Here is a 56,831-nt window from a genome sequence, read left to right as displayed (position 1 = left end):
CCCGGCGCAGGGGAATGCGAAAACCTGTTGCCGGAAAATGCAGGTCCAGCCCCTTGTCCTCGCTCAGAAAGAGATTGCAGAAGGCCGCGCCGCCATACTGCGCGCCGTCGTGGTGGTACCTCGCGCCGCGGCAGGCCATCAGGGCGACCTCAGAAGAAGCCAGCACCTCCTGCAGGCCCAGCGTGTGTACCCAGTCCGACACCGCCTGCACGCAGCGCCGGTAGTCCGGCCAGCGCGCACGCGCTCGCACCAAAGGCAAGGCCTCGACGTCGCCGGGCTCCAGTTCCAGGTGCAGCAAGATATCCCTTTCCCAGTCGGCCACCAGCCTGGCAGGAGGCGCAGGCACGTCAACCGTGCCCGACAGCACGACATCACTCACGCTGCGGCTGCGCATGGCATCGCCACTGCGGAAATAGGCAGCCAGGCGGTCTCGCACGCGGGGTGGTGGTGGAGAGGTGCTCATCTGCACCAGTGTAGTCAGGCGGCGCGAGTCCCCGAGCAAGGGTGTGACCGCAGAGCTGGCCTAAACGCGGCAGTTGCCTGAGAATGGCACACCTTGAACTGAAATCGTGACGGCGACTTTGTCAGATTCAATCTTCCTGTGTAAACATGCAGTCGATCAAGCTAATTCCATGACTACAAGCATCTTTTTCGATTTTTCTGTGCCATGTTATCTGACAAGGCGCCATGTTATTCCGCAGTTTTGCGGGATATATCAGAGTTAGGATTTTTTATAGTGTCCCAAATCAGCATATTTTGATGGAAGCGACCTATCCTTGATAAAAAACCAGCCTGATCACGAACCAGAGGGGGGATGGGTTGCCGTCCTTGGGGCTGGAACGGTGCTCGGACTAATTTCCCTCCTTGCGCTCACCGCCGTCGCTGGGTGGCCCTGGGTAGCCGAATTCCTCAAATCAAGTGCTCCTGCTTGGATCCAAGCAATTGGATCGGTCGCGGCAATCGTGGCTGCGCTCGCAGTCGTTCAACGCCAACATTCACTAGAGATCAAAAGAAAGAAGGCCGATGAAAGAGCCGAGCAAATCCGAAGAGTGAGAACGCTGAGAGTCGTATTCTTTTCTGCGGCGCGGACCTGCGAAAGTGTCGCTCGCTCCGTCGGTCGCCCCCATGTCTATTGGCCAGAGGAAGCTACACAACTCCGAGAAGTCAGATCACGCCTCCTGTCTCTGGACCCGATGCAAATTCCAATGGGGAAGCTCGTTCTTCTTATCGAAGAATGCGTAATGAGGCTTCAGAGCTGCGTGAAGCTAACCGAAGAGCTTGTAACACCGCGCCCCAAGCATGTAGAGGAGGTCATTCGCGCAGCTTTGATGAATGCCGCACGGGAATGCTGGCTAGGCCTGTACGAGGCAACAGGTGCAGAAGGAAAACTGATCCGTGGGGAAGAGATCGAATCAGAAGCGAGCGTCTTCGATGACTTCCAAGAGAGCAGGCGCCACCTAGATCAAATCAGGGCAAGCTTTAAACAAACAGATGCGTCGAGCACTTCCGAAAATCTCTGAATGCCACGTTGATTTCAACGAAAGTTCAACATCGTGCCCGCGAGCCCCGGCCTAACGGGCAGTTCAACGCGGACGCGAATAAGGGCCATGGCCCATGTTGGTGCCCTCCGCCTTCGGGCTCCGGCGCCGGTTAACCTGGGACGTTAAATGTCTGCTTTTCCCGGTGGACTTCTTCACCCTTTTCTTAAACAACTTTTCTGAGCCCAATCGATGGTGACTGTCTTCTGAGGACGCTCAAGAAGGGTCGCGTTTCTGCTGTTTAACCAGCGATACCCGCGGATCAACCTGCCGGCGCGTGGGTCACAGCTTCGTCGCGCGCGATGCGCCCGTCGATCAACTCGATCAGCCGATCGCAGCGCGCTGCCAGACGCGGGTCGTGGGTGACCACCACAAAGGTAGTACCGAGTTCGACGTGCATACGCCGCAACTGCACAAACACCTCGTCGGACGACGCTGTGTCGAGGTTGCCGGTGGGTTCGTCGGCCAGCACCAGCGCCGGCTCCATCACCAGGGCGCGGGCAATCGCGACGCGCTGCTGCATGCCGCCCGACAGTTCGGCCGGCCGCTTGTCCATGGCGTTGGCCAGGCCGACCGAGGCCAGCAGCGCACGGGCATGCTCGCGCTGCTTCGCGCTGACGTGGCCGCCGCGCATCAGCGCGGGCAGCGTGACGTTTTCCAGCGCCGTGAAGGCCGGCAGCAGGTGATGAAACTGGAACACAAAGCCCAGGGTGCTGCGCCGCAGCAGGGTCAGGGCCGCGTCGTCCAGACCGTGCACCTCCTGGCCCTGCAGCCGGTAGCTGCCGGCCGTCATACCCTCGAGCAGGCCGACGATGTTGAGCAAGGTGCTTTTGCCCGAGCCGGAGGGGCCGATCAGTGCGATGAATTCGCCGCGTTGCACCTGCAGCGACACGCCGTGCAGCACCTCGGCCTCGCTGGGCAGGCCCAGGTTGTAGCTCTTGCGGACCTCACCCATGTCGATCAGCGCGCGGGAGTCGGTGGCTGCCGTCATGGGGTCACATCCGTATCGCCTGCGCCGGGTCCAGCGCCGCGGCGCGCCGCGCCGGCGCTACCGCGGCCAGCACACCACACACGGTAGCGATCAGCGCCACCTGCAGCGCCGTGGCCAGCGGCAGTGTGATGACAAACAGCGGCAGCCCGTCGGAGCCGCGCACGAAGGTCGTAAACAGCCAGATCATCAGCACGGCCAGTGCAATGCCGAGCGCCGAGCCGAGCGCGCCCACCACCGCGCCCTGCACCAGGAAAAGCCGCAGGATCTGCCCGCGCGTGGCACCCATGGCGCGCAGGATGCCAATCTCGCGGCGCTTTTGCACGACCGACACCACCAGCACGCTGGCAATGCCCAGCACCACCACCACCAGCACCACCCCGCGTATCAGCGCCGTGCTGACCGACTGGGCGTTGAGGGCAGACACCAGCTGCGCGTTGCTCTCCTGCCAGCTTTCGATCTTGTAGGGAAACTGCTGGCGCAGGTCACTGGCCAGCGCCTGGGCCGACCAGACGTCTTTCACGGTCAGGTCCAGGCTGGTGGCGCCGCCGGGCAGGCCCAGCAGGTTTTGCGCCGCGCGCAGCGGCACGATGACGGTGCGCCGGTTCAGGTCCTTGACGCCGAGGTCCACCAGCGCGGTGACACGCACCGAGTCGCTGACCAGGCCGGTCTGCACGGTCAGGCGGTCACCGGCGCGCACGCCCAGATCGGCCGCCAGTTCACGGCCCACGATGGCCTCGCCCGGCGCCAGCCGCGCGGTGCCGCTGATCACCTTGCTGCGCAGCCCGACGACACGGTCGTAGCGGTCCAGGTCCACGCCCATCAGCGCAATCGCCTGGGTGGCTTCGCCGCGCAGGGCCAGGCCGGCGCCCGACACCATGGGGGACACGCCGGCGATGCCCGGCATGGCTTCGAGCAGCGGCAGCAGCGCCTGCCAGTTGGCGACAGAGCGCAGGCGCTGGGCGCGCGGCTGGGTGTCGGTCAGCGCGGTGGTGCCCGGCTCGGCCGGCCAGGCGGGCGTGACCACGTCGTCCGGCGCACGCACGCTGATGTGCGCCTGCGCGCCCAGGGTCTTGGTCAAGGTGCTGCCCTGCAGGCCGCTGATCAGCGCCGAAATGTAGGCGATGACCGCCACACCGGCTGCCACGCCGACGATGATGAGCACGGTCTGCATGCGCCCCTCGCGCAGGAAACGCAGCGCCACGCGCCATTCAAAACCAAGCCCGGGGATCATGCCGCTTCAGCGCCCGATAGCGTTGCTCATGGCCGAGCCCGCTTCGGACGTGGCCGCGGCCCTGGCGACCGGCTGCCCCGGCGTCCAGGCCACGGCGCGCGCGCGAATCCGGGCGCCGGCCGGGACGTTGCTGCCCAGCAGCACGGCGTCACTTTCAGCCAGGCCCTCGAGCACCTCGGCCGCGTCCAGCGTGCGCAGGCCCAGGCGCAGCTGGCGCTCCTGCGCGCGACCCGCGTCGGCGACCAGCACCGTCGCTGTGGCGGGCGAGGTCTGGCTACGCAGGGCGCTCAGCGGCAACACCAGGGCGCGTTCGCGCCGGCCGGTTTCGACCTCGACCGACAGGGTCATGTCTTCCCGCAAAAAGGCCGGTGCCTGCTGCTCGAGCGCAAACTTGACTTCGATCGCGCCGCGCTGGGCATCGACCGCGGGGGCAATCGACAACACGCGGGCGGCAAAACGCTGGTCGGCAAAAGCGTCGGCCACCACAGCCGCCTTCTGCCCCGGCTGCAGCTGGTCGAGGAAACGCTCGTCCACCTGCGCCGTGAGTTGCGTGGGGCCGACCAGCGCCAGGCTCATCAGGGCCTTGCCGGGCTGCACAATCTGCCCCGGCTCGACATCGCGTGTCAACACACGTGCATCGGTCGGTGCCAGCACGGCCGCCTGCGCCAGGCGGGCGCGCGCCGCCGCCGTGGCGGCGCTGGCCAGCGCCAGTTGCGCCTGGGCCTGGGCCACGTCGGTCCCGGCATCGGCGTTGGCCTGGGTCTGTGCGCGGGCGCCGGCCTGCTGCGCACGGGCCACTTCGACGGCGCGCCGGACTTCATCGAGCCGCGCTTCGCTGAGAAAACCCTGCGCCACCAGCTGCTGGGTGCGTGCCAGCTCGGCCGCGGCCGCCTTCAGCGTCGAGTCGGCCTGCGCCAGGCTGGCCTGGGCGGCCGTCCGGCCGGTGCTGCGCAAGCCGGCCAGCCGCGCCTGGGCCTGGCGCTCGGAAGCCAGCGCCTGCGTCACGGCGGCGCGCAGCTCCTCGGTTTCGAGCTGGACCAACACGTCGCCCTGGCGCACCTGCGCACCTTCGGCCACCCGCACCTGGGCGACGCGCCCGGTCACGGTGCTGCCCACGTCCACGCGCGACAGGGTCGCCACGCGGGCAGAAAACTGCAGGGTCCGCAGCAGCGGCGCATAACGCAGTTCCAGCACATCGACCCGGGGACTTTTCTGGACAAACCAGGCCGCGCCGGCTGCCACCACAACCATGGCCGCGACCCCCATCCAGATCCAGCCGCGCTTCAGGGAAAGGGTGTGTGCCAGGCTCATGGGGAGTTCAGGTTCCGGGTTCAAACAACCCTGCGCCGGTTCCGGGCGGTGTCACGCCCAGATGCCGGTAGGCCGCCAGCGTCGCGATGCGGCCGCGCGGCGTGCGCTGCAGATAACCCTGCTGGATCAAATAGGGTTCGATGACGTCTTCAATCGTGTCGCGCTCTTCGCCGATGCTGGCGGCGATGTTGTCGAGGCCCACCGGGCCGCCGTCAAAGCGGTGGATCACCGCTTCGAGCAGCTTGCGGTCCATCACGTCGAACCCCTGGGGATCGACATCCAGCATGGCCAGCGCCTTGTTGGCGATGTCCAGGGTGATGTGGCCTGCGCCCTTGACCTCGGCATAGTCGCGCACGCGGCGCAGCAGGCGGTTGGCAATGCGCGGTGTGCCGCGCGAACGGCGTGCAATTTCAAAACCGCCGTCTTCGTCCATCGGTACCTTGAGCAGGCCCGCGCTGCGCCGCACGATGCGCGCCAGCTCGTCGGCGCTGTAGAACTCCAGCCGCGCAACGATGCCGAAACGGTCGCGCAGCGGGTTGGTCAGCATGCCGGCGCGGGTGGTGGCACCCACCAGGGTGAAAGGCTGCAGGTCGAGCTTGATGGAGCGCGCCGCCGGGCCTTCGCCGATCATGATGTCGATCTGGTAGTCCTCCAGCGCGGGGTACAGGATCTCCTCGACGACCGGGCTCAGGCGGTGGATCTCGTCGATGAACAACACATCGTTTTTCTCGAGATTGGTCAGCAGCGCGGCCAGGTCCTTGGGCTTTTCCAGCACCGGCCCCGAGGTCTGGCGCAGGTTCACGCCGAGCTCGTGCGCAATGATGTGGGAGAGCGTGGTCTTGCCCAAGCCGGGCGGGCCGAACAGCAGCACATGGTCCATGGCTTCGCTGCGTTTGCGGGCCGCGCCTATGAAAATCTCGAGCTGCTCGCGCACCTTCGACTGGCCCACGTAGTCGTCGAACAGCTTGGGCCGCAAGGCGCGTTCTATCGCTTCCTCGTTGGGCGAGGCCGGCGCAGCCGACATGACCCGCTTCACCGGCGGCACGCCGGACATGTCGAAGTCGTCGGTTTGTATGCTCATTTAGCGAGGGCTTTCAAAGCCAGCTTGATGCCGTCGCTGACACCAATGTCTTTCGGCAGCGCCTTGAGCGCCAGCGCCGCATCGCGGTCGCTGTAACCCAGGGCCACCAGGGCCTGCAGGATGTCGGACTGCATGTCGTCGGCCACGCTGACCGTGATGCCCATGTCGGCGCCGAGTTTGCCCTTGAGTTCGAGCAGCAGGCGTTCGGCGGTTTTTTTGCCGATGCCGGGCACCTTGATGATGCGGCCGGCTTCCTGCTGGGTCACGGCCTGGGCCAGCTCGTCCACACTCATGCCGCTGAGCACGCTGAGCGCGGTACGCGGGCCGACGCCGGAAATCTTGATCAGCTGGCGAAAGGCGGCACGTTCGCTGGTGCTACCGAAGCCGTACAGGAGTTGTGCGTCCTCGCGCACCACAAAGTGCGTCAGCAACGAGACTTTTTCACCCAGACCGGGGAGGTTGTAGAAGGTGCTCATGGGCACCAGCACCTCGTAACCCACGCCGTTGCAGTCCACCAGCAGTTCCGGGGGGTTCTTTTCGGCCAGCAGGCCACTTATTCTTCCGATCATGGGCAAATCTTAGCAGTCGTGCCCGCACGCCCGCTGACTTGAATATCGGGGGACAATCACCCATCTGTCTGCCTTGCTTCAAGGAAAACACCCTTTTGATCCTCCGCTACACCTTCACCCCGCCGAACAACACCCGCATGGGCCACCTGTGCGGCCCCATGGACTCGCACATCCGCACCGTCGAGGCGGCGCTGCAGGTCACGATTGCGCACCGCTTCGAGCAGTTCAAGATCGACGGACCCAAGGCCAAGGCGCAGCAGGCGTTGGAAGTGTTGCAGGCGCTGTATGAAATGGCGCAGCGCCCGATTCCCGAGGAAACCGTGCAGCTGATGCTGGCCGGCGACACCGCGCTGAGCATCGCCCCCGACGGTGCGATGGCGCTGTCCACCCGCCGTGCCGACCTGCGCGCGCGCACCACCAACCAGGGCGCCTACCTGGAAAACATCGCCACCCACGACATCACTTTCGGCATCGGCCCGGCCGGCACCGGCAAAACCTACCTGGCCGTGGCTTGCGCGGTGGATGCGCTGGAGCGCAGCGCGGTGCAGCGCATCGTGCTGACGCGCCCGGCGGTCGAGGCCGGTGAGCGCCTGGGTTTTCTGCCCGGCGACCTGAACCAGAAGGTGGACCCTTACCTGCGCCCGCTGTATGACGCTTTGTATGAACTGATGGGTTTTGAGCGAGTGCAGAAGGCCTTCGAGCGCCAGCAGATCGAAATCGCGCCGCTGGCCTTCATGCGCGGCCGCACGCTGAACCACGCCTTTGTGATCCTTGACGAGGCGCAGAACACCACACCCGAGCAGATGAAGATGTTTTTGACCCGCATCGGCTTTGGCGCCAAGGCGGTGATCACCGGCGACGTCAGCCAGGTCGATTTGCCGCGCACGCAGCTCAGCGGGCTGATTGATGCCGAACGTGTGCTCAAGCGCGTCAAGGGCATTGCGATCACCCGCCTGACCAGCGCCGACGTGGTGCGGCACCCCCTGGTGGCGCGCATTGTGGACGCCTATGACGGCTACAAGGGCAAAACCCCGGGCATCGACGACGCTATCGATTCGATAGTGCCTGTCGCCCGCCCCACAAGGACAAAGAGCCGAAATGGCTCTTAAAAATTTGGCCCTGTCGCTTCAATTCGGCGACATCAAGGACGCCCGTCGCCACCGCGCAGCCCTGCCGCGCCACAGCGTGGCGCGCTGGATACGCCATGCGCTGGACAGCGATGCCGAAATCACCGTGCGTATCGTGGACGCCGAAGAAGGCCAGGCGCTGAACCGCAGCTACCGGCAAAAAGACTACGCCACCAACGTGCTGACCTTCGACTACACGCAGGCACCGCTGGTCACGGCCGATCTGGTGCTGTGTGCGCCCGTGGTGGAACGCGAGGCCCGCGAGCAGGGCAAAACCCTGCAGGCGCATTACGCCCACCTGCTGGTGCACGGCACGCTGCACGCCCAGGGCTGGGACCATGAAACCGGCGAGTGGGATGCACTCGAAATGGAAACGCTGGAAATCCTGCTGCTGGCGGCGCTGGGGTTTGACAATCCCTACTGAGGCACCGCTACCGCCTTGCGGTCGGCTTACGGCTGTCACGCAACGCTAGTTGGCCAGTGGCGCCAAGCGGTACAGACGGATGGCGTTCTCGCTGGCGACCTTGCTCTGCAGTTCTGGCGGCAGTTGCTCGATCAGGCCACGCAGGTTGCGCATGCCTTCCTCACTCGAGCCGCGCACAATGCCATTGCGGCCATAAAAAGCATCGCTGCCCAGCATGAACCGGTCGGGAAATTCCCTTATCAGATCGATCCACACGGGCTTGAGCCTGCCGTCAGGGTCGAGCGCGGCGGACGGCCGCGGCAAACCGCGGTTCAGCCGAAAACTCATGAAAAGATTGGGATGCGCCTGGAGCATCTGCCGCACCAACTCGGGCTGGCGCGTCGGCACCGGTTCCAGGCCGACGTGCGACCAAACAATGCGCGTCTTGTGGTTGTACGACAGCAACCGTTTCAGCGCCGGCAGGTTGGCCTGGAGTTGCCGCGGATTGAGCAGGTTAGGGCGCAGAGCCTCGGGTAGCGGCATGTCTTCGGGCACCAGGTCGCAGTGCAGATCGATCGGGATGCCGTTTTCCGCGGCGATGTCGGCCAGCAGCAAAAGCAGGGGATGGTCTGGTGGGGCATCTTCATAAGCATGCTTGGGGCCCATCGCCGGGATGGACACATGCAGCGCAGATATTTCCCCAAAGCCGACGGCGCCCGCAGCAACGATCTCCAGCGCGCGTTTACGAAATTTTGCGCGCACTTCATCGGTCACCGCACTTGGCGCCGTGCCGTGGATCATGATGTTCAGGGAACTGCCACCCAGCAGGGCAAACCGCCCGGGATTGGCCTTGACGGCGAACTGCAGGTCTTCGATGTCGTAGAACCACTGCGGCGTCAAGGTGGCAAAGGGCGACGGCATCAGCAGAGATCGTGCGATGTTCATCCGGTCCATGTTGGCGAGCGCGGCCTTGTGCGAGGCTTCCAGGTCCTTGTAGGGGATCGTCTGGAAATGCGCGTGCGTGTCGATCAGCGGAACCGGATCGGCCCGGGACAGGGTGGCCAGCAACACAAGGGCGGTGGCGCTCAGGAATTTTCTCATGCGTGCGTCCTTCGGGCGGGAGCCACCCATGGGTTTTTGCCGCGCATTGTAGCGGCCAGCGAGGCAGGTTCGCGATGGCGGTCCGCCGCGGGAAGCCGCACCAGAATTCTGAAAAGCTGGCCTCCAGCCCACATCGGACAGGCGCAAATAGCTTTTAACTCACAGCGGTTCGATCCGCAGGGGGATCGTCACCGGCCCGTCATTGACCAGGTGCACCTGCATGTCCGCCGCAAACTGCCCGGTCTGCACCAAGGGATGCGCCAGCCGCGCCTGCGCTACAAAGTAGTCATACAGCCGGCGCCCCTCATCGGGCGCCGTTGCACCAGTGAAGCTGGGCCGGTTGCCGCCCGACACATCGGCGGCCAGCGTGAACTGGCTCACGACGAGCAGGCCACCGGCCACGTCCTGCACGCTGCGGTTCATCTTGCCGGCCTCGTCTGAAAAGATCCGCAGTTTCAGAATTTTGGCGAGCAGCTTGTCGGCCTGCGCATCGGCATCACCGCGCTCGGCGCACAGCAGCACCAGCAAGCCGGCGCTGATCTGGCCAACCACTTCACCACCCACCACCACACGCGCCTGGCTCACGCGCTGTATCACGCTGATCAAATCAGGTCCTTCTTGTCGTCAAAGTGCGCTTCCACGTCCGAAGGCAGCAGCTCGATGGTGGCGCGCAGGCCCGGCACGGCACTCATCAGCGCCTGCTCGACACTGGCGCGGACCGCAGCTGCACGCCCGAGTGACCAGCTGGCCGGCATGTGCATGTGCATGTCCACAAAACGGCGCTGGCCCGAGCGGCGTGTGCTGATGTGATCAAAGCGGATGGTGTGGTGCTGGAACTCCTCCAGGGTCTTGTGAATGTCGGCCAGCACCTCGGGCTCCACCGCCTCGTCCATCAGGCCCTGCGACGAGCGCCACATCAGGTGGCCCCCTTCCCAGAGGATGTTCAGTGCCACTCCGATCGCCACCAGCGCATCGAGCCACAGCCAGCCCGTCAGCGTGACGGCCCCGATGCCCACGACCACGCCCGCCGAGGTCCAGACGTCGGTGACCAGGTGCCTGGCATCGGCTTCAAGCGCAATCGAGCGGTGCGCCCTAGCGGAGCGGAACATGAGCCAGGCCAGCAGGCCGTTGAGACCCGAGCTGGCTACGGACAGCGCCAGACCCCAACCCACCTGTTGCAGGGGCTGCGGGTCAAAAATCCGGTGGCCCGCCGCCCAGATGATGGCCAGTGCCGCGGCGATGATCAGCACCCCCTCAAACCCGGAGGAGAAATACTCGGCCTTGTGGTGCCCGTAGGGATGCTCGTCGTCGGCAGGCCGCTGCGCAATCGTGACCATGGTCAGCCCGAAGATCGCGCTGGCCAGATTGACGAAGGACTCCATGGCGTCGGCCAGCAAACCCACCGAGTCGGTGATGTACCAGGCCCCGGTTTTCAGCACGATGGTGACAAGCGCCACCACCACCGAAGCCATCAGCAGGCGTTGCGGTGTCAGGGATTGCAGTGTGGGCAGCTTCATGGCTTGCCCACGCTTCAGGAAAGCGTCACGCGGGCGAACTTCCGCTTGCCGACTTGCACGACGTAGGTGCCGGCGCCCAGCTTGAGCGCCTTGTCGCTGACCACGCTGGAGTCCACGCGCACGCCGCCTCCCTCGATCAGCCGGTTGCCCTCGCCGGTGGAGGCGGCCAGCCCCGCCGTCTTGAGCAGCGCGGCAATGCCCAGCGGTGCGCCACTCAGCGCGACTTCGGGGATCTCGTCAGGCACACCGCCCTTGCTGCGGTTGATGAAGTCCTGCTCGGCGGCGTCTGCCGCGGCGGTGGAATGGAAACGGGCCGTGATCTCCTTGGCCAGCGCCACCTTGGCGTCTTTCGGGTTGCGCCCGCCCTCGACTTCCTTCTTCAGCGCGGCGATCTCGGCCTCGGTCTTGAAGCTCAGCAGGGTGAACCACTTCCACATCAGCACGTCCGAAATCGACAGCACCTTGGCAAACATGGTGTTGGCATCTTCGGAAATGCCGATGTAGTTGTTCTTGCTCTTGGACATCTTCTCCACGCCGTCCAGCCCCTCGAGCAGCGGCATGGTCAAAATGCATTGCGGCTCCTGGCCGTATTCGACCTGCAGGTGGCGGCCCATCAGCAGGTTGAACTTCTGGTCGGTGCCGCCGAGTTCCAGGTCGGCCTTCAAGGCCACCGAGTCATAACCCTGCATCAGCGGATAAAGGAACTCATGCACGCTGATCGGCGTGCCGGCCTTGAAACGGTCATGAAAATCGTTGCGCTCCATCATGCGCGCCACCGTGTATTTGGCAGTCAGCTCGATCATGCCGCGTGCGCCCAGCGGGTCGCTCCACTCGCTGTTGTAGCGGATCTCGGTCCGGGCCGGGTCCAGCACCAGGGAAGCCTGGCGGTAGTAGGTGTCGGCGTTGGCCTTGATCTGCTCCGGTGTCAGCGGAGGACGCGTGTTGTTGCGGCCCGACGGATCGCCGATCAGGCTGGTAAAGTCGCCGATGAGAAAGATGACTGTATGGCCCAGATCCTGGAGCTGACGCATTTTGTTCAGCACCACGGTATGTCCGACATGAATGTCAGGCGCGGTCGGGTCCAGCCCCAATTTGATGCGCAGCGGAACACCGGTAGCCTCCGAACGCGCGAGTTTTTTCAGCCATTCATCCTGGGGAATCAGTTCCTCACAGCCCCGCAGGGACACGGCCAAGGCCTCCCTGGCACGGTCCGTCACGGGAAAGTTTGTAACAAGCTCTTGATTCATAAGGGTTTTTCACAGGTCGGGCAGTTGTCTGACAGATATAATCGCGTTTCTGCCGTTGCGGGGCCCGAAGCAGGTTGGCCCGCAAATTGCAAACCGATTCTAAGTTGTTGCACCGTCCGTCTTTTGCAGGGGAGTGCACAACACCATCATCAGTCGCTATCAGGCCGCTTCTGCGGCCTGAAGCCTACAAAGGTTGGGAACCCCAGTTTTGATCAAGACCGATCTCGCTTACGCGCTGCAAGCAGTCACAAACCTGCTTCGCCGCCATCCTAAAAGAATCACAGGCACGCTGGCAGCCTTGCTGCTGGGAACCGGGGTCACCGCCTTCGGCGTCGCACCGCTCGCGCCCGATGCTGCGGACCTGCCGGTCCGCCAGGTCCTGGAAGCCGTCCAGAGCCTGCCCACCGAGGCACAGACCGAAGCCTTGGGCAATTTCCAGTTCAAGCTGTTTCGCAGCGAAACCACGCGCAGCACCGACACGGCCGACGCCCTGCTCAAGCGCCTGAACATTGACGACGCCGCAGCCGCTGCCTTTTTGCGCAGCAATGCCAACGGTCGCCTGACCCTGATGGGCCGCCCCGGCAAGAATGTCACGGTTGAAGCGACAGACAACAACCAGCTGCTCAAGCTGACCGTGCGCTGGGCCACCGACGACGAGGAAAAATTCACCCGGCTGGTGGTCGAACGTGCGGCGGACAACCGTTTTTCGTCCCGCGTGGAAACTGCGGCTTACACCAGCTCGACCCAGCTGGCCAGTGGCACCATCCGTACCTCCCTGTTTGCCGCCACCGACGATGCAGGAATCCCTGACGCCGTGGCGGTCCAGATCGCAGAAATTTTCTCGGGCGATATCGACTTCCACCGCGCCCTGCGCAAAGGCGATCGTTTCAGCGTGGTTTACGAAACGCTGGAAGCCGACGGTGAAGCGCTGCGTACCGGCCGGGTGGTCAGCACCGAATTCATGAACAACGGCAAGACACTTCAGGCCATGTGGTTCCGCGACCAGGCGGGCGGCAACAGCACAGCCAAAGGTGGCTACTACACACTCGACGGCCAGAGCCTGCGCCGCGCCTACCTGGCCTCGCCCATGGAGTTCTCGCGTGTCAGCAGCGGCTTCAAGATGCGTTTTCACCCCATCCTGCAGACATGGCGCGCCCACCTCGGTGTCGACTACGCCGCGCCGACAGGCACGGCCGTGCGCAGCATCGGCGATGGCGTGGTCGAGTTTGCCGGCGTGCAAAACGGGTTTGGCAACGTCGTGTTTGTCAAACACCGCAACAACCACACCACCGTGTATGCCCATTTGAGCCGTATCAACGTGCAAAGAGGCCAAAGCGTGAGCCAGGGGCAGAACGTCGGCGCCGTCGGCTCGACCGGCTGGGCCACCGGGCCGCACCTGCACTTCGAATTCCGCGTCAACGGCGCCCACCAGGACCCGATGACCATTGCCCAGCAGAACGAAACCGTTCCCCTGTCGGCGGCAGCGCAACCCCTGTTCCGCAAACTCGCAGGCAATGTGAAGCAACAGCTGCAGGCTGCAGCGGACATCACGCAGACCCGGGCTGAATAAACAGGCCCCCACGGTCGCGCACTGCGTGTCGCTTCCTGCCCCCCGAGGGGGCCGCTGCGCCTGCGGGCCGGCAAAGCCGGACCCGCGGCCCTGGCTGGTCTGAAGAGCTCCCACGGTCGCTCATCCATAAATCACTCCTCTAGTCACCCTTGCGGCAAAATGCCTCATGGCTGATTACTACATGGGGTTGATGTCGGGCACCTCGCTCGATGGCGCAGACGGCGTTCTGGTGGATTTCGGCCCCCCGGTGCCACGTGTCATGGCCTCGGCGTCCGCCCCCTTCCCGGCCACCTTCCGGGCCGAGCTGCTGGCGCTCAACACCGCCGGCCACAACGAACTGCACCGCGCTGCGCTGGCGGCCAACCAGCTGGCCCTGGTGTACGCACAGGTGGTCCGTGCCCTGCTGGCGCAGGCGGGCCGCCAGGGCATCACGACAGACCAGGTGCGCGCCATCGGCGCCCACGGGCAGACCGTGCGCCATCGGCCGCAGGAATTCGGGGACGACACGCTCAGTGGTGGATCAGATGCAGGCTACACGCTGCAACTGAACAACCCGGCCCTGCTGGCTGAACTCACCGGGCTGGACGTGGTCGCCGATTTCCGCACCGCTGACCTCGCGGCCGGCGGCCAGGGCGCGCCGCTGGTGCCTGCGTTTCACCAAGCCGTTTTTGCGCAGACCGAGCGCGCCGTCGCGGTCCTTAACATCGGCGGCATCAGCAACCTGACGCTGCTGCCGGCGCACGGCGGCCCGGTCACAGGTTTTGACTGCGGACCCGGCAACGCCCTGATGGACTTCTGGTGCCTGCAGCACACCGGCCAGCCTTACGACGCGCTAGGCGCCTGGGCGGCGTCAGGGACCGTGGTTCCAGGCCTGCTGGCGCGCCTGCTGGCGGCGCCCTACTTTGCCAAGGCGCCGCCCAAAAGCACCGGGCGCGACCTGTTCAACCCCGAATGGCTGGCCGGGCAGCTCAGCGGCCCGGAGGTCAGCGCACCGCAGGATGTGCAGGCCACCCTGACGGCATTGACGGCGCAGGCCTGCGCGCGCGACCTGATGCGCCACGCGCCCCACACCACCGAACTGCTGGTCTGCGGCGGCGGCGCCTTCAATGACGAACTGATGCGGCAGCTGGCCCTGGCCCTGCCCGGGGTGAGCGTCCAGCCCACCACCGCGCGCGGCCTGCCTCCACTGCAGGTGGAAGCCGCCGCCTTTGCATGGCTGGCCCGGGCCTGGCACCTGCGGCAACCGGGTAGCCTGCCAGCCGTCACGGGCGCCCGCGGCCCGCGCGTGTTGGGTGCCCTGTACCGGGCCTGCCAGGTGGCGCAGACCTGAGGTTTTAGCCAGCGGGCATGAAAAAAGGACCCGAAGGTCCTTTTTTAAAGCGGCCGGGAAAACTCAGGCCGAGAAGCTGGAGCCGCAACCGCAGGTGCTGGTGGCATTGGGGTTCTTGATCACGAACTGGGCGCCTTCGAGGTCGTCCTTGTAATCAATTTCAGCGCCCACCAGGTACTGGTAGCTCATGGCATCGATCAGCAGCGACACGCCATTTTTGGTCATGGTGGTGTCGTCTTCGTTGGTGATTTCGTCGAAGGTGAAGCCGTACTGGAAGCCGGAGCAGCCGCCACCTTGAACAAACACGCGCAGCTTCAGGTCCGGATTGCCTTCTTCGGCAATCAGGTCCGCCACCTTGGCCGCCGCGCTGTCGGTAAAGACAAAGGGGGCGGGCATTTCGGTCTGGATGTTTTCAGCTACTGCGCTCATGGGGAACTCCGTTTTTCACAACTTGATGTTTTTAATACTACAGCAATTCGATCAACCATAAGGCCCATACTGGCTTCCACCAGACTGTAAGCACTTACTGACAGGGACCCACCCTCAGGCGTTGTTGGCTGCCAGTTTCAGGAGGGGCTTGTCGCTGACCTCGTGGTTGGTGGGACGCAACTGACCAAAGATGACGGCGCCCTGATGCATTTCAAGCGCTTTGTAGGCCACATCACCCTGGATCTTGGCCTTGGGCTGCAACTCGAGAAGTTCCGCCGCGTGCACCGGCCCCATGACGCGACCGTTGATGATGACATGGTCGGCATAGATAGCCCCGGTGACACAGGCCGACTCGCTGATCACCAGAATGCTGGGGCTGCCCTCGTTGGCGCGGATGTCACCAATCACTTCGCCATCGATGCGCAAGCCGTCGGTGAACTTCAGGTTGCCTTCTATGCAACTGCCCTGGGCAATCAGGCTTTTGATCGGGGGCTGCGATTTTTTACCGAACATGGACAAATCCTGTGAGATTCTGAGTGTTGAAGCGGGGATTCAGAGCTTGATGGTCTGGACGGAGCGGACGGCCGTTCCCTCGACGACTTTGGCGGTCACCGTTTTTACCACGGCCAGGGGGGGTAGGTCGAGCACCCCCTCGATGCGGCGGTACTGCTTGAATTGCAGGAGCTGGGCGCCGCCCGACAAGCCTGTTGTCCATGGCTTGCCGGCCAGGGTGCCGCTGAAAATCAGTTCCAGCTTGCCATTGAACACCGGAGCGTCCTTGACCGGCTGGATCACCAGCACCTGCCACTTGACCTGCAGGTCGGTCAGGGCTTCGGCCTGCAGGCTGCGGATGGCGGCGCTTTCCGCACCGCCGGCAGGCAGGAGCTTTTCAAAGAAGCCGAGATCGTCGCGCAGCAACCGGTTGTCCGCTTCGAGCTGGCGGATCTGGGCCACCATCTTGTCCTGCGCGGCCTTCTCGGTGGTCAGCAGGCTGCCCGAAATATTGGCGATCGATTGCGATTTGTCGCGCTCCGCGCGCAGTGCGGCGACCTCTTCCCGCAGCCTGGTCAGCTCCAGCTTGGCATCCTTGTCCAGCCCCGCGATGCTGACGCCGAGCTCGAAGGTCCACAGCGCGATGGCCGCAGAAAACCCCAGCATCATCGCGCCCAGCGCCCAGCGCAGCGGCCAGGGCAAAGACGTGCGAATGGCCATGCGCGGAGAGCTGATGGTCAGGCGACGGCGAAACAGACGGAATTTCAAAAGCGACCTTGGGTTGTCTTCCAGGGAGTGCATTGTGCACTCAGATGTCGCCTCCGCTGAACGCTGCCCGGCAGGCAACGGCAAGGATTTGTATCGGCAGCAGCCCCGAGGGCTTGCTGCAAATGCCATGAAAAAAGCCGCCTGGCGCAAACCAGGCGGCTTTTCGGGGACAGCAAAAGCGGATTAACGCTTGCTGAACTGCTTGCGACGGCGTGCCGAACGGAAGCCGACTTTCTTACGCTCGACTTCACGCGCATCACGCGTGACAAACCCGGCCTGGCTCAGCGCCGGCTTGAGGGTGGTGTCATAGTCGATCAGCGCGCGGGTAATGCCGTGGCGGATCGCACCGGCCTGGCCGGACTCGCCGCCGCCGTGCACGTTGACCATGATGTCGAAGGTTTCGACATGGTTGGTCAGGTACAGGGGCTGCTTGCAGATCATGATCGAGGTTTCGCGACCGAAGAAGGTCTGGATGTCACGGTCGTTGACCGTGATCTTGCCAGTGCCTTTTTTGATGAACACACGGGCGACGCTTGATTTGCGACGGCCGGTGCCATTGTTCCATTCACCAATCATCTCAAGGCTCCTTAAATTTCCAGCACTTTAGGCTGTTGGGCGGTGTGCGGATGCTCTGCACCACCGTACACCTTGAGTTTTTTGATCATGGCGTAACCGAGCGGGCCCTTGGGCAGCATGCCCTTGACGGCTTTTTCCAGGGCGCGGCCCGGGAACTTGGTTTGCATGTCGCGGAAATTCGTCGCCGAGATACCGCCGGGGTAACCCGAATGGCGATAGTAGATCTTGTCAGTCGACTTGGCGCCGGTGACACGAAGCTGGGCTGCGTTGATGATGACGATGAAGTCACCGGTATCGACGTGAGGCGTATAAATGGCCTTGTGTTTGCCGCGCAAACGGAGAGCAACTTCGCTGGCTACTCGTCCGAGGACCTTGTCGGTCGCGTCAATCACAAACCACTCATGCACCACGTCAGCGGGTTTTGCGCTGAAAGTTGTCATGGTTTACTTTTCAAAAGTTGGTTTGAGCAGCCCTTTTCCACGGTCGGTGTTTCTCTGATGGAAACCTCTTAGGTGGGGTTCAAGCTTCGCCGCGGGGCCAGCCGATCGCTGCGAAGCCTTCCATTATACAAAATCCGGGGCTGCGTGCGCAGCATTGCGGGTCCGCGCCGCCGAAACGCCCTGTTCCGGCCGTTCGGCGGCCGGTTCCGGGTCTTTTGGGGCCTTTTGGAGCGAGGAGCCTGTCGGGCTTGGGGCGTCGAAAGCGAAAATCGGCCCCAGCGAGGACAGTTTTTGCCGGATGTGCAGGCCCATAGCCCAGCGATGGGACAAAAAGACGGTGAAAAATGGACCGCTGCGGTCGATTTGCAGCCGACGATTCCCAAGCCCGACAGGCTCCTAGAACCCGTCGGCCCGCCGGCTGTTCTGCAGCCGGGCGTTGTTTTCAACACACAGGGGGAGCCTGGCCATCTCCGGCTTCTGGCACTGCTGGAAAATACACATGGGTCGGGCCACGAAGTTGCTGTCGGCACACAAGGCGAGCGGATCGGGGGGCTTCACACGCTGCAACACCTCCACCCGCTCCGGTGCCACGGCAACCACCGGTGGCGGTAGTGGCGACGGGCTCGCGGTATCGACAGTCGGCGCTGTCTTTTTCGGTGGGGCGCGCCTGGCGGCGGGGCTTGGCCGCTGTTCCGTTGGCAAAGGTGCCCTGGCAGCAACTGCGACCTGTTGCACCGGTGCCACCGCCACGGGTTGGGCAAGTTTGGCGGGCGGTAGTTCCGCGACCCGCTGCACGGGCGCAGCAAGGGCCGGGGACTGCGCGACCCCGGTCTCGGGCGCGCGGACGCCGCGTCCCAGCATCAGCCCCAGCAACAGGGCCACGAAGGCCACGGCCACCACGCTCGCACCCACACGCCACGAGGGACCGAACCGGGCGGGCGCGGCCGCGGTGGGAGCCGACGCCGAGACGGAAGCAACCGGCCGCGGGGCAGCAGGATCCCGTCGCCGGGGCGCAGCCGCCAGTGGCTGTGTCGGATCATTGCGGGGCGCCGCTGCCGGGGGCTGCGGTGAAGGCGACGGCGACTCCGCCCTGGTCGCCGGCCGCGGGACAGACAAACCCGGCAGCGCCCAGATCGGGCCCAGCTCGGCACGCCAGTCGAAACGGGACATGCCATTGGGCGTTTCGAGCGCCATGAGTTGCACCAGGGCCCCCACGCTTTGCGGCCTGTCCTTGGCGTCGATCGCCAGCGCCTGGCTGATCGCCTGCACAAACGGCTGCGAATAACCGAGGCCAAACTGCTCCTGCACCGTGCGCGCCACACGGGCAAAAGGCGGCAGGCGGTCGCGCACGGCCCGAAAGGTGGCCGGCAGCGGTGGCTTGTTGCAAAGCACGCCGTGCACCACGGCGGCCAGCGCATACAGGTCGGTCCACGGCCCCTGGCGCATGTCGGGCGCGCCGGCGTGCTGCTCAAGCGGCGCGTAACTGAGCTTGAAGGCATCGGTCAGGTCCTGCGTCTTGCCGCCCATGGCATGGCGCGCCGCGCCCAGGTCCAGCAGCACCGGCGGGCCGATGTCCTGCAGGAAGATGTTGTCGGGCGAGACATCGCGGTGCACCGCGCGTCCCTGGTGCAGGGTCTTGAGTGCGCCCAGCACCGCCCACAGGACTTTGCGCAGCCAGGCCTCGGTCGGCGGGCTGCGCATCTGGCTGCGCGCCGCCTGCAGCGTGATGCCGCGGTAGAGGGGCATCACCATGTAGGCGGTCTGGTGCGCCTCCCAGTAACGAAAAACCTTGACCAGCGAGGGATGGTCGAACTGCGCCAGCAGCCGCGCCTCGGCCACAAACGACTGCAGCCCGGCCTGAAAGGCCGCCTGGTCGGCCGGGTCGCGAACCACCACCGCGCCATCCGCGCCGCGACAGACCAGCGTAGCCGGCATGAACTCCTTGATGGCCACCGGCCGCTGCAGCGAGTGGTCAAACGCCTGGTAGACCATGCCAAACCCGCCGACCCCCAGCAACCCCAGCACTTCAAACTCGCCCAGGCGCGTGCCCACCGGCAAGGCATCCACGTGCGTGATCAGTGAAACGGGGGTCGGACTGGGCGGGGCGGTCATGAACGGGAACGGGCTGGGGCAATGTAAGGGCTGTAATTAGGCATGGACACCCTGCTGCCGTCAAGGCGCCCGGACGGCCGCAGCGCGGCGGCCGTCGGTATTGTGTTGCAGATTGCAAGCATCCGGCCTGGCAGCCCGGCGCGATTAAAAAGAGCCTGTCGGGCGGCGCCCGTTAACATAGCGACATGTTCAGTTATCGCCACGCCTTCCATGCCGGCAACCATGCCGATGTGCTCAAGCACACCACGCTGATTGCGTTGATGAAGTATTTGACCCAGAAAGATACGGCATTGACCGTGATCGACACGCACGCCGGCGCCGGGCTGTACCGCCTCGACGGCGACTACACCGAAACCAGCGGCGAAGCGCAGGAAGGCATCTTCCGCCTGGTTTCCGCATCAAAACCGCCTGCAGCCGTTTCTGCATCAACGCCAGCAGCTATCAAAAAAGCAGCAGCCCCCAAAGCCCCAGGCGCAACGAAAGCACCGGCCGAAGAGCCCCTGGCCCCTGCGCTGCAGGACTATGTCGACCTGCTGCGCGGCCTGAACCCACAGTTCGCCGCAAGCGGCGATCCGGCGCACTTGAAGATTTACCCCGGCTCGCCGTTCATCGAACAGCAGTTTCTCAGCGGCCGCGACAAGCTCAAGCTGTTCGAGCTGCATCCGACCGATTTCAAGTCGCTGACCGGCAACATCGCACAACTGGGCGTGGGCCGTCAGGTCACGGTGGCGTGCGAGGACGGGTTTGAGGTGCTGAAGACCTTCTTGCCGCCGCCGGCGCGCCGCGCCATGGTGCTGTGCGACCCGAGCTACGAGATCAAGAGTGACTATGCCCGCGTCGCCGCCTGCATGGGCGATGCCGTCAAGCGTTTTGCCACCGGCACCTACGTGGTCTGGTACCCCATCATTCCGCGCCCCGAGGCCCATGACCTGCCGCGCAAGCTCAAGACGCTGGCGACCAAGGCGGGCCGCAGCTGGCTCAACGCCACGCTCACGGTCAAGTCCAGCAAGCTCACCACCGACGAGGCCGGCGACGTCAAACGCCCGGGCCTGCCGGCCAGCGGCATGTTTGTGATCAACCCGCCGCACACGCTCAAGGCCGACCTGCAGGCGGCCCTGCCACAGCTGGTGGCGCGCCTGGGACAGGATCGCAACGCCGGCTTCACGCTGGACCACGGCGGCTGACCGGCAACTGCCGCCGGCAAAGGATCTGCGCATGCATGTGATCCTGGTGGTGGAGGACGGCGACGCGATCCGCAGCAACCTCGCCCGCCTGCTGACGCTGGAGGGTTTCGAGGCGGTCGCGGCCGCCGATGGCCGGTCCGGCCTCGCCCAGGTCAGCGGCAAAGCCGTGACGGCCCGCTCCGACCTGTACAGCCAGGGCGTCATGCTGTTCGAGATGCTGGCCGGACGGCGCCCCTTCATCGCGGAATCGCTGGAACTGCTGCTGGCCAGGCACCTGCACGCCGACACGCCGGTGCTGCCCGCGGCGCACGCCGCGCTGCTGCACATCGTCAACAAACTGATGGCGAAAACCCCGACCACCGGTATGCATCGGCCGACGCCCTGCTCGCGGACCTCGCACGGGCGAGCTGAAAGCCCCCTGCGGCGGAGTCAACAATTAACCGACCGACCGGTCGGTTAATTCGCTATACTCCGGCCTACCCCGTCCTGCAGACCGGGTGACAGGAGACAAGACATGTACACACAATCACTCGACGTGCCCGACGCGTCGGCCCCGGCCCTGGCGTCGGTCCCGGCAGCCCCCGACGCGTTGCAGACCCGCTTCGACGAAAAAATCGACGCCGACCAGAAGATCGAGCCGCAGGACTGGATGCCCGAGGCCTACCGCCGCACCCTGGTGCGCCAGATCAGCCAGCACGCGCACAGCGAGATCATCGGCATGCAGCCCGAAGGCAACTGGATTTCGCGCGCACCCTCGCTCAAACGCAAGGCGATTTTGCTGGCCAAGGTGCAGGACGAAGGCGGCCACGGCCTCTACCTGTATTCGGCCGCCGAAACCCTGGGCGTGGGCCGCGATGCGTTGCTCGATGCACTGCACACCGGCAAGGCCAAGTACAGCTCCATCTTCAACTACCCGACGCTGCAGTGGGCCGATGTCGGCGTGATCGGCTGGCTGGTCGACGGCGCGGCCATCATGAACCAGGTGCCCATCTGCCGCTGCTCCTACGGGCCGTATGCGCGCGCCATGATCCGCATCTGCAAGGAAGAAAGTTTTCACCAGCGCCAGGGCTTTGAAAGCCTGATGGTGCAGATGCAGGGCACGCCCGAGCAGCGCGCCATGGTGCAGGACGCGGTGAACCGCTGGTGGTGGCCGGTGCTGGCGATGTTCGGCCCGCCCGATGCGGCCAGCACCAACACCGCACAAGGCATGCGCTGGGGCATCAAGCGCATTTCCAACGACGAGCTGCGCCAGAAGTTTGTCGACGCCACGGTGCCGCAGGCCGCGGTGCTGGGCGTGACCTTGCCCGACCCCGATCTGAAGTGGAACGAGGAACGCCAGCAGCACGACTACGGCGCGATCGACTGGGACGAGTTCTGGGCCGTGGTCAACGGCAACGGCCCCTGCAACAAGGAGCGCCTGGCGAATCGCGTGAAAGCGCATGAGGATGGCCAGTGGGTGCGCGATGCGGCACAGGCGCATGCCACCAAGCAACGCGCACGCGCACTGAAGGAGGCCGCATGAATACCATCTCTCCCGTTCGCCCTGAGCCTGTCGAAGGGCTTGCCGGGGCTTCGACAAGCTCAGCCCGAACGGTGGTGGGCGACTGGCCTCTGTGGGAAGTGTTCGTACGCAGCAAACAAGGACTGGAACACAAACACTGCGGCAGCCTGCACGCCGCCGATGCGCAGCAGGCGCTGCAGATGGCGCGCGACGTTTACACACGGCGCCAGGAGGGCGTGAGCATCTGGGTGGTGCCATCTAGCACCATCACCGCCAGCGAGCCGGACGACAAGGCCGCGTTTTTTGAGCCCATGGCCGACAAGATCTACCGGCACCCGACCTTTTACGAGATCCCTGACGAAGTGGGCCACATGTGAATACCGTTGAAGCTCCCGTTAGAACGGCCCCGCTGGACCACCTGCTGCACCTGGCCGACAACGCGCTGGTGCTTGGCCAGCGCAATGCCGAGTGGTGCGGCAACGGCCCGGTGCTGGAGGAAGACATCGCGCTGGCCAACATGAGCCTGGACCTGATCGGCCAGGCGCGCATGTTGTACCAGCATGCCGCCGTGGTGGCAGGAGAGGACGCGACGGAAGATTCGCTGGCCTACTTCCGCGATGCCACCGACTTCCGCAACTACACCCTGCTGGAACTGCCGCATGCGTCCGACACCTCGGAGCGCGACTACGCCACCACCATCGTCCGCAATTTTCTCTACAGCGCATTGATGCTGCTGCAGTGGGAAGTGCTGCAGACATCGAAAGATGCGCAGCTGGCCGCGATTGCCGGCAAGTCGTTCAAGGAAGTGCGTTACCACTTTCGCCACTCGCGCGACTGGCTGGTGCGCCTGGGCGACGGTACCGCCGACTCGCAGGCCCGCACCCAGGCCGCCCTGAACCGTTTGATGCCCTACACCGCTGAATTCTGGGCGCCAAGCGCTGTGGAAAAAGAAGCCTCGGCAGAGGGGCTGACAACAGCCACCGCGTCCCTGCAAAACCGCTGGGACGAACTGGTCAACGACGCCCTGCAGGAAGCCGGGCTGCAGCGCCCGGCCCCCGGCACAGCCTTGCCGCAGGGCAAAAACGGACAACACGGCGACCACCTGGCGCCGCTGCTGGCCGAAATGCAAAGCCTGGCGCGCGCCCATCCGGACGCTCTATGGTGAGCGCTTCGCACCCACCACGCGCTCCAGAGAGCCGTGATGGAACACCTCCCGCAAGCGGGAAGGTGGTGGTGATGAACACCCTGCAACAGGTCTGGGACGTGCTCGAAGCCGTGCCCGACCCGGAGATCCCGGTGGTGTCCATCCGCGAGTTGGGCATTCTGCGCGACGTGCGCCATGTCGAGGGCGGCGTGGAAGTCATCATCACGCCGACCTACAGCGGTTGCCCGGCCATGGGGCAGATCGAGGACGACATCCGCGCCGCGCTGGCGCAGCACCAGCTCAGCGCGCGCATCACCACCCAGCTGGCGCCGGCCTGGACCACCGACTGGATGAGCGCGGCCGCGAAAGCCAAGCTGCGCAGCTACGGCATTGCGCCGCCGCACACCACCACGCCCGGCAGCGACAAGGTCATCCGCTTTGCGCCCCGGCACCAGGCGGCGGAGGCCGTGGCCTGCCCGCAGTGCGGCTCGGTCAACACGACCGAGACCTCGCACTTTGGCGCCACCGCCTGCAAGGCGCTGTACAAGTGCCTGGACTGCCTGGAGCCCTTCGACTACTTCAAGAGTTATTGATGCCCCCACGTTCGCTCACTCCGTGTAGCTCTCTGCCCCCCGAGGGGGCGCTGCGCCTGCGGCCCGGCAAAGCCGGTTCCGCGGCCCCGGCTGGTCAAGAAAACACCGGCAACTGACTTCACATGTCCTACTTCCATTCACTCACCATTTCACGCGTCACGCCCGAAGCGGCCGGCGCTGTGGCCGTCAGCTTTGCCATCCCGCCCGAACTGCGGAACCTGTATGGCTTCACGCCGGGCCAGTTCCTCACGCTCAGGGCCACGATAGACGGCGCGCCGGTGCGCCGCAGCTATTCCATTTGCAGCAGCACGCAGCGCCTGGCCGCCGAACACGACATCGAGGTCGGCATCAAGCCGGTCGAAGGCGGCGTCTTCTCCAACTGGGCCACGCAGCTGCAGCCCGGCGACACCCTGGACGTGATGCCGCCGGACGGCCGCTTCACGCCGCGCCTGAGCGGTGCGGTGCACCGCGTCGGCTGGGCGGCCGGCTCGGGCATCACGCCGCTGCTGTCCATCATCGCCAGCACGCTGGCCGGCGAAGCCGGCGCCACCTTCACGCTGGTGTACTGCAACCAGCGCAGCAGCAGCATCCTGTTCAATGAAGCGCTGCAGGACCTCAAGGACCGTTATCCGTCCCGCCTCAGCCTGGTCCACCTGCTTTCGCGCCAGTCGCAGGATGTCCCGCTGTTCAACGGCCGGCTCGACGCGGCCAAGGTCAGCGAACTGCTGACCACGCTGATCCCGCCGGCCAGCATCGACGAAACCTTTGTCTGCGGGCCGGAAGCCATGATCGAAGGCTGCCTGCAGGCCCTGCTGGCGGCTGGCGTACCGAAGGAACGCATCCACGCCGAACGTTTCACCAGCGCGGCGCAACCCGCCAATGCTATGAAATCAGGAGCTGCTAGCGCAACAGAGGAGGGCGCTGGAGGCCAAAAAGGCTTGAAAAACAGGGAGGCCATGGGTGCCATCCGCCTGTCGGTGCAGCTGGATGGCAAGGCGCACGAGTTGCGCATGTTTGCGCATGAACGCGTGCTGGACGTGGCACTGGCCGCCGGCCTGGACCTGCCCTACAGCTGCAAGGGCGGCGTCTGCTGCACCTGCCGAGCCAAGGTGCTCGAGGGACAAGTCTCCATGGAAAAAAACTTCACGCTGGAAGACTGGGAAGTGCAAAAAGGCTTTGTGCTGAGTTGCCAGGCGCGGCCCCTGAGCGACAGCGTGCGCATCAGCTACGACGACCGCTAGATTTCAGGGCCCCCACGCTTTTCACTTCGTGTCATGCGCTGCGCCTGCGGCCCCTGCTTGAAGGGGATGCGCCCATGCTCGTCGCTGCGTCTCCCCTGCCCTCCGGGCGGTCTCAGTGGGTTCTCGAATTCCAGACGTGGAGTTCGAAAAAAGCATTCTGGGTTGCAATTTTCATCTGACGGAAAACTGCACGCGTGGCGTGGTCTGCGGCCTGTTCCCAGCGGGCAATCGCCAGGGTTTCTTCGGCCGAGCGCGGGACATCGGGGTTTTCGGCGCGCATCGAACGCGCCGCCAGCCATTCCACATAAGCGCCGCGCACCGCGGACGCGCCGCCCAGCGCGTACTCCATCACGTCAAGGAATTTTTGCTCGGCGGTCTGGCGCTGCGCGTCTGTCAGCCCAACGGCCGACTGCAGGGATGCGTTGTATTTGCTCTGCGTTCTCATGAGGATGGGTTGGCAACGTGAGGAAAGGCTGGATTCTATCGCCAGCCGGCCGCAACGCCCTTAATATTTCAGCGCCGTGCTTTTGCCCCAGAACACGCGGTAGGCAAACACCGTGTAGCCGATGATCATGGGCAGCACCACCAGCGCACCCACCAGAATGACACCCATCGCTTCGGGCGCCGTGGCCGCCTGCCAGATCGTGATCCGGTCAATGACCAGCCACGGAAACAGGCTGTAGGCCAGGCCGTAAAACGCCAGCAGGAACACGCCCACCGTCGCGCCGAAGGGCACCCAGGCGCCGTATTCATTGCCCTGGCCCAGGCGCACCGGCAGCCGCTGCAGGCTGCGGAAAATGATGGCGAACAGCACGGCGGTGACCGCCGGAATCGGCAGCAGCAACACGATGTTGGGAAAGGAAAACCATTTTTCGAAAATGCGCTGGCTGACCAGCGGCGTGGCGATCGAGATGGCGGCCACGCCGGCCATGGTGAACAGCAGGCTGGCACGCGCCCAGCGCACGGCCTGCAGTTGCAGCGCACCTTCGGTCTTGATGATGAGCCAGCCGGCACCCAGCAGGCAGTAGGCGGCCACCAGCGCCAACCCGATCACGGCGTTGAACACCATGGTCCACCAGGTGTCGGCAAAACCCGTGATCAGCGAACCCAGCATGTAGCCTTGGGCCCAGCTGGCCAGCAACGAACCGGTGTAGAACAGGCGGTTCCACAGCGGCTTGTGCGCGGCGCGCGCCTTCACGCGGAAGTCAAAGGCCACACCGCGCAGCGTCAGCCCGATCAGCATGAAGGCCACCGGCAGATACAGCGCGCCGAGGATCACGCCATGCGCCAGCGGGAACACCGTCAGCAAAATGCCGACGCCCAGCACCAGCCAGGTTTCATTGGCGTCCCAAAAGGGGCCGATGCTGGCAATCATGGTGTCCTTGTCGTCGTCGCTGGCGCGGCGCATCAAGACGCCCACGCCCAGGTCGTACCCGTCCAGGATCACGTAGGCCAGCATCGCCAGGCCCATGACCACCAGGAAAACAATGGGCATCCAGCCCGCGGCTTGGGTCAGGTCGGGCGCAAAGTCAAGCACGGGGAGCTCCTTCCTGTTCAGGGTAGGTCACGGGATTGGGCGTGTCTTCCAGGCCGGTGCCAAACGGCTTGTCGGTATGTTTTCTGTGGCGCGCCAGGTAAAACACCACCGAGATGTAGGCCACGATCAGCGCCGCATACAGCGTGAGGTAAAGGGACAGCGTGAGGGCGATGCGCGGCGCGGGCACGCTGGATGCCGCCTCGGCCGCCGTCAGCACACCGGTCACCAACCAGGGCTGCCGGCCGATCTCGGTGACGTACCAGCCGGCAATCAGCGCCACCCAGCCGGCAAAGGTCATGGCCACCAGCAGCTTCGCATGCCAGGGCCTCAAGTTGCGTTCCGGGTCTTTCCTCCATGGGGCGAGCTGCCAGGTGCTGGCCCAGCTGACCAGCAGCATCAGCACACCCACGCCGACCATGATGCGGAAGGCCCAGAACACCGGCGCCACCGGCGGGTGTTTGCCTTCGAACTGGTCCAGGCCCTTGACCTCGCCATCCAGCGAATGCGTCAGGTACAGCGAGGCCAGTTTCGGGATGGCGATTTCGTAGCGGTTTGCCTTCGCCTTTTCATCGGGCAGGGCAAACAGCACGGCCGGCGCGCCTTTTTCGGTTTTCCAGATGCCTTCCATGGCTGCCAGCTTGGCCGGCTGGTGCTCCAGCGTGTTCAGCCCGTGCAGGTCGCCCGCGATGATCTGCAGCGGAATCAGCAGCGCCGCCATGTAGACACCGGTCTTCAGGCTGGCCATGACCTCGGCGCCGCGGTCCTGGCGCAGCCAGCGGTAGGCGGAGATGCCGGCCACCAGAAAGGCCACCGTCAGGCCCGAGGCCAGCAGCATGTGGACCAGGCGGTAGGGGAACGAGGGATTGAAAATCACCTCGAACCAGCTCGTCACATGGGCCTGGCCGTTGATCATTTCAAAGCCGGCCGGCGTCTGCATCCAGGAGTTGAGCGCCAGGATCCAGAACGCCGACAGCGTGGTCCCGCCGGCCACCAGCAGCGTGGCCACGGTGTGCAGGGTCTCGCTGACGCGTTCGCGGCCGAACAACATCACGCCCAGCATGGTCGCCTCCAGGAAGAAGGCCGTCAGCACTTCATAGGCGAGCAGCGGCCCGGCGATGTTGCCGACCTTTTCCATGTAGCCCGGCCAGTTGGTGCCGAACTGGAAACTCATGGTGATGCCGCTGACCACGCCCAGCGCAAAGGTCAGCGCAAAAATCTTCACCCAGAACTGGTAGGCGTCCATCCAGTGTTGCTGGCCGGTCTTGACGAAGCGCAGCTTGAAGAACAGCAGCACCCAGGCCAGCGAAATGCTGATCGTCGGAAACAGGATGTGAAAAGTGATGTTGGCCGCGAACTGGATGCGCGCCAGCAGGAATGCGTCGAATCCGTCCATCATCAGCTCCGGTTGTTTTCTTCGGGAACAGCGGCCGGCGGTGCTGCCAGCTTGGGGGCAGCGGCGCGGCCTGTCAAGCCGGCCTTCACCGTGCTGGTCACCTTGTCCTTGACCTCCAGCAGCTTCTGCACCTTGGCGCCCATCTTCATCAGGCTGACCAGCGTGGCCGAGTCCATCTTCTGCACGTCGGCCAGCCAGCCGGTCATGAGTTCGATCAGGTCGTGCATCTGCTTCATGCGCGCCTGGGCGTGGATGTCATCCAGCGCCGACGGCTGCTCCATCAGCGCGTCGCGCAGCATGGACAGCGTCGGATCGATCTCGCGCTTGCGCCGCTCCTCGGCCAGGGTGCGGAAAATGGCCCACACGTCTTCCGGCGCCTGAAAATACTCACGCCTGTCGTTGGGCAGGTGCTGCAACCGCACCAGGTTCCACGACTGCAACTCTTTCAGCCCCATGCTGACGTTGGAGCGCGAAAACGCCAGCGCCTCGGCAATGTCGTCGGCATTGAGCGCGCGCGGCGACACATACAGCAGCGCATAAATCTGCCCCACGGTGCGGTTGATGCCCCAGCGGCTGCCCATCTCGCCGAAGTGCAGGACAAAACGCTGGGTCAGGGGGGCGAGGTTCATGGCGGTCCGTGTCTTCTGAGTTTTCAGTAATTACTGAAATTCTAGTAAGCCAAGGATGTTGGCGCCGGCGCTGAGGCCTTGCCATACCTGCACGAGGGGCTATTGCGGATTCGGCCAACAACAAATCGCGCTGCTCAGCTGCAGGGATGCACGGTGCGCGGACAAGCCATGGACGCCAGACTGTGGGTGGGTCAGGCTTGCCCATGGCCGGGCGGGCCCCGTTCTTCCATCGCGGTTTTTTGTCTGCAGTCGATCAAGCCGCACCTGTGCGATTCAGCACGGCCAGACAATTGCTATTTAGCGATCTATTCAGGAGCTGCCGGTGCCCGTGAAATAAGGGCTGAAGGCCAATTTGATTTACAGACGCTTAGCGCACCCTGGGCACCGGCACGCGTCCGGCGCTGCGCTGGGATTTCCTGACCGGTCGCGGCGGTGCGGCAACCGGGGCCGGAGTGGATTCCGGAACCAGCAACACCACTTCCTTGAAGCCCAGGCCCAGCATGCCGAGTTCTGCCGCCGCAGCGCGGCTCACGTCGATGATGCGGTTGCGGCTGAAAGGGCCGCGATCGGTGATGCGCAGATCCACGTCACGACCGTTGACCAGGCTGTGCACCCGCACCATGGTGCCAAACGGCAAGGTGCGGTGCGCGGCCGTGAAGGCGTGCATGTCGTAGCGTTCGCCGCTGGCCGTCAGCCGGCCATGAAAACCGGGGCCGTACCACGAGGCGGCGCCGCGCTCGAACTCGCGCGCTGGTTCACCCGCCAGCAACGCTGGCCGCGGCAGATCGCTGGCCGAACCCATGGACAGCGGCGCAGCGTCCGTCGGCGTGCCCCCGGCCTCGGGGCTGGCCGGCGCGGGCGTCGGTGGGGCCATCATCGGCACAGGACCGGGCGCGGCGCGGCCAGGTGACGGTGGCGCTGTCGTACAGGCCGCCAGCAGCACCAGCAGGCCGAGGGCCATGGCCTGCCCGATGGTGCGCGACTTCAGCAGGCTGGCCAAACCAGGCATCGCTTCAAATCGGCTGCAGACGCCGGATGATTTCCGTGGTCGCAGCGGCCTGGTTCATCGTATAAAAATGAATGCCGGGTACACCCGCAGTCTGCAGCTGGTCGCACAGGTCGGTGATCACGTCGAGGCCGAAGCTTTTGATCGATGCCGTGTCGTCGCCGAAACCCTGCAGGCGCAGGCGGATCCAGCGCGGAATCTCGGCACCGCAGGCATCGGAAAACCGCATCAGCTGGGTGGAGCTGGTGATCGGCATGATGCCGGGCACCACGGGCACATCCACGCCGAGCCGGCGGGTGTCCTCCACAAAGCGGAAGTAGGCGTCCGCGTTGAAAAAATACTGGGTGATGGCCGAATTGGCGCCGGCCTTGACCTTGGCGGCGAAGGCCTGCAGGTCGGCATCGGCCGATTTGGCCTGCGGGTGGATTTCGGGGTAGGCCGCCACTTCGATGTGAAAGGCATCGCCGGTGAACTCACGGATGAAAGCCACGAGGTCGCTGGCGTAATGAAACTCGCCACCCATGCCGTAACCGCTGGGCAGGTCACCGCGCAGGGCCACCAGGCGCTTGACGCCCATGGCCTGCAGGGCGGCGAGCTGCTCGCGCACCGTGGCCTTGGTCGCGCCGACACAGGAGAAGTGGCAGGCGGCAGCCATGCCTTCCTTCAGGATTTCGCCAACCGTGCCAAAGGTGCCTTCCTGGGTGGAACCACCCGCGCCAAAGGTGACCGAGCAGAACTCGGGCTGGTGCGCGTACAGCGCCTGGCGTGTCAGGCGCAGCTTGTCGGCGCCTTCAGGTGTCTTGGGCGGGAAAAATTCAAAGCTGATCGGAAGATTCATCACCAGTCTCACTTGTTCTTCGGGGCTGCGCAGCGCGGATCAGTCGTCTTTGTCGCGGCGTTTGCCGCGCGCCGGACCGTGCTGGCCCGCGTGTGCTTCTTCAGAGTCCTCATGCGCCTCATGCATCGCGCGCAGTTCGCTGCGCGGTGTGCGTTTGGCGGCCTTGCGCGGCGGCGCCGCCGGCAGCGGCTGGTCTTCACCGGTCGTGTGGTGGCCTTTGACCGCGTGAATGAAAAACTCGCGGTTGCCGTCCCCGCCTTCAATCGGCGAGGCCAGCCAGGCTTTCACGTCCAGCCCCAGCGCAGCGCAGGCATCGCGCAGGCGTTTTTCGACAAACTCGAAATGCGCGGCATCACGCACAATGCCGCCCTTGCCGATCTGGCCGGGTTGCAGCTCAAACTGGGGTTTGACCAGCATCAGCAGATCACCGCCGGCTTTCAGCAGCCGCACCACGGCGGGCAACACCAGCGTCAGGGAAATAAAGGACAGGTCGCCGGTCAGGAAATCGAAGTCGGCTTCGACGGCCTCGCCCTCGTCCGCCTCGAAATCGTCATCGTCAAATTGGCCTTCAGCCTCCGCTGCATGGGCGGGGCCCGCTATCAAATCAGAAGCAGTCATGGACCGGGCGTTGAGGCCTTCGATACACACCACGCGCGGGTCGCCGCGCAGGCTGGGGTGCAACTGGCCATGGCCCACGTCCACGCCAACCACCTGCACGGCACCGTGCTGCAGCAGGCAGTCGGTGAAGCCGCCGGTGGATTGCCCGATGTCCAGGCAGCGCAGGCCCGTCACGCTCAGGCCGGTGCTTTTGAGCGCACCTTCGAGCTTGAGCCCGCCGCGCGAGATGTACTTGGCTTCGGTGGTGTCGGGGATCTGCAACTCGGCGCCGTCCGGAATCTCGTCGCCATTTTTGGCGACCTTCTTCCAGGGCGCGCTTTCCTCGGCGCGCCACTGCACACCCGAAGCGATCAGGCGCTGGGCCTGGGAACGGGTGGCGGCAAAGCCGTTGTCGACGAGGAATAAGTCAGCGCGCATCTAGGCATCGAGCTCCATGGTTTTGCCCCCTCGCCCTTTGGGAGAGGGTGAGGGTGAGGGCTGCCGGCGGCCGGCCCTCACCCCGGCCCTCTCCCGGGGGGAGAGGGAGAACTACGGCCGTTCAATAACGGTACGTATTTGCCTTGTATGGGCCAGCCTTGCTGACACCAATGTAGGCCGCCTGCTCGTCGCTGAGTTCGCTCAGCATCGCGCCGACTTTCTTCAGGTGCAGACGCGCGACTTTTTCGTCGAGGTGTTTCGGCAGCACATACACCTTGCCCACTTCGTAGTCGGCCTGTTTGGTGAACAGCTCGATCTGCGCGATGGTCTGGTTGGCGAAGCTGGACGACATCACGAAGCTCGGGTGACCGGTGCCGCAGCCGAGGTTCACCAGGCGGCCTTTGGCCAGCAGGATGATGCGTTTGCCGTCCGGGAAGATCACATGGTCGACCTGCGGCTTGATCTCTTCCCAGGTGCATTTTTCCAGCGCGGCAACGTCGATCTCGTTGTCGAAGTGGCCGATGTTGCAGACGATGGCCTGGTCTTTCATGGCCGCCATGTGGTCATAGGTGATGACGTTCTTGTTGCCGGTGGCGGACACGAAAATGTCGCACTTGTCGGCGGCGTATTCCATGGTCACGACCTTGTAGCCTTCCATCGCGGCCTGCAGGGCGTTGATCGGGTCGATCTCGGTCACCCAGACTTGCGCAGACAAGGCGCGCAGCGCCTGGGCCGAGCCCTTGCCCACGTCGCCGTAACCGGCCACGCAAGCCACCTTGCCGGCGACCATCACGTCGGTAGCGCGCTTGATCGCATCCACCAGCGATTCGCGGCAGCCGTACAGGTTGTCGAACTTGGACTTGGTCACCGAGTCATTGACGTTGATGGCGCGCAGGGCCAGCGTGCCCTTGGCCGACATCTCGTTCAAACGCAACACGCCGGTGGTGGTTTCTTCGGTCACGCCGAGGATGTTTTTCAGGCGGCGGCTGTACCAGGTCGGGTCGATGGCCAGCTTGGCCTTGATCGCGTTGAACAGGCAGATCTCTTCTTCGCTGGTCGGCTTGGAAATCAGGCTGGCATCGGTTTCGGCCTTGGTGCCCAGGTGCATCAGCAGCGTCGCGTCGCCGCCATCGTCCAGGATCATGTTCGGGCCTTCTTCGGGCGTGCCTTTGGCGCCGCTGAATTCGAAGATGCGGTGGGTGTAGTCCCAGTAGTCGGCCAGGGTCTCACCCTTGATCGCGAACACCGGTGTGCCGGCGGCCACAATCGCGGCTGCGGCATGGTCCTGCGTCGAGAAAATGTTGCACGATGCCCAGCGCACGTCGGCGCCCAGGGCCTGCAGCGTCTCGATCAGCACGCCGGTCTGGATGGTCATGTGCAGCGAACCGGTGATGCGGGCGCCCTTCAGCGGTTGCGCTTTCGCGAACTCTTCGCGGATGGCCATCAGGCCGGGCATTTCGGTCTGGGCAATGTTCAGTTCCTTGCGGCCCCAGGCGGCAAGCGAAATGTCGGCAATCACGTAGTCAGCGGCGGTCTGGGCGGGTTTCAATACGGCATTCATTGGGGTATCTCCAAGATCAAGGGTCCAATTGGGCAAAATAGCCACGGCCACAAGGCTACAAATTGGCGGGGAGTCTGTTGGATCTCACCCGGCTTGAAAGCACATGCGGGTGAGCGTGGTTGCAAATGAAAGTCCTGAGCCTAGACCACATGTCGTGGGTTGCAACGCTCCTCAGGAACCGACGATTGTACAGGCATGCGACACTTTCGTCATGAAAGCCCTGAAAACCTGGCCCGCGCAAGACCGGCAACACATCACCGGCGTTTTTACCGACATCGACGACACCCTGACCACCGACGGCGCGATCACACCCGACGCGCTGCAGGCCCTTGGCGACCTGAAGGCCGCCGGCCTGCATGTGATTCCCATCACCGGGCGGCCGGTGGGCTGGAGCGAACCTTTTGCGTTGCGCTGGCCGGTCGATGCCATCGTCGCTGAAAACGGCGCCGTGGCCCTGCTTGCAAGCCAAATCGGGCACCAGCCCTCGACTGGCGGACGCGAGCAGCTATCAAAACTGTATCAACAGGATGCGCCGACACGCCTGGCCAACTACGCCTGCATGCAGCAGGTGGCCCGGCGTGTGATGCATGACGTGCCTGGCGCCGTGTTATCCGAGGACAGCCCCGGCCGCGAAACCGACATTGCGATCGACCACAGCGAGTTTGTGCACCTGCCGTCGGCGCAGATCGCGCAGGCGGTGCAGATCATGCAAAGCGAAGGCATGAACGCCACGGTGAGTTCCATCCACATCAACGGCTGGTTCGGCGCGCACAACAAGCTCGAGGGCGCGCGCTGGATCGTGCGCGAGCTGTTCGGTCGCGACCTCGACGCGGAGAGGGGGCACTGGGTCTATGTCGGCGACTCGACCAACGACCAGCTGATGTTCGAGGCCTTTGCCCATTCGGTGGGCGTGGCCAACATCCGCCGCTTTGAAGCCGAACTGAGCCACAAGCCGCGTTACATCACCGAGGGGGAACGTGGCGCGGGCTTTGCCGAAGTCGCGGCGGCGCTGCTGGCGGCGCGAAGCGTCCCGGCCTGAGCAAGCCTGGGAGTCTGGGGCGGCGGAAGGTACGTCGGCTGCAAAGCTTCGACGCCTTCTGCCGCCCAGACTCCTAGCGCGCGGCGACCGACAGGGTCGATGGTTTGGCCGCACTGAGAACCTTGCCATCTGCGGCATTGCTGACCATTTCCAGCCGCATGTTGTAGTCGCCCGCGGGCGGGTTGAGCCAGGTTTCGGTCTGGCCGCCGGTGAAGTTGAGCACCTCCGGCTTGCGCCCGGCACGCTCCATGGTCAGCCGGAAATGGCCTGTATCCGCAGCCTTGGCAGCCACATGCGACACGCTGTAGCCGCTGGCATGGAACTGAAACGGGCCCTTGACGGTTTCACGGTCCGCCGGGCTCAGCAGCTCGACGCGTGGAGGCCCCTGCACCGCAGCCGGTGTGACAGCCTTGTTCTGTTTGCTGACGGTCAGCTGGAGCGGCTTGCTGTAGACAAAGTAGGGGATGTGGCCCTGGTCAGCAAGCAGCAGGCGGAACTGGTACTTGCCGGGTGGCAGGTTGACGAGCATTTCCATCTGTCCCTTGCCGAAGTGGATGTATTGGTCGGTGAAAGGCAGGGGTTTCTTGAAGTCCAGCGGCAAATCCTGATTCACCAGCAAATGGTGATGGCCAGCGCGGCCCGCGGTCTTGCCTGCGGGCACCAGACCGCGCATGGACAGGCCAAACCGCGCGACAAACGGCGCTTCATACACCCCGCCATCCCGCAGATTGGTGAAGTAGGTTTCAGCCGAACGAGGCGATGGCACCTCCCAGGGATGAAACGTGACTTCAGCCTCGTCCGTTGGCGAGGCAGGGCTCTGCGCGGCAACCGGCATGGCGATGGCCAGCAGCAAGGCTGAGAGCGAAAAACCGGGCATGCAACGGTTCAGGGAAATCGGGGTCATGGTGTTTTTCCGTTCGATTGAAACAAAAGGTAATAATATTACTGTTTGGTAATTTTATGACCTCGTCATTCTTTTTCCCCGTCACCAACCCATATCCCGCCGATTTTGCAGGTCTTTCCCCTAACGTGCCAACACCGGTGCCAGCGCCTTCCCGGTTGCCGTGCCCAGCTTGACCACCTGCTCCGGCGTCGTGGCCGCGACCACCTGGCCGCCGGCGTTGCCGCCGTCCGGTCCCAGGTCGATCACCCAGTCGGCTTCGGCGATCACGTCGAGGTCGTGCTCGATCACCACCACGCTGTGGCCGCCATTGACCAGCCGGTGCAGCACATGGATCAGTTTTTCGACATCAGCCATATGCAGGCCCACCGTGGGCTCGTCCAGCACATACAAGGTGTGCGGCGCCTTCTGGCCGCGCCGCGTGATATCGTCGCGCACCTTGGACAGTTCGGTCACCAGCTTGATGCGCTGCGCCTCGCCGCCCGACAGCGTCGGCGACGGCTGGCCCAGCGTCAGGTAACCCAGGCCCACGTCCTTGAGCAACTGCAGCGGGTGCGCAATGCTCGGCATGGAGGCGAAAAACTCGACGGCTTCGTCGACTTCCATGGTCAACACGTCGCCGATGTTCTTGCCGCGCCAGGTCACGGCCTGGGTCTCGGGGTTAAAACGCGCGCCGTGACAGGTTTCGCAGAGCACCTTCACGTCCGGCAGGAAGCTCATGCCGATGGTGCGCACGCCGGCACCTTCGCAGGTCGGGCAGCGGCCTTCGCCGGTGTTGAAACTGAAACGCCCGGCGCCGTAACCGCGCGCCTTGGCTTCGAGTGTGTCGGCGAACAGCTTGCGCACCGTGTCCCAGAAACCGATGTAGGTGGCCGGGCAGGAGCGCGGTGTCTTGCCGATCGGCGTCTGGTCCACTTCGAGCACACGGTCCACCACCTCGTAACCCTCGATGTCTTCGCAGCCGGTCCATGCCGGGTGTTTGCCGGCATCGTCGGCCTCACGCCCGGCCCGCGTCGAACGTTGCGCCACGCCGGCCTGCACATTGGTCAGCAGCACATCGCGCGCCAGGGTTGATTTGCCCGACCCCGACACCCCCGTCACCGCGACCAACCGGTACAGCGGGACCTTGACCGAGACGTTCTTGAGGTTGTGCAGGTCGGCCCCGACCACGGTGAGCCAGGAGGTGAACGGGCTGGCTGCCGCCGGCGCGGCATTGTGCAGCGCGCTGGCACGGGCGGCCGCCGCTTTCAGCGCCTGGGCCTTCAGCGTTGCGGCCTTCTGCTTGCTCAGGGGCTTGAGCGGGGAGCCCTCACCCCTGCCCTCTCCCAAGGGGAGAGGGAGCAAACCCGTTCCACTCCCTCGCCCCTGCGGGGAGAGGGCTGGGGTGAGGGCCCACTGCGTCTCACGCCGCGCATGCAGCGGGTGAATCAGCGGGTTGGCCAGGTAGCGCCCGGTCAGTGAATCCGGCAGGGTCGCCAGGTGTTCGGCCGTACCCTGCCCCACGAGCTGGCCACCGCGTTTGCCGGCGCCGGGCCCGATGTCGATGATGTTGTCGGCGCGGCGAATCGTGTCTTCGTCATGCTCAACCACCACCAGCGTGTTGCCACGTTCGCTGAGCTTGCCCAGCGCGCGCAGCAAAATCTGGTTGTCGCGCGGGTGCAGGCCGATGGTCGGCTCGTCCAGCACATAACAAACCCCCTGCAGGTTGGAACCCAACTGCGCCGCCAGCCGTATGCGCTGGGCTTCGCCGCCCGACAGCGTGGGCGCGCCACGGTCCAGCGTCAAATAGCCCAGGCCCACGTCCTCGAGGAATTCGAGCCGGCTCTTGATCTCGGGAATCAGGTCGCGCGCAATGCCGGCCTCGCGCCCTGACAGCGCCAGCGTCTCGACCCAGCGGCGCACGTCGGTCACCGACAGCGCGGCGATGTCGGCAATGCCCACCCCCGCAAACTTCACGGCACGCGCCTGCGCGTTCAGGCGTGAGCCGGCGCAGGCCGGGCAGACGGCGTCCAGCACCTCGTCCACATCGGCCTCGACAAAACTCTGCTCGCGGCCCTTGTTGTCGTCGTCACGCACCGAGTCGTCAAACACCTTGCGCTGTTCCTTGGTGAGCCTGACACCGGTGCCCACGCAGTCCGGGCACCAGCCGTGTTTGCTGTTGTAGCTGAACAGGCGTGGGTCGAGTTCAGGGTAGGAGGTGGCGCAGACCGGGCAAGCACGTTTGGTGGACGAGGCCTGCAAGCTACCGATCTGCCGGGTGGGCGTGCCGGCCAGCATCGCGCCGCGCAAGCCATCCAGCGGGGCCAGCACATGCACCACCCCCTTGCCGTGTTCCAGCGCGGTGGCCAGCGCCTGGCGCAGCGCGGCCTCGTTGGCGGGGGTCACGTGGATGTCGGCCACCGGCAGCTCCACCGTGTGCTCCTTGAAGCGGTCGATGCGCGGAAAGCCCGTGGTCGGCAGAAATTCGCCGTCCACGCGCAAATGCGTGTAGCCGCGCGGCCGCGCCCAGTCGGCGAGTTCCGTGTAGACGCCCTTGCGGTTGATCACCAGCGGCGCCAGCAGGCCGATGTGCTGGCCACGGTGCGCCTTGAGCAGTTGCGCGGCAATACTTTCGGCGCTCTGCGGCATCACCGCCGCACCGTCTTTGGTGCAATGCTGGATGCCGAGCTTCACGTAAAGCAGGCGCAGGAAATGCCAGACCTCGGTGGTCGTGCCCACGGTGGACTTGCGTCCGCCGCGCGACAGGCGCTGCTCGATCGCCACGGTCGGCGGAATGCCGTAGACCGCGTCCACCTCGGGCCGGCCGGCCGGCTGCACGATGCTGCGTGCATAGGCGTTGAGCGACTCCAGGTAACGCCGCTGGCCCTCGTTGAACAATATGTCAAACGCCAGCGTGGACTTGCCGGACCCCGACACGCCGGTCACCACGTTGAACTGGCCGCGCGGAATGTTGACCGACAGGCTCTTGAGGTTGTGCTCCTTGGCATTGACGATCTGGATCAGGTTGGAAAACGCCGGTTTGGTGGTCCAGACCTTGGGCCGCGCCTCCTCGACACCATGCACCTTGCCCATGGCCTGCTCGTACTCGCGCAGCGCCAGCGCGGTGTGGGAGGTCGGGTGCTCGCGCACGGCTTCGGGCGTGCCCTGGGCCACCAGCAAGCCGCCGGCCTCGCCGCCTTCGGGACCCAGGTCAATCAGCCAGTCGGCCGAGCGAATCACGTCAAGGTTGTGCTCGATGATGATCAGCGAATGGCCGACATCGAGCAGCTTGCGCAGCGCACGCATCAGTTTGGCGATGTCGTCGAAATGCAGACCGGTGGTCGGCTCGTCGAACAGGAACAGCGTGCCGCGGTTGATGTTTTTCAGCGCCAGCGGCTGCCGGCTGTTGCTCGCGGTTTTCGATGCGCCGGCCAGGAAACCGGCGAGTTTGAGGCGCTGCGCCTCGCCACCCGACAGCGTCGGCACCGGTTGGCCCAGCTTCACGTATTCGAGGCCGACATCCACGATGGGCTGCAACGCACGGATCACCTCGCGGTCCTGCGCAAACAGCGCGCAGGCCTCGCTGACCGTCAGGTCCAGAACATCGGACACATTCATCAGGCGTGCACGCACATCACCGATCGCCTTGCGTTCAATGGTGACTTCCAGGATCTCGGGCCGGTAACGCTTGCCGTCGCAGTCGGGGCAACGCAGGTAGACGTCGCTGAGGAACTGCATCTCCACATGTTCAAAGCCCGAGCCGCCGCAGGTCGGGCAGCGCCCGTCGCCGTTGTTGAAACTGAACTTGGACGCGGTGTAACTGCGCTGGCGGGCCATGGGGGCCTGCGCAAACAGCTCGCGCACCGCGTCCCAGGCGCCCACATAACTGGCCGGGTTGGAGCGCGCCGTCTTGCCGATCGGCGACTGGTCGACAAACACCACATCTGTCAGATAATCCGCACCCATCAGCCGGTCATGCAGGCCGGGTGTTTCCGTGGCCTTGCCGAACTGGCGCAGCAGTGCGGGTGCCAGGATGTCCTGCATCAGCGTGGACTTGCCGGACCCGCTGACACCGGTCACGCAGACCAGGCGCTGCAGCGGAAATTCCACCGTGAGGTTTTTCAGGTTGTGGTCGCGCGCGCCTTCCAGAATCAGACGCGGCGTGTTGTCCGTCACCGGGCGCTTGAAGCCCATGCCGACCTGCTTGCGCGAGCCGAGGTAGGCGCCGGTCAACGTGTCGGCGTGTTTGAGGTCTTCCGGCGTGCCGTCGAAAACAATCTGGCCGCCCTTCTCGCCCGGGCCCGGACCCATGTCGATCATGCGGTCGGCGGCCAGCATCACCGCCGGGTCGTGCTCGACCACCACCAGCGTGTTGCCGGCATCGCGCAACCGGTGCATGGCCTGGGTGATGCGGTTCATGTCGCGCGGGTGCAGGCCGATCGACGGTTCGTCGAGCACAAACAGCGTGTTGACCAATGAAGTGCCGAGCGCGGTGGTGAGGTTGATGCGCTGCACCTCACCGCCCGACAGCGTGCGGCTTTGCCGGTCCAGCGTCAGGTAGCCGATGCCGACATCGCTGAGGTATTTGAGCCGGGTGTGGATTTCCTCGAACAGCGACTTGAGTGCCTTGAACTCGGCATCGGGCGCGCTGCCGTCCTGCAGCGCGGCCGGTGCCAGCCCGTTGAAAAAATCCCGCAGCCGGTCGATCGGCAACTGCATCAGGTCGTGCAGGCTCAGGCCCGGCAGGGCCTCGAGTTGCGCACGCGTCCAGTCCACACCGACCGGCATGAAACGTTTGGCCGGCGGCAGCGCCGCATCGGCCGCGTCTTTCGAACCCAGGCGCCAGAGCAGGGCCTCCAGCTTGAGGCGCGCGCCGCCGCAGGTCTCGCAGGGCGTGTAGCTGCGGTATTTGGACAGCAGCACACGAATGTGCATCTTGTAGGCCTTGCTCTCGAGGTAGGCGAAGAAGCGCTTGATGCCGAACCAGTGCTGGTTCCATTTGCCATTCCAGTTCGGCGAGCCGTTGATGACCCAGCCCTGCTGCTCGGGGGTGAGTTTGTACCAGGGCGTGTCGCGCGGGATGCCGGCCGTCTCGGCATGGCGCATCAGGTCGTCCTGGGCCTCTTTCCAGGCCGGCGTCTGCATGGGCTTGATGGCACCCGAGCGCAGGGTCAGCTTGTCGTTGGGAATCACCAGGCCGTAGTCGACGCCGATGACGCGGCCAAAACCGCGGCAGGTGTCGCAGGCCCCCATGGCCGAATTGAAGGAAAACAGCGAGGGTGTCGGTTCGCCGTAACGCAGGTCGCTCTCGGGGCAATGCAGGCCGGTCGAAAAGCGCCACATCTCCTCCGCAGCGCCCTCCTGCGCAGGCTGCACATACACATTGAGGCGACCACCGCGTTTGAGCGCCAGCTCGATGGCTTCGATCACCCGCGCCTTCTCGGCGGTCTGGACACGAAAGCGGTCGGCCACCACGTCGAGCAATTTAATGGCCCCCACGCTTGTCGCTTCGCGTACTGCGCTGCCCCCCGAGGGGGCCTTCGCGCCTTGGGGCGGCCCGGCGTCGCTCATGCGCGGCCCGGCAGGTGTCGCCACGTCGCGCTCTGCATGCACACGCGTGAAGCCGCTGGCCGACAGCCACTGCGTCACTTCCTCGGCGCTGGTATTGCCGGGCAGTTCCACCGGGAAGGTCATGACCACTCTGGAATCGCTGCCCGCTGTGCGCGCCATCAGCTCGGCATAAATCGACTCCGGTGTGTCATGGCGCACGGCCTGCGCAGTCTTTTTGTCGAAAAGCTGCGCGGCACGTGCATACAAAAGTTTTAAGTGGTCGTTGAGTTCGGTCATGGTGCCCACGGTGGAGCGCGAACTGCGAACCGGGTTGGTCTGGTCAATCGCAATCGCCGGTGGCACCCCTTCCACCTTGTCCACCGCCGGCTTGTCCATGCGGTCCAGGAACTGCCGTGCATAGGCCGAGAAAGTTTCCACATAACGGCGCTGGCCTTCGGCAAACAGCGTGTCAAACACCAGCGAGGACTTGCCGGACCCGCTGGGGCCGGTGACCACCGTCATTTCCCCCGTGCGGATATCAAGATCAATGTTTTTGAGGTTGTGCTGTCGCGCGCCGCGAATGCGGATGGTTCCCTGGGTCATGGGTGGGGGGCTTTCCTTGTAGGTCAAACATTCTAGACAGCGCTCGTGCGAATCGGCGGCGTAGGGTTAAGCCGCCCGCCAGCCCTTTGCGTTGACCCGTCCTCTGGTTATCCCGCCCGTAGTTTCCCCACCGAACGGTGAGATTGACAGCGTAAACTCAACAGCCCAAGGAGATATGACATGAAAAAGCTGAATTTCTGGTGCGCTGCACTCCTGCTCGCGGCCGTGAGCCACGCCAGCCAGGCACAAATCCTGATCGGGCAGACCGCGGGCTTTACCGGCCCCGTGGGCGCCGGCGTGAAGGAAACCACGGACGGAGCGAAGCTCTACATCGACGCCATCAATGCCAAGGGCGGTGTCAACGGGCAGAAGATTGAACTGATCTCGCTCGACGACAAGTTCGACCCCAAACTGGCCGGCGAAAATGCCCGCAAGCTGATCGAGGAACAGAACGTCGCAGCCATGTTCCTGACCCGTGGCACACCCCACACGGAAGCCATGCTTCCGCTCCTCGAAAAGCACGGCGTGCCGCTGGTGGGTCCGTCCACTGGCGCCATGGTGCTGCACCAGCCGGTCAAAAAACACGTGTTCAACGTGCGCGCCACCTACCAGCGCGAAGCTGAGAAGGCGATCACCCACCTGAGCTCGATGGGCATCACGCGCATCGGCCTGGTTTATGCCGACGACAGCTTCGGTGCCGACGGCGTGGCCGGCGCGCAAAAAGGCTTCGCTGCCGCCAAGCTGCAGCCTGCGGTGCTGGAAAAATTCAACCGAGGCAAGCCCGACTTCGGGCCGATCGTGCCCAAGGTGGTCCAGTCCAATGCGCAGGCCATCATCATGGTGGCCTCCGGCCAGGCGGTGGTCGATGGCATGAAAGCCTTTCGTGCCGCCGGCTCCGCTGCGCAGATCGTGACGCTGTCCAACAATGCATCGAGCGGCTTCATCAAAAGCCTGGGCGACAATGCGCGCGGCGTGATCGTGACCCAGGTCTTTCCTTATGAACGCTCCATTGCCTATTCCATGGTCAAGGAAGCCCAGGAACTGTCCAAGGCCAAAGGCACTGGCGACATCAGCCCGGCCATGCTCGAAGGGTTTGCCGCTGCCAAGGTCCTGGTCGAAGGGTTGAAACGGGCCGGCGCCAAACCGACGCGCGAAAAAATCCAGGCCGCCCTGGAGGGCGTCGAAAGCGAAAATCGGCCCCAGCGAGGACAGTTTTTGCCGCATTTGCAGGCCCATAGCCCAGCTATGGGACAAAAAGACGGTGAAAAATGGACCGCTGCGGTCGATTTGCAGCCGACGACTCCCAAGCCCGACAGGCTCCTAGTCCCCCAGGGCCCTCAGCCTTTGAGGGCCTGTTCCAGCGCGCTGCATTTGCCGGCCCCGACGGCTTCCCTGATTTTTGGAAGCAGCGCAAGCAGGGCCTCCACATCTGCCGCACCCTCGACGGCCAGGTTCAACCTGAACCCCCTGAGCCCCAGCGCCCCCGTCAACTGTGCAGCGATCGGGTAGGCCTGCTTGTAGCGGTCATTGGCGGCATCGCTGCCCTCCTTCCTGGCCACCATTGCCGCCGCCTGCGCCGCCGCGGTGGCGGCCGTTTCGACGGACTGCTGGCTGGGGGTGAGAAAACCCAACTCCACCAGTTCAACCAGCTCTGCCGGCGTCACACCCAGGCCCGCCGTCGCCTCCAGCACCTGCGAAACGGAACGTTTGCCGTCAAACAGGATGAAGGCGGAGCGCTGTCGGGGCGTGAGCAGGGACCGGTCTTTCAAGGCCTGCTGCCCGGCCTCGGTCTTGGCGTAAATCATGATGCGGGTCGGTGGACGGACTAACGTGCAGGCGCGGACACGGCCGACGCAGCGGCTGAAGCGGCCGATGCCGGCGTCGGGGCTTCATGCGTGACCTCGATGCCATGCTTTTCGCCCCCCATGTCAATGTCTCCGCCCTTGCTCAGGATGAAGATGGCCAGACCGGCAAAGACCACGAAGGCGAGTGCTATTTTCCACATGCTATTTCTCCAGAAAAAAACCCCCGGCAACGCGGGGGTTTGTAAAAAACTTGTTCGGTGGTTCCGCCCGGGGACCGGGCAGAACCACAAGACTGTCATTCCCGGGATCAGTCGTCAGCGTAGATGTCGACGTCTTTGGTTTCCTTGATAAACAAGGTGCCAATCACGACGGTCATGCCGGCAATGATGATCGGATACCACAAGCCGTTGTACATGTTGCCCGTCTGCGCCACGATGGCAAAGGCCGTGGTGGGCAGCAAGCCGCCAAACCAGCCATTGCCAATGTGGTACGGCAGGCTCATGGAGGTGTAGCGGATACGCGTGGGAAACAGTTCCACCAGCATGGCCGCGATCGGGCCGTAGACCATGGTCACGAGCAGCACCAGGTAGGACAGGATGGCAATCACCATGAACTTGTCCACCTTGGCCGGATCGGCCTTGGTCGGATAACCGGCAGCCTTCAGGTCGTCAGCAACCAGCTTCTTGAACGCGGCGTCCTTCTTCTTGGCTTCATCCGCAGGCAGGCCTTTGGAGGAATAGCTGGAGATGACGGTCTCGCCAATCTTGATGGTGGCGGGTACACCGGCGGCGCCGGGCGCGTTCTCATAACTCACCGATGCGCCGGCGAGCACCTGCTTGGCGATGTCGCAGGAGCTGGTGAACTTTGCCGTGCCGGTCGGGTTGAACTGGAACGAACACTCGCTCGCGTCAGCCGTCACAACGACCTTGTTCTTCGCCTGTGCGGCAGCAAGATCAGGGTTGGCGGCTTTGGTCAGCGCGGTGAACACCGGGAAGTAGGTCAACGCGGCCAGCAGGCAACCGGCCATGATGATGGGCTTGCGGCCGATCTTGTCTGACAGCGTGCCGAAAATGACGAAGAAAGGCGTGCCGATCAGCAGCGAAACAGCAACAAAAATGTTGGCTGTGGCGCCGTCCACCTTGAGGGACTGTGTCAGGAAGAACAGTGCATAGAACTGGCCCGAATACCAGACCACCGCTTGGCCGGCCGTCAGGCCGATCAGCGCCAGGATGACGATCTTCAGGTTTTTCCACTGGCCGAAGGATTCGGACAAAGGTGCCTTGGAGGTCTTGCCTTCGGCCTTCATTTTGGTGAAGGCAGGTGACTCATTCATGCTCAGCCGGATGTACACCGACACGCCCAGCAACAGGATGGACAGCAGGAAGGGAATGCGCCAACCCCAGTCAGCAAAAGCCGCTTCACCGAGCAGGGTACGCGTACCCAGAATCACCATCAGCGACAGGAACAGGCCCAGCGTGGCTGTGGTCTGGATCCACGAGGTATAGGCACCGCGCTTGCCGTGGGGCGAGTGTTCTGCCACATACACGGCTGCACCACCGTACTCGCCACCAAGTGCCAGACCCTGCAGCATGCGCAGCGCAATCAGGATCACGGGCGCGGCGACGCCGATGGTGGCGTAGTTGGGCAGCAGGCCGACGATGAAGGTCGACAGGCCCATGATCAGGATGGTGATCAGGAAGGTGTATTTGCGGCCGATCATGTCGCCGAGACGGCCGAACACCAATGCGCCGAACGGACGCACGATGAAACCGGCTGCAAACGCGAGCAGGGCAAAAATGAAGGCCGAACCTTCATCGAGTCCGCTGAAAAACTGCTTGGCAATGATGGCTGCCAGCGAACCGTAGAGGTAAAAGTCATACCACTCGAAAACAGTGCCGAGTGACGAAGCGAAGATGACTTTCTTCTCTTCGGCGCTCATCGGCCTGGGGGCGACTGCAGTTGCCATGATGTTGTCTCCAATAATTGAACACCCCCGACATGGAGGTTGAAGAGATTATTTTTGGAGACTCTGACCCAGCTCTGACGCGAAACCAACAGGAGCTTGCGCCAAACTTATCGCCACCTGACAAGGCAAGGGAAAACCCCCGGAGAAATTTTCGGTATGCGGAGAATGCCGGGTGGCGGGCTATTTCCGACGCGAGACGCCCGTCGCAAGCTGACTGGCCGCGTCCCAGTCCGGGCCGTCAAACCAGGCGTCGCCGAGCAGAAAAGCGCGCAGCATGGGCAGCGCATCCAGACCCCAGAACAGCTTGCCGTCCACCGCCAGCGCGGGCACGCCAAACACACCCTGCGCGATGGCCTCGTCGCTGTGCGCCTTCAACTGCGCTTTCACGTCCGCACCGTCGATGTCGCGTTGCGGCGCCAGTGACGCCGCCAGCGCAGCGAGCCGCTGCGAATCGGCCGCCTCCAGCCCGCTCTGCCACACGTGGCGAAACAGGGTCTCGCAGACATAACGGTTGGGCGTGCCGTGCGCATCGCAGGCCACGGCCAGGCGCAGCAGGCCCAGCGGGTTGAACGGATGACTGGCAGGCAGTTGCAGCCTGATGCCGTGCTGGTGGGCCAGCCACAACACCTGGCGGTAAGTCCAGTCGCGCTTGCCGGGGATTTCTGCGGGACCGAGCTGTCCATGGTGCTTGAGCAGGCCGGCAAACAGCAGCGGCTTGTAGGTCACGCTGTAGCTGAGGCCCTTCAGGGCCTCGGGCAGCTTCTCGAAAGCCAGGTAGGCATAGGGCGAGATGAAGTCGAGGTAGAAGGTGATGTGTTTCATGGCACGCTCGCCGGGGTGGATGCGTTGAGGACAGGGTCAGTCAGGCTTGCAGCGCGGCCATGCGCTGCTCGATCAGGGTCCAGACCACACGTTTGCCCGCATCCGTCGCCCCGCTCCAGCCGGCAATTTCGTCGCGGGTACGGAAGCAGCCCTCACACCAGCCGCTGACCGCGTCCATGCGGCACACCGAGATGCAGGGCGAAGGAAGGTTTTCGGTCTGACCCTTTATTTCACGGGCGCGGTCCGCTACCAGAAAGATAGCGCGTTGCTGCGCGACCTGTTCCTGCACCGGGTCCACCGCCACGTCGGCCACAGGCGCGCCGGTGAGGGCGACGAGCCCCTGCGGGCTGAGTTTGAACACCCCATGCGGGTGGCCGGCCGCCGCCCAGACCTCTTCAAAACGGAACAGGCTCTGGTCGATCAGCGTGACGGGCGGTGTGGCATGCGCCAGCGGCGAGACGCCGCCTATCGAAAAGCCGGTGCGGGTTTTGACAAACGCCGCATCCGCCCGGCCCAGCCGCTTGCCATCGGGGCAGACCAGGGCTTCGACCTTGCGCTCGTCGACCCGCTGGTCGCCGGCCGTGATGACCAGCACCACCGCGTCATCGGACTTGCGGCGAAAGATGATGCTTTTGGCGATCTGGCCCAGGGCGATGCCCAGGGCATCGGCCGCCTGCTGCGCGGTGCGCGCCGCATCGTCCAGCATCACCGGCGAATGCGGGTGGCCCTTGGCCTGCAGTTCCGCGGCGACGCGTTGCACGCCTTCAGGCAACACCTTGAGCTCACCGCCACACATCACCCCAGCCTCTTGTTGAGCAAGGCGGTGGCGGCGCGCGAATTGGGCTTGCGCTCCAGGTAGTCGCTGATGAACTTGCCGGCATCAATCAGCTTGTCGAGGTCGATGCCGGTGTCTATGCCCATGCCCTGCAGCATGTAGACCACGTCTTCGGTCGCCACATTGCCGGTCGCGCCCTTGGCATACGGGCAGCCGCCCAGGCCGGCCGACGAGGTGTCGTAGTTCCAGATGCCCATTTCGAGGCAGATCAGCGTGTTGCCCAGGGCCTGGCCATAGGTGTCGTGAAAATGCCCGGACACCTCGTCGATGGCGTAGTGTTTCAGTGCGGCTTCCATCGCGCGCTGGACCTTCAGCGGCGTGCCCACGCCAATCGTGTCCGCCACACCGATGTGCTGCACACCGATGTCCTTGAGCAGGCGCGCCACCATCTCGACACGCTCCGGCGCGACCTCGCCTTCGTAAGGGCAGCCCACGGCGCAGGAAATCGCACCGCGCACGCGAATGTTGTGCGCCCGGGCGGCCTCGGCCACGGGACGGAAACGCTCAATGCTTTCAGCGATGGAGCAGTTGATGTTGCGCTGGCTGAAAGCCTCGCTGGCGGCGGCAAACACGACAATTTCATCGGGTTTGGACAACACGGCGGCCTCGAAGCCCTTCATGTTGGGCGTCAGCACCGAATAACGCACACCGGGCTTGCGCGTGATGCCGGCCATGACCTCGGCAGCGTCCGCCATTTGCGGCACCCATTTGGGCGACACAAAACTGGTGACTTCAATTTCAGTGAGGCCGGCGTCCTGCAGGCGGTGCACCAGCTCGATCTTGACGGCGGCGGGCACCTGCGCTTTTTCGTTCTGCAGGCCGTCGCGCGGACCAACATCAACAATTTTGACTCTGGCTGGCAGTTTCATTGGGGCTCCTTCAGGACATATTGTGATCGCGAGGCGGTAACCGGTTAGCAACCAAGCAGGGGCCGCGGAACCGGCTTCGCCGGGCCGCAGGCGCAGCGGCCCCCTCGGGGGGCAGGGAGTTACGCGAAGCGAACGACCGTGGGGGCAACATCAGTATCCTTTTTTCGGGTCAACCACACCGGCAAGGCTGGCAATCGGTTGCCCCGCCTGGAGCGCCGCGATCTTGCCCGCAATCTGCGCAATGCTTTCCTCGCGCAGGGTCCGGGCCGAGGTGTGCGGCGTGACGGTGATGAGGGGGTGTTTCCAGAATGGATGGGTGGCCGGCAGCGGTTCGGTGCGAAAGACATCCAGCGTGGCGCCGGCCAGATGGCCGCTGTCGAGCAGCGCCATCAGGTCCTCGTCCACCAGGTGCGTGCCGCGCGCCACGTTGACGACGTACCCGCCGGGCCGCAGCCTGGACAGCGTTTGCCGGTTCATGATGCCCTGCGTGTCGGGGGTCAGCGGCAGCAGGCACACCAGCACGCGCGTGCCCGACAGGAAATCATCCAGCCCGGCCTGCCCTGAAAAACACTGCACGCCCGCTATCGTTTTGGTGGACCGGCTCCAGCCCAGAACCGGATAGTCAAACTGCGCCAGCGCCCGGGCCACACGTTCGCCGAGCACGCCCAGGCCCATGACGCCGACCGGAAAATCCTGGCGCAGCCGTGGCTTGCGGTAGGACCATGTGCCCTGTTTGACATCGGCCTCGTAGCCGTCGAATTCGCGGAAATGCCGGATCACCGCATGGCACACATACTCGGCCATCTGCACCGACATGCCGGCATCGTCCAGCCGTACCACGGCCGCCTGGGGCGGCAGGCGCAGCTTCATCAGCGCATCCACGCCCGCCCCGATGTTGAACAAGGCCTTGAGCTGCGGCTGCTCGTCCAGAAACTGCTGGGGCGGCGCCCAGACCACCGCATAGTCTGCCGGCGGGGCGCCCGGCGCCCACTGTTCCACGTGATCGGCCGGAAAGGCGGCGCGCAATCCGGCCAGCCAGGGCTCGGCCTTGGTATCGGTACAACAAAAGGAAATTTTCATGCCGTGATTGTGCCGCCACCGTGGCGTCCGGGCCCGGTTGATGTTTTCCCCGCACCCCGTTCGGGCTGAGCTTGTCGAAGCCCTTCGACAAGCTCAGGGAGAACGGTGATGGGGCGCTTGCCGGGCCTCATGCAGACCTTCCTGGCGGCGCCGCCGGAGGCCATCGCCCCTAGGCCACCATCTTGAGCAGCTCCGCGCCCTCGGTGACCTGGTCGCCGGGGGCGTACAACACCTCCTGCACCACACCGTCGGCCGGCGCGGCAATGGTGTGCTCCATCTTCATGGCCTCCATCACGGCCAGCGCCTGGCCCTTGCTCACCTTGTCACCGGCTTTCACCGCAAACGACACGACCTTGCCCGGCATGGGGGCGGTCAGGCGGCCGGCTTCGCCATGGGCTTCACCGGCATGCGCAAGCTGGTCGATCACCGTGATCTGCGTGGCGCCCTGCCGGGCGAACACATGCACGGTTTCGCCGCGGCGGTAGATGTGCGCACTGAGCCGCTGCTCGCCAAAGCGGATGTCCACTGCGCCGCCGCTGCCGGCAAACACCAGCACCTCGTCCACATCGCCGACGGCCAGGCGCAGCCCGCCATCATGCAAATAGGTCAATGCGGCCTGCGCGGGTTCGCCGTGAAACTCGAATTCGACACGCCGCAGCGCCACCCCGTGCGAGCGCCAGCCATCACGCCTGCTGAAGGGGTCGGCCGTTTCCTGCGCTTTTTCCTCCAGCAGACTCAAGGCCACAGCGGCGGCTGCCGCCAGGGGCAGGCCGAGTTTTTCCTGGTTGAACAGCACCGCCTCCTCGCGCGGGATCAGCCCGGTGTCCAGATCGGCCTGGGCAAACGAGCGGCTTTGCACCACATGGCGCAAAAACTGCACATTGGTGCTCAGGCCCACGATGTGCAATTGCGCCAGCGCTTCGTCCATGCGTGCCAGCGCCTGCTCGCGGTTGTCGCCATGCACAATCAGTTTGGCGATCATCGAGTCGTAATACGGAGAGATCGCATCACCTTCGCGCACGCCGCCATCCACACGCACCAGGCCACGCTCGAACGAGACCGACGGCGGCAGGCCGTAGACATGCAGCGTGCCGGTGGCGGGCAGGAAGTTGTTGTCGGGACTTTCAGCGCAGATACGCGCCTCGATCGCATGGCCGTGGATGCGCAGCTGGTCCTGCGCCAGCGGCAGCTTCTCACCCGAGGCCACGCGCAACTGCCACTCCACCAGATCCAGCCCGGTGATCGCCTCGGTCACCGGGTGCTCAACCTGCAGGCGGGTGTTCATTTCCATGAAGAAGAAGTTCATCGTGCCGTCGGGGCGCTGCTCAACAATGAACTCCACCGTTCCGGCACCCACGTAGTTAACCGCACGTGCCGCCGCGACCGCGGCCTCGCCCATCTCGCGGCGCATCGCTTCGGTCATGCCGGGCGCCGGCGCTTCTTCCAGCACCTTCTGGTGCCGGCGCTGCACCGAGCAGTCGCGTTCGAACAGGTACACATAGTTGCCGTGCGTGTCGCCAAACACCTGAATCTCGATGTGGCGCGGGCGCTGCGCGTACTTTTCAACCAGTACCGCGTCGTCGCCAAAACTGCTGATGGCCTCGCGCTTGCAGGACGCCAGCGCGGCCTCGAAGTCCTCCGATTTTTCCACCGCACGCATGCCCTTGCCGCCGCCGCCGGCGCTGGCCTTGATCAGCACCGGGTAACCAATGCTGTCGGCTTCACGCTGGAGCAGCGCCGGATCCTGGTCGCTGCCGTGGTAACCGGGCACCAGCGGCACGCCGGCTTTTTCCATCAGCTGTTTGGACTCGGCCTTCAGGCCCATGGCCTTGATGGCGGAGGCCGGCGGGCCGATGAAGACCAGGCCGGCGTCGCCGCAAGCCTGGGCAAACTCTTCGTTTTCGCTGAGGAAACCATACCCCGGGTGGATCGCCTCGGCACCGGTGGCTTTTGCCGCGGCGATGATTTTTTCCCAGCGCAAGTAGCTGTCCTTGGGCGCGCTGCCGCCAATGTGGATGGCCTCGTCGCACACACTGACATGTTTGGCGCCGGCATCCGCGTCGGAATACACGGCGACGGTCTGGATGGCCATGCGGCGCGCGGTGGCCGCGACCCTGCAGGCGATTTCACCGCGATTGGCGATCAGTATTTTTTTAAACATGGTGGGTTCTCGCGGTGAAATAGCCTGCGCACGCTCCGCGTGCCATGCGATGTAGCTTCGCTGCTGCGCCGCTTTGCGGCTGGTCACCGCGGTTGGCGATCAGTATTTTTTTAAACATGTCGGTCGTTCTTTGAGAAAGGGGATTTCAAGGTAAAGGCAGGCGGCAGGCCGGTATCAGGCTTGCCGCTGAAAATGCGGGCAACACGGACAAACAGCTGCGTCAGGAAGCGCCAGCAGAGGCGGATCAGCCACACGCTGACCACCAGCACGAGCAACAGCACGACCACAAACACCAGCGGATGCGCAATCGCCAGCCATAGGCCCAACGGCACCAGGCCGTCTTCGAGCAGGGACGCCCCCACGTTGCTGAAGGGTTCGGGCGAGGTGTTGATGGCCGCGCGGGTCGTCGCCTTGGCGGCATGGCTGGTGGCCGCCAGCGTGCCGCCCGCCAGCGCCGCAAGCAGCGCCATCAGCCCGCTGTCGGCGCCGAACACGCCGGCCGCCAGGGCCGCGCCGGCGGGAATGCGGATCAGGGTGTGCACCACGTCCCACAGCGAATCCAGCCCCGGAATCTTGTCGGCAAAAAATTCGACAAGCACCATGAAGCCGCTGGCACCCAGCACCACAGGATGCGCCAGCAGATGCAGGCCGGGCGGCAGCGTGATCCAGCCCATGAAGCCGGCCAGGCCGGTCAGCAGCACCACCAGGTACAGCCGCACGCCGCTGGCCCAGCCGAGCGCGCCGGCGAGGGCAATCAGTTGTGCGGTGTCCATGGCCTGCATCGCAATCCGCGCCTACTGCCAGACGACAAAGTCGTCGACCGAATACAGCCGGCACTCGGCCTTGCTGTGGCGCTGGCAGTTCTCCAGTGCCCGTTTCAGCGGGTCTTCACCCCCGTCGGCCCAGCCCCAGGCGCCGTCGGCCCCGATGGCAAACGCGCGCGGAATCAGTTTCGTCAGATACGCCTGGTAGCCCGCACGGCCTGCGCTTTTGACATGCGGCAGCTTGATGATATTTTCCAGCGCGGCAAAGTCCGTTTCCGGCGGAAGGGGCGTCAGGCCGGCGGTTCCGTATTTGGCAAACTTCGCCTGTCGCTCGCTCGGCAGGCCCACGGCGGCCAACAGGCGGCTGACTTCGGGTTGCCAGACCGGTTGGCCGGCACGCGACCCAAACAGGTGGTGCGCATCGCTTCCGAACTCGCCAAAAGCCACCAGCCTGGCCTTGCCGCCCGAGGCCGTGTACTGCGCGTGCATGGCGCGAAAAGTGTGGGTGCTGAAGTAGCTGTCGTTGTCACCATAAAACCAGAGCGACGGCAAGCGGGTGTCCCGGGCATAACGGCCGGCGCCAAGCGCCAGGGCCTGCTCCCAGCCCGGGCACTTTTCCTGCCGCAGGCCGCCGGCAAAGTTGACCAGGGCCTTGACGCCGGGATAGGCTTGCGCCCCAAAGGCCAGCGTGGTCCACCCGCCGTGGGACTGGCCCAGCACGACGATGTTGTTCCTGTCTGCCCACGGCTGCGCGGTCACGTAATCGAGCGTGGCCTTCACGTCACCGGCATGCGCCAGGCCATTGCCCTCGAGATCGCATCCGGCCCCGGCATAGTTGCCGCCTGAGTTCGAGAACCCCTGCCGCATCGGGACAATGACCGCGTAGCCGCGCTGCAGAAAATAGCGGGCCGCAATCGCCGGGCGATAACGCGCCTGCTCACGCGCCTTGCCAAAGGCCTTGCCGTGGTTGATGATGGCCAGGGGAAAAGGCCCCGCGCCCTCGGGTTTGTAAACGGTGGTTTCCAGCGCAAGCGCAGGCGACCCGGCTTTGGGAATCTGCACCACCGTCTCGTTGAGCGAGGCATCCAGGTCGCCGGACTGCGCCGCGGCCGGGGCCAGCCAGGCCCCCAGCAGCGCAGCAACAAGAAACAGCGTCTTCAGCTTCATGGTCGGCGTGCCGTGGCTTCAGGCCGATGGCAGCCAGTTGGGCTTGCGTTTTTGCAGAAAAGACTGCACGCCTTCACGGCCCTCCGGGCTGACGCGGATGTCGGCAATGCCTTCCACCGTCATCTGCACCAGCGCCGGGGTGATGGCCTGCTCCGCCACGTCCTGCACCAGTTTCTTGCACAGGCGCACCGCCTGCGGGCCGGCATTGACGAGCGTTTTCGCCAGTTCGGCCACCTTGCCGTCGAGCTCGGCGGCACTCACCACCTCATGCACAAAGCCGATGCGCAGGGCTTCTGCGGCACTGAAACGTTCGGCGGTCAGGAAGTAGCGGTGCGACGCCCGCGCGCCCATGGCGCGAATCACATACGGGCTGATGGTCGCGGGAATCAGGCCCAGCTTCACTTCGCTGAGGCAATAACCGGCCGTGTCCACCGACACCGCCATGTCACAGGCCGCCACCAGGCCGGTGCCGCCCGCATATACGTCGCCCTGCACGCGCGCGATGGTCGGTTTGGGACAGGCATAAATCACGCGCAGCATTTCCGCCAGCGCACCCGCATCGGCAAGGTTTTCCTCGCGCGAATAGGTGGCCATGCGTTTCATCCAGTTCAGGTCCGCGCCGGCACAGAAGGCCGTGCCGTTGGCCGCCAGCAGGATGCAGCGCACGTCATCACGCGCACCGAGGTCCTGGAAACATGCGGTCATCTCGGCGATGACTTCGTCGTTGAAGGCGTTCCGAACGTCGGGGCGATTGAGAGTGACGGTGGCGACGCCGCCGTCGCAGGCCAGTTGCAGGTGATTCATGGTTTCTTCCTCAGTAGCTCAATAGCTCAGTAACGCTTGGCCACTTCTTCCAGCATCACTTCGGTGGCGCCGCCGCCTATGGCCAGCACGCGTGCATCGCGCCACAGGCGCTCGATGGCCGTCTCGCGGATGAAGCCCATGCCGCCGTGAAACTGCTGGCAGGTCTGCACCACCTCGTTGACCAGCTCACCGGTCAGCGCCTTGAGCATGGACACGTCCTGCACGATGTCGTGGCCTTGCGTGACACGCCAGGCGCAGTGGTACATGAAGGCGCGTGCGGCACGCGTCTTCGCGTCCAGCATGGCCAGGCGCTGGCGGATCACCTGCTGGTCCCACAGCGGCCCGCCAAAGGCCTGGCGCTGGCGCACGTAGTCCAGCGTGAGCTTGAGCGCCTGCTGGCAGTGGCCCACCGCCATGGCACCCAGCGCGATGCGTTCGGTCTGGAAGTTTTTCATGACCGAATAAAAACCCTTGCCCTCCTCGCCCAGCAGGTTCCAGGCGGGGATGCGCACGTTGTCGAAGATCAGCTCGGCCGTGTCGGACGACAACCAGCCGGTTTTCTTCAGCGCGCGGCCGACGGTGAAACCCGGCGTGCCTTTCTCGACGATGAACATCGAGATGTCGCGCTTGCCCGGCCCGGTCTTGGCCGCCACAAAGTACAGGTCGGCATGCACGCCGTTGGTGATGAACATCTTGGTGCCGTTGAGGACCCAGTCGTCGCCGTCCCGCCTGGCGGTGCTGCGTATGCCCGCCACGTCGGAGCCGGCGCCCGGCTCGGTGATGCCGACCGCGGTGATCAGCTCGCCGGCAATCACCTTCTTCAGGTACTTGTCTTTTTGTTCCGCATTGCCCGCGTGGTGCAGGTGCGGGCTGGCCATGTCGGTGTGGACCAGCACGGTGATGATGAAGCCGGCAAAGGTGGACTGCGACAACGCCTCGGCAAACACCAGGTTTGTCATCGCGTCGCTGTCGGCGCCGCCGTATTTTTCTTCGTACATCAGGCCGAACAGGCCGACGGCGCCCATGCGCTTGAGGACTTCGCGCGGCACAAAGCCCTGTTCCTCCCAGGCGGCGGCGTGCGGCTCCACTTCCTTGGCAATGAAGCGGGCGATCTGGTCGCGCAGGGATTCGTATTCGGGCGTGTCGTAGATGGAAGCGTTGGACATTTTCTTTTCCTGGGCCGGTTACATGCGGAAGACGCCGAACTTCGGCTCGGGAATCGGGGCGTTCAGACTGGCGCGCAGGCCCAGCGCCAGCACGCGGCGCGTGTCGGCCGGGTCGATCACCCCGTCGTCCCACAGTCGCGCGCTGGAGTAATACGGGTGCGACTGGTGCTCGAACTGGTCCAGCATGGGTTGCTTGAAGGCCTTTTCTTCGTCGGCGCTCCAGCTGCCGCCCTTGGCCTCGATCGCGTCGCGTCGCACGCTGGCCAGCACGGAAGAGGCCTGCTCGCCGCCCATGACGCAGATGCGCGCGTTCGGCCACATCCACAAAAAGCGCGGGCTGTAGGCGCGGCCGCACATGCCGTAGTTGCCGGCGCCGAAGCTGCCGCCGATGATGATGGTGAACTTGGGCACCTGCGCCGTGGCCACGGCCATCACCATCTTGGCACCGTGGCGCGCAATGCCCTCAGCCTCGTACTTACGCCCGACCATGAAGCCGGTGATGTTCTGCAAGAACACTAGCGGGATCTTGCGCTGGCAGCACAGCTCGATGAAGTGGGCGCCCTTTTGCGCCGACTCGCTGAACAGGATGCCGTTGTTGGCGATGATGCCGACCGGCATGCCTTCGATGTGCGCAAAGCCGGTGACCAGCGTGCTGCCGAAACGCGCCTTAAACTCGTCGAACTCGCTGCCATCCACGATGCGGGCAATGATCTCGCGCACATCGTAGGGCTTGCGGGTGTCCGTGGGCACCACGCCGTACACCTCGTTTGCTGCATATTCAGGAGCACGCGGCGCACGGCTGGAAAGGACTTCAGGCACTTTTCTATTGAAATTTGCGTTCAGGTTGGCAACCGCCGAGCGCGCCAGCGCCAGCGCGTGGGCGTCGTTCTGCGCCAGGTAGTCGGCCACGCCCGACAGCCGGGTGTGCACGTCGCCGCCGCCCAGGTCTTCGGCGGTGACGATTTCGCCGGTGGCGGCTTTCACCAGCGGCGGGCCGCCCAGGAAGATGGTGCCCTGGTTCTTGACGATGATGGTTTCGTCGCTCATGGCCGGCACGTAGGCGCCGCCGGCCGTGCAACTGCCCATGACCACGGCAATCTGCGCAATGCCCTGCGCACTCATGTTGGCCTGGTTGTAGAAGATGCGGCCGAAATGGTCGCGGTCGGGAAACACCTCGTCCTGGTTCGGCAGGTTGGCACCGCCCGAATCCACCAGGTAAATGCAGGGCAGGCGGTTTTGCTGCGCCACTTCCTGCGCGCGCAAATGCTTTTTGACCGTCATCGGGTAGTAGGTGCCGCCCTTCACGGTCGCGTCATTGCAGACGATCATGCAGTCCACACCGTTGACGCGGCCTATGCCGGTGATCACGCCGGCACAGGGCGCGCTGTCGCTGCCGTCACGGTCGGGGTACATGGCCAGCGCCGCCAGCGGTGCCAGCTCCAGGAAGGGTGTGCCCGGGTCCAGCAGCATCTGCACCCGCTCGCGCGGCGGCAGCTTGCCGCGCGCCACGTGTTTGGCCCGGGCCGCTTCACCGCCGCCGGCAGCGGCCTTGGCCACCTGCAGCTTCAGGTCGTCCACCAGCGCGCGCATGGCGGCGGCATTGGCCTGAAAGTCGGCCGAGCGGGCGTTGAGTTTTGTCTCCAGAACAGGCATAGATTCCTCACAGCGGCGCGGGCGGCCGCGCATGGGCCACACCTTAACGCCAATACCGCAGCTTAGGCGCAAAAGCCGCCAGACGGCCGCCACACAGGTTGCAAATCGTGCCAGCTTGCGCCAAACTTGGCTCATGTCTGTCCGCCCCCCGTCCGCCACCCCGGCCCAGCCG

The 56,831-nt window shown here is 64.5% G+C and carries 52 protein-coding genes, 1 pseudogene and 1 riboswitch (1 of these 54 running past the window's edge); of the genes and pseudogenes, 14 read left to right on the top strand and 39 right to left on the bottom strand.

Annotated features, from left to right (window positions below):
- Positions 1-463: the 5' portion of a hypothetical protein gene (locus tag B7G52_RS16245; protein WP_096698604.1), read on the bottom strand. It extends 278 nt beyond the left edge of the window; 463 of the gene's 741 nt are visible here — the first part of the coding sequence; it begins with the start codon at positions 461-463; its stop codon lies off the left edge, out of view.
- 730 nt (positions 464-1,193) lie between these two features.
- Between B7G52_RS16245 and B7G52_RS16240 the strand changes: the two genes are divergently transcribed.
- Positions 1,194-1,520: a hypothetical protein gene (locus tag B7G52_RS16240; RefSeq protein WP_141397477.1), complete on the top strand. Its 327-nt coding sequence runs from the start codon at positions 1,194-1,196 to the stop codon at positions 1,518-1,520.
- A 280-nt stretch (positions 1,521-1,800) separates the two neighbouring features.
- Here the strand turns inward: B7G52_RS16240 and B7G52_RS16235 are convergent, their stop codons facing one another.
- The 5 genes from B7G52_RS16235 to ruvA are packed head-to-tail and all read right to left on the bottom strand — an operon-like array spanning position 1,801 to position 6,721.
- Positions 1,801-2,529, bottom strand: coding sequence for an ABC transporter ATP-binding protein (locus B7G52_RS16235; RefSeq protein ID WP_096698590.1), 729 nt, complete (start codon positions 2,527-2,529; stop codon positions 1,801-1,803).
- Positions 2,530-2,533: 4 nt separating this feature from the next.
- A complete protein-coding gene (locus B7G52_RS16230) occupies positions 2,534-3,760 on the bottom strand; it encodes an FtsX-like permease family protein (protein WP_096698589.1) in 1,227 nt (408 codons plus the stop codon).
- 6 nt (positions 3,761-3,766) lie between these two features.
- Positions 3,767-5,071 carry an efflux RND transporter periplasmic adaptor subunit gene (locus B7G52_RS16225; protein WP_096698588.1) on the bottom strand — a complete coding sequence of 435 codons (1,305 nt, stop codon included), beginning with the start codon at positions 5,069-5,071 and terminating at the stop codon, positions 3,767-3,769.
- A gap of 7 nt (positions 5,072-5,078) precedes the next feature.
- The gene (gene ruvB / locus B7G52_RS16220; RefSeq protein ID WP_096698587.1) at positions 5,079-6,152 is read right to left on the bottom strand and encodes a Holliday junction branch migration DNA helicase RuvB; all 1,074 of its coding nucleotides are present in this window, start codon (positions 6,150-6,152) and stop codon (positions 5,079-5,081) included.
- Positions 6,149-6,721 (bottom strand): Holliday junction branch migration protein RuvA, encoded by a 573-nt coding sequence (ruvA, locus tag B7G52_RS16215; protein ID WP_096698586.1) that lies wholly within the window; start codon positions 6,719-6,721, stop codon positions 6,149-6,151. Before ruvA ends, ruvB begins: the two co-directional genes overlap by 4 nt.
- Positions 6,722-6,816: 95 nt before the next feature.
- On the opposite strand from ruvA, the gene B7G52_RS16210 reads away from it, so the two are divergent.
- The gene (locus B7G52_RS16210; RefSeq protein ID WP_096698585.1) at positions 6,817-7,830 is read left to right on the top strand and encodes a PhoH family protein; all 1,014 of its coding nucleotides are present in this window, start codon (positions 6,817-6,819) and stop codon (positions 7,828-7,830) included.
- A complete protein-coding gene (gene ybeY, locus B7G52_RS16205) occupies positions 7,820-8,272 on the top strand; it encodes an rRNA maturation RNase YbeY (RefSeq protein WP_096698584.1) in 453 nt (150 codons plus the stop codon). Before B7G52_RS16210 ends, ybeY begins: the two co-directional genes overlap by 11 nt.
- Positions 8,273-8,317: 45 nt before the next feature.
- On the opposite strand, the gene B7G52_RS16200 is transcribed toward ybeY, so the two are convergent.
- From B7G52_RS16200 to tyrS, 4 genes are all read right to left on the bottom strand, one after another.
- Complete coding sequence (locus tag B7G52_RS16200) at positions 8,318-9,352, bottom strand: amidohydrolase family protein (RefSeq protein WP_170954787.1); 1,035 nt, start codon at positions 9,350-9,352, stop codon at positions 8,318-8,320.
- Positions 9,353-9,511: 159 nt separating this feature from the next.
- On the bottom strand, positions 9,512-9,958 hold the full coding sequence (gene dtd / locus B7G52_RS16195) for a D-aminoacyl-tRNA deacylase (RefSeq protein ID WP_096698582.1): 447 nt from the start codon (positions 9,956-9,958) through the stop codon (positions 9,512-9,514).
- Positions 9,955-10,869, bottom strand: a complete 915-nt coding sequence (locus tag B7G52_RS16190) for a cation diffusion facilitator family transporter (protein WP_096698581.1) — start codon at positions 10,867-10,869, stop codon at positions 9,955-9,957. Before B7G52_RS16190 ends, dtd begins: the two co-directional genes overlap by 4 nt.
- A gap of 14 nt (positions 10,870-10,883) precedes the next feature.
- Complete coding sequence (tyrS, locus tag B7G52_RS16185) at positions 10,884-12,116, bottom strand: tyrosine--tRNA ligase (protein ID WP_096698580.1); 1,233 nt, start codon at positions 12,114-12,116, stop codon at positions 10,884-10,886.
- 211 nt (positions 12,117-12,327) lie between these two features.
- Between tyrS and B7G52_RS16180 the strand changes: the two genes are divergently transcribed.
- Positions 12,328-13,686 (top strand): peptidoglycan DD-metalloendopeptidase family protein, encoded by a 1,359-nt coding sequence (locus tag B7G52_RS16180; protein WP_371329030.1) that lies wholly within the window; start codon positions 12,328-12,330, stop codon positions 13,684-13,686.
- Positions 13,687-13,852: 166 nt separating this feature from the next.
- Entirely contained in the window at positions 13,853-15,016 is a 1,164-nt protein-coding gene (locus tag B7G52_RS16175; protein WP_096698578.1) for an anhydro-N-acetylmuramic acid kinase, read from the top strand.
- A gap of 63 nt (positions 15,017-15,079) precedes the next feature.
- Here the strand turns inward: B7G52_RS16175 and erpA are convergent, their stop codons facing one another.
- From erpA to B7G52_RS16145, 6 genes are all read right to left on the bottom strand, one after another.
- On the bottom strand, positions 15,080-15,445 hold the full coding sequence (gene erpA, locus B7G52_RS16170) for an iron-sulfur cluster insertion protein ErpA (RefSeq protein WP_096698577.1): 366 nt from the start codon (positions 15,443-15,445) through the stop codon (positions 15,080-15,082).
- A 114-nt stretch (positions 15,446-15,559) separates the two neighbouring features.
- Positions 15,560-15,958 (bottom strand): polymer-forming cytoskeletal protein, encoded by a 399-nt coding sequence (locus B7G52_RS16165; RefSeq protein ID WP_096698576.1) that lies wholly within the window; start codon positions 15,956-15,958, stop codon positions 15,560-15,562.
- A 39-nt stretch (positions 15,959-15,997) separates the two neighbouring features.
- Positions 15,998-16,705, bottom strand: a complete 708-nt coding sequence (locus B7G52_RS16160) for a DUF6776 family protein (RefSeq protein ID WP_096698575.1) — start codon at positions 16,703-16,705, stop codon at positions 15,998-16,000.
- Positions 16,706-16,888: 183 nt separating this feature from the next.
- Positions 16,889-17,281, bottom strand: a complete 393-nt coding sequence (rpsI, locus tag B7G52_RS16155; RefSeq protein WP_096667344.1) for a 30S ribosomal protein S9 — start codon at positions 17,279-17,281, stop codon at positions 16,889-16,891.
- Positions 17,282-17,292: 11 nt separating this feature from the next.
- Complete coding sequence (gene rplM / locus B7G52_RS16150) at positions 17,293-17,721, bottom strand: 50S ribosomal protein L13 (protein ID WP_077593211.1); 429 nt, start codon at positions 17,719-17,721, stop codon at positions 17,293-17,295.
- A gap of 396 nt (positions 17,722-18,117) precedes the next feature.
- Positions 18,118-19,833, bottom strand: coding sequence for a serine/threonine-protein kinase (locus B7G52_RS16145; RefSeq protein ID WP_096698574.1), 1,716 nt, complete (start codon positions 19,831-19,833; stop codon positions 18,118-18,120).
- A 185-nt stretch (positions 19,834-20,018) separates the two neighbouring features.
- On the opposite strand from B7G52_RS16145, the gene B7G52_RS16140 reads away from it, so the two are divergent.
- From B7G52_RS16140 to B7G52_RS16110, 7 genes are all read left to right on the top strand, one after another.
- Positions 20,019-21,017, top strand: a complete 999-nt coding sequence (locus B7G52_RS16140) for a 23S rRNA (adenine(2030)-N(6))-methyltransferase RlmJ (RefSeq protein ID WP_096698573.1) — start codon at positions 20,019-20,021, stop codon at positions 21,015-21,017.
- 31 nt (positions 21,018-21,048) lie between these two features.
- On the top strand, positions 21,049-21,477 hold the full coding sequence (locus B7G52_RS16135; protein WP_096698572.1) for a hypothetical protein: 429 nt from the start codon (positions 21,049-21,051) through the stop codon (positions 21,475-21,477).
- Positions 21,478-21,531: 54 nt separating this feature from the next.
- Entirely contained in the window at positions 21,532-22,539 is a 1,008-nt protein-coding gene (gene paaA, locus B7G52_RS16130; RefSeq protein WP_096698571.1) for a 1,2-phenylacetyl-CoA epoxidase subunit PaaA, read from the top strand.
- Positions 22,536-22,895: a 1,2-phenylacetyl-CoA epoxidase subunit PaaB gene (gene paaB / locus B7G52_RS16125; RefSeq protein WP_096698570.1), complete on the top strand. Its 360-nt coding sequence runs from the start codon at positions 22,536-22,538 to the stop codon at positions 22,893-22,895. Before paaA ends, paaB begins: the two co-directional genes overlap by 4 nt.
- The gene (gene paaC / locus B7G52_RS16120; RefSeq protein WP_096698569.1) at positions 22,892-23,683 is read left to right on the top strand and encodes a 1,2-phenylacetyl-CoA epoxidase subunit PaaC; all 792 of its coding nucleotides are present in this window, start codon (positions 22,892-22,894) and stop codon (positions 23,681-23,683) included. Before paaB ends, paaC begins: the two co-directional genes overlap by 4 nt.
- Complete coding sequence (gene paaD / locus B7G52_RS16115) at positions 23,677-24,255, top strand: 1,2-phenylacetyl-CoA epoxidase subunit PaaD (protein WP_096698568.1); 579 nt, start codon at positions 23,677-23,679, stop codon at positions 24,253-24,255. The genes paaC and paaD overlap by 7 nt, the downstream gene beginning before the upstream one ends.
- Before the next feature lie 122 nt (positions 24,256-24,377).
- The gene (locus B7G52_RS16110) at positions 24,378-25,496 is read left to right on the top strand and encodes a 2Fe-2S iron-sulfur cluster-binding protein (protein WP_096698567.1); all 1,119 of its coding nucleotides are present in this window, start codon (positions 24,378-24,380) and stop codon (positions 25,494-25,496) included.
- Positions 25,497-25,608: 112 nt separating this feature from the next.
- Here the strand turns inward: B7G52_RS16110 and B7G52_RS16105 are convergent, their stop codons facing one another.
- The 8 genes from B7G52_RS16105 to ahcY all read right to left on the bottom strand — a co-directional run bounded on the left by B7G52_RS16105 (position 25,609) and on the right by ahcY (position 33,495).
- A complete protein-coding gene (locus B7G52_RS16105; protein ID WP_096698566.1) occupies positions 25,609-25,941 on the bottom strand; it encodes a hypothetical protein in 333 nt (110 codons plus the stop codon).
- 60 nt (positions 25,942-26,001) lie between these two features.
- Positions 26,002-27,033, bottom strand: coding sequence for a cytochrome d ubiquinol oxidase subunit II (locus B7G52_RS16100; RefSeq protein ID WP_096698565.1), 1,032 nt, complete (start codon positions 27,031-27,033; stop codon positions 26,002-26,004).
- Positions 27,026-28,426: a cytochrome ubiquinol oxidase subunit I gene (locus B7G52_RS16095; RefSeq protein WP_096698603.1), complete on the bottom strand. Its 1,401-nt coding sequence runs from the start codon at positions 28,424-28,426 to the stop codon at positions 27,026-27,028. The genes B7G52_RS16100 and B7G52_RS16095 overlap by 8 nt, the downstream gene beginning before the upstream one ends.
- Positions 28,427-28,428: 2 nt before the next feature.
- Positions 28,429-29,055, bottom strand: a complete 627-nt coding sequence (locus tag B7G52_RS16090; protein WP_096698564.1) for a GbsR/MarR family transcriptional regulator — start codon at positions 29,053-29,055, stop codon at positions 28,429-28,431.
- Between the two features lie 367 nt (positions 29,056-29,422).
- Positions 29,423-30,064, bottom strand: a complete 642-nt coding sequence (locus B7G52_RS16085) for a septal ring lytic transglycosylase RlpA family protein (RefSeq protein WP_240523488.1) — start codon at positions 30,062-30,064, stop codon at positions 29,423-29,425.
- A gap of 4 nt (positions 30,065-30,068) precedes the next feature.
- Complete coding sequence (metF, locus tag B7G52_RS16080; protein WP_096698563.1) at positions 30,069-30,899, bottom strand: methylenetetrahydrofolate reductase [NAD(P)H]; 831 nt, start codon at positions 30,897-30,899, stop codon at positions 30,069-30,071.
- A gap of 39 nt (positions 30,900-30,938) precedes the next feature.
- The gene (locus B7G52_RS16075; RefSeq protein ID WP_096698562.1) at positions 30,939-31,934 is read right to left on the bottom strand and encodes a TlyA family RNA methyltransferase; all 996 of its coding nucleotides are present in this window, start codon (positions 31,932-31,934) and stop codon (positions 30,939-30,941) included.
- A 121-nt stretch (positions 31,935-32,055) separates the two neighbouring features.
- The gene (ahcY, locus tag B7G52_RS16070) at positions 32,056-33,495 is read right to left on the bottom strand and encodes an adenosylhomocysteinase (RefSeq protein WP_096698561.1); all 1,440 of its coding nucleotides are present in this window, start codon (positions 33,493-33,495) and stop codon (positions 32,056-32,058) included.
- 104 nt (positions 33,496-33,599) lie between these two features.
- A riboswitch (S-adenosyl-L-homocysteine riboswitch) is annotated at positions 33,600-33,674 on the bottom strand.
- Positions 33,675-33,706: 32 nt separating this feature from the next.
- On the opposite strand from ahcY, the gene B7G52_RS16065 reads away from it, so the two are divergent.
- Positions 33,707-34,534, top strand: coding sequence for an HAD-IIB family hydrolase (locus B7G52_RS16065; RefSeq protein WP_096698560.1), 828 nt, complete (start codon positions 33,707-33,709; stop codon positions 34,532-34,534).
- A gap of 73 nt (positions 34,535-34,607) precedes the next feature.
- Here B7G52_RS16065 and B7G52_RS16060 read toward each other — a convergent pair whose 3' ends face one another.
- Together B7G52_RS16060 and uvrA are read right to left on the bottom strand one after the other, a co-directional pair.
- Positions 34,608-35,438: a DUF4399 domain-containing protein gene (locus B7G52_RS16060; RefSeq protein ID WP_240523487.1), complete on the bottom strand. Its 831-nt coding sequence runs from the start codon at positions 35,436-35,438 to the stop codon at positions 34,608-34,610.
- 120 nt (positions 35,439-35,558) lie between these two features.
- The gene (gene uvrA / locus B7G52_RS16055; RefSeq protein ID WP_096698559.1) at positions 35,559-41,567 is read right to left on the bottom strand and encodes an excinuclease ABC subunit UvrA; all 6,009 of its coding nucleotides are present in this window, start codon (positions 41,565-41,567) and stop codon (positions 35,559-35,561) included.
- 180 nt (positions 41,568-41,747) lie between these two features.
- On the opposite strand from uvrA, the gene B7G52_RS16050 reads away from it, so the two are divergent.
- Positions 41,748-43,076: an ABC transporter substrate-binding protein gene (locus tag B7G52_RS16050; protein ID WP_371329028.1), complete on the top strand. Its 1,329-nt coding sequence runs from the start codon at positions 41,748-41,750 to the stop codon at positions 43,074-43,076.
- 316 nt (positions 43,077-43,392) lie between these two features.
- Here the strand turns inward: B7G52_RS16050 and B7G52_RS16040 are convergent, their stop codons facing one another.
- From B7G52_RS16040 to B7G52_RS15985, 13 genes and pseudogenes are all read right to left on the bottom strand, one after another.
- Complete coding sequence (locus tag B7G52_RS16040; RefSeq protein ID WP_096698557.1) at positions 43,393-43,572, bottom strand: hypothetical protein; 180 nt, start codon at positions 43,570-43,572, stop codon at positions 43,393-43,395.
- A gap of 107 nt (positions 43,573-43,679) precedes the next feature.
- On the bottom strand, positions 43,680-45,338 hold the full coding sequence (locus B7G52_RS16035; RefSeq protein WP_096698556.1) for an MFS transporter: 1,659 nt from the start codon (positions 45,336-45,338) through the stop codon (positions 43,680-43,682).
- Between the two features lie 180 nt (positions 45,339-45,518).
- The gene (locus B7G52_RS16030; RefSeq protein WP_096698555.1) at positions 45,519-46,160 is read right to left on the bottom strand and encodes a 2-hydroxychromene-2-carboxylate isomerase; all 642 of its coding nucleotides are present in this window, start codon (positions 46,158-46,160) and stop codon (positions 45,519-45,521) included.
- 40 nt (positions 46,161-46,200) lie between these two features.
- On the bottom strand, positions 46,201-46,449 hold the full coding sequence (locus B7G52_RS24490) for a DUF1289 domain-containing protein (RefSeq protein WP_371329029.1): 249 nt from the start codon (positions 46,447-46,449) through the stop codon (positions 46,201-46,203).
- Positions 46,450-46,956, bottom strand: a pseudogene (locus tag B7G52_RS16025) (YbaK/EbsC family protein); the annotation flags it as partial.
- Positions 46,956-47,864, bottom strand: coding sequence for a hydroxymethylglutaryl-CoA lyase (locus B7G52_RS16020; protein ID WP_096698553.1), 909 nt, complete (start codon positions 47,862-47,864; stop codon positions 46,956-46,958). The gene B7G52_RS16020 and the pseudogene B7G52_RS16025, both read right to left, overlap by 1 nt.
- A gap of 150 nt (positions 47,865-48,014) precedes the next feature.
- Positions 48,015-48,944, bottom strand: a complete 930-nt coding sequence (locus B7G52_RS16015) for a glyoxylate/hydroxypyruvate reductase A (protein ID WP_096698552.1) — start codon at positions 48,942-48,944, stop codon at positions 48,015-48,017.
- Positions 48,945-49,113: 169 nt separating this feature from the next.
- Entirely contained in the window at positions 49,114-51,105 is a 1,992-nt protein-coding gene (locus B7G52_RS16010; protein ID WP_096698600.1) for an acetyl/propionyl/methylcrotonyl-CoA carboxylase subunit alpha, read from the bottom strand.
- A gap of 110 nt (positions 51,106-51,215) precedes the next feature.
- Complete coding sequence (locus B7G52_RS16005; protein ID WP_096698551.1) at positions 51,216-51,887, bottom strand: DUF4126 domain-containing protein; 672 nt, start codon at positions 51,885-51,887, stop codon at positions 51,216-51,218.
- Between the two features lie 12 nt (positions 51,888-51,899).
- Positions 51,900-53,036, bottom strand: coding sequence for a dienelactone hydrolase family protein (locus tag B7G52_RS16000; RefSeq protein ID WP_096698550.1), 1,137 nt, complete (start codon positions 53,034-53,036; stop codon positions 51,900-51,902).
- Between the two features lie 18 nt (positions 53,037-53,054).
- Positions 53,055-53,840 (bottom strand): enoyl-CoA hydratase/isomerase family protein, encoded by a 786-nt coding sequence (locus tag B7G52_RS15995; protein WP_096698549.1) that lies wholly within the window; start codon positions 53,838-53,840, stop codon positions 53,055-53,057.
- A 26-nt stretch (positions 53,841-53,866) separates the two neighbouring features.
- Positions 53,867-55,006 (bottom strand): acyl-CoA dehydrogenase family protein, encoded by a 1,140-nt coding sequence (locus B7G52_RS15990; RefSeq protein WP_096698548.1) that lies wholly within the window; start codon positions 55,004-55,006, stop codon positions 53,867-53,869.
- 18 nt (positions 55,007-55,024) lie between these two features.
- Positions 55,025-56,659: a carboxyl transferase domain-containing protein gene (locus B7G52_RS15985; protein ID WP_096698547.1), complete on the bottom strand. Its 1,635-nt coding sequence runs from the start codon at positions 56,657-56,659 to the stop codon at positions 55,025-55,027.
- Positions 56,660-56,831: the final 172 nt, after the last annotated feature.

The organism is Polaromonas sp. AER18D-145, from assembly GCF_002379095.1.
Lineage (GTDB): Bacteria > Pseudomonadota > Gammaproteobacteria > Burkholderiales > Burkholderiaceae_C > Polaromonas.
This window is presented reverse-complemented; position numbering and strand designations above follow the sequence as displayed.

Coding starts and splice junctions, on each gene's coding strand:
- B7G52_RS16200 (WP_170954787.1), bottom strand. CDS start 9,352: ATGAGAAAATTCCTGAGCGCCACCGCCCTTGTGTTGCTGGCCACCCTG.
- B7G52_RS15995 (WP_096698549.1), bottom strand. CDS start 53,840: ATGAATCACCTGCAACTGGCCTGCGACGGCGGCGTCGCCACCGTCACT.
- B7G52_RS16040 (WP_096698557.1), bottom strand. CDS start 43,572: ATGTGGAAAATAGCACTCGCCTTCGTGGTCTTTGCCGGTCTGGCCATC.
- B7G52_RS16145 (WP_096698574.1), bottom strand. CDS start 19,833: ATGACCGCCCCGCCCAGTCCGACCCCCGTTTCACTGATCACGCACGTG.
- B7G52_RS16235 (WP_096698590.1), bottom strand. CDS start 2,529: ATGACGGCAGCCACCGACTCCCGCGCGCTGATCGACATGGGTGAGGTC.
- B7G52_RS16090 (WP_096698564.1), bottom strand. CDS start 29,055: ATGAACCTCGCCCCCCTGACCCAGCGTTTTGTCCTGCACTTCGGCGAG.
- B7G52_RS16225 (WP_096698588.1), bottom strand. CDS start 5,071: ATGAGCCTGGCACACACCCTTTCCCTGAAGCGCGGCTGGATCTGGATG.
- paaD (WP_096698568.1), top strand. CDS start 23,677: ATGGTGAGCGCTTCGCACCCACCACGCGCTCCAGAGAGCCGTGATGGA.
- ybeY (WP_096698584.1), top strand. CDS start 7,820: ATGGCTCTTAAAAATTTGGCCCTGTCGCTTCAATTCGGCGACATCAAG.
- B7G52_RS16075 (WP_096698562.1), bottom strand. CDS start 31,934: ATGCGCGCTGACTTATTCCTCGTCGACAACGGCTTTGCCGCCACCCGT.
- rpsI (WP_096667344.1), bottom strand. CDS start 17,281: ATGATTGGTGAATGGAACAATGGCACCGGCCGTCGCAAATCAAGCGTC.
- B7G52_RS16240 (WP_141397477.1), top strand. CDS start 1,194: ATGCAAATTCCAATGGGGAAGCTCGTTCTTCTTATCGAAGAATGCGTA.
- B7G52_RS16030 (WP_096698555.1), bottom strand. CDS start 46,160: ATGAAACACATCACCTTCTACCTCGACTTCATCTCGCCCTATGCCTAC.
- B7G52_RS15990 (WP_096698548.1), bottom strand. CDS start 55,006: ATGTCCAACGCTTCCATCTACGACACGCCCGAATACGAATCCCTGCGC.
- ahcY (WP_096698561.1), bottom strand. CDS start 33,495: ATGAATGCCGTATTGAAACCCGCCCAGACCGCCGCTGACTACGTGATT.
- B7G52_RS16175 (WP_096698578.1), top strand. CDS start 13,853: ATGGCTGATTACTACATGGGGTTGATGTCGGGCACCTCGCTCGATGGC.
- B7G52_RS16015 (WP_096698552.1), bottom strand. CDS start 48,944: ATGAAAATTTCCTTTTGTTGTACCGATACCAAGGCCGAGCCCTGGCTG.
- B7G52_RS16135 (WP_096698572.1), top strand. CDS start 21,049: ATGCATGTGATCCTGGTGGTGGAGGACGGCGACGCGATCCGCAGCAAC.
- B7G52_RS16060 (WP_240523487.1), bottom strand. CDS start 35,438: ATGACCCCGATTTCCCTGAACCGTTGCATGCCCGGTTTTTCGCTCTCA.
- B7G52_RS16050 (WP_371329028.1), top strand. CDS start 41,748: ATGAAAAAGCTGAATTTCTGGTGCGCTGCACTCCTGCTCGCGGCCGTG.
- B7G52_RS16110 (WP_096698567.1), top strand. CDS start 24,378: ATGTCCTACTTCCATTCACTCACCATTTCACGCGTCACGCCCGAAGCG.
- B7G52_RS16065 (WP_096698560.1), top strand. CDS start 33,707: ATGAAAGCCCTGAAAACCTGGCCCGCGCAAGACCGGCAACACATCACC.
- uvrA (WP_096698559.1), bottom strand. CDS start 41,567: ATGACCCAGGGAACCATCCGCATTCGCGGCGCGCGACAGCACAACCTC.
- erpA (WP_096698577.1), bottom strand. CDS start 15,445: ATGAGCGCAGTAGCTGAAAACATCCAGACCGAAATGCCCGCCCCCTTT.
- B7G52_RS15985 (WP_096698547.1), bottom strand. CDS start 56,659: ATGCCTGTTCTGGAGACAAAACTCAACGCCCGCTCGGCCGACTTTCAG.
- ruvA (WP_096698586.1), bottom strand. CDS start 6,721: ATGATCGGAAGAATAAGTGGCCTGCTGGCCGAAAAGAACCCCCCGGAA.
- B7G52_RS16005 (WP_096698551.1), bottom strand. CDS start 51,887: ATGCAGGCCATGGACACCGCACAACTGATTGCCCTCGCCGGCGCGCTC.
- tyrS (WP_096698580.1), bottom strand. CDS start 12,116: ATGAATCAAGAGCTTGTTACAAACTTTCCCGTGACGGACCGTGCCAGG.
- B7G52_RS16020 (WP_096698553.1), bottom strand. CDS start 47,864: ATGAAACTGCCAGCCAGAGTCAAAATTGTTGATGTTGGTCCGCGCGAC.
- rplM (WP_077593211.1), bottom strand. CDS start 17,721: ATGACAACTTTCAGCGCAAAACCCGCTGACGTGGTGCATGAGTGGTTT.
- B7G52_RS16165 (WP_096698576.1), bottom strand. CDS start 15,958: ATGTTCGGTAAAAAATCGCAGCCCCCGATCAAAAGCCTGATTGCCCAG.
- B7G52_RS16010 (WP_096698600.1), bottom strand. CDS start 51,105: ATGTTTAAAAAAATACTGATCGCCAATCGCGGTGAAATCGCCTGCAGG.
- B7G52_RS16190 (WP_096698581.1), bottom strand. CDS start 10,869: ATGAAGCTGCCCACACTGCAATCCCTGACACCGCAACGCCTGCTGATG.
- B7G52_RS16095 (WP_096698603.1), bottom strand. CDS start 28,426: ATGGACGGATTCGACGCATTCCTGCTGGCGCGCATCCAGTTCGCGGCC.
- B7G52_RS16230 (WP_096698589.1), bottom strand. CDS start 3,760: ATGATCCCCGGGCTTGGTTTTGAATGGCGCGTGGCGCTGCGTTTCCTG.
- B7G52_RS16140 (WP_096698573.1), top strand. CDS start 20,019: ATGTTCAGTTATCGCCACGCCTTCCATGCCGGCAACCATGCCGATGTG.
- paaA (WP_096698571.1), top strand. CDS start 21,532: ATGTACACACAATCACTCGACGTGCCCGACGCGTCGGCCCCGGCCCTG.
- ruvB (WP_096698587.1), bottom strand. CDS start 6,152: ATGAGCATACAAACCGACGACTTCGACATGTCCGGCGTGCCGCCGGTG.
- metF (WP_096698563.1), bottom strand. CDS start 30,899: ATGAATCTTCCGATCAGCTTTGAATTTTTCCCGCCCAAGACACCTGAA.
- B7G52_RS16105 (WP_096698566.1), bottom strand. CDS start 25,941: ATGAGAACGCAGAGCAAATACAACGCATCCCTGCAGTCGGCCGTTGGG.
- B7G52_RS16000 (WP_096698550.1), bottom strand. CDS start 53,036: ATGAAGCTGAAGACGCTGTTTCTTGTTGCTGCGCTGCTGGGGGCCTGG.
- paaB (WP_096698570.1), top strand. CDS start 22,536: ATGAATACCATCTCTCCCGTTCGCCCTGAGCCTGTCGAAGGGCTTGCC.
- B7G52_RS16035 (WP_096698556.1), bottom strand. CDS start 45,338: ATGGCAACTGCAGTCGCCCCCAGGCCGATGAGCGCCGAAGAGAAGAAA.
- B7G52_RS16085 (WP_240523488.1), bottom strand. CDS start 30,064: ATGCCTGGTTTGGCCAGCCTGCTGAAGTCGCGCACCATCGGGCAGGCC.